This window comes from Ornithobacterium rhinotracheale DSM 15997 (assembly GCF_000265465.1).
Classification (GTDB): Bacteria; Bacteroidota; Bacteroidia; order Flavobacteriales; family Weeksellaceae; genus Ornithobacterium; species Ornithobacterium rhinotracheale.
Map to the genome: position 1 here is coordinate 778,306 of NC_018016.1, position 57,671 is coordinate 835,976.

The following is a 57,671-nucleotide window of genomic DNA, read 5'->3' on the forward strand; positions in this document are numbered from 1 at the left end:
GGCTGCAAAATACTGCGAATTGCAATTTCCAAATGTACCCGTCATCGCCATGGGGCATTTGTTCACGGCGGGTGTTTCCTCAACATCGGATAGCGAGCGAGATATCCAAATCGGGAACGAGGCAAAATTTGATGCGCATCGTTTGAGCAATCGTTTTGCCTATGTGGCACTTGGGCACATTCACAAGCCACAGAGAATCAATGCAGAAAAACCCACTTTTTATTCAGGCTCTCCGCTTCCGCTTTCATTTAGCGAAAGAAAAGACGAAAAAAGAGTGCTTTTAATCGATACAGAAAAGGGTTTTGAGCCCGAAAGCATTTCCGTACCGAGTTTTAGGAAATTAATTCGTATTTCGGGAGATTTAGAAAACATTAAAACTAAACTTAATACGCTAAACAGCGATTCTACACTGACTAATTTGCTAGAAATAGAGCTTAAAGAGCCTAAATTTTCAATTCAGGTGGAAACGGATTTTTTGGATTTAATTTCCAATTTTAAAGAAGAAAATTTCAGCATTATTAAAACTAAAATGTTTTTTGAAGACCGAGTTTTGGGCACCAATGAGCTTTTTCATCAAGATGTAAATATTTCGGATTTAAGCCCAAATGAAGTTTTTGATGAATTTTTGGAAACGCAAACTTTGGACGATGCATATGCAAAAGAATTAAGGGAAGCTTTTACGATTTTGCTGCAAGAAGTGTATGACCAACAAACCGAAAACCTTTAGCCATGAAAATCCTAAAAATCGAATTTAAAAACATCAACTCGCTGGAAGGGGAGCACTGCATAGATTTCACGCAGAAACCTTTTGAAGACAACAGTCTTTTTGCCATTACAGGCCCTACGGGAAGCGGAAAATCCACGATTCTAGATGTGATTTCGCTTGCGTTGTACAACAAAATTCCTCGCCTAGACTCCATCAGCAAAAGTAATATCGAAAAAACGGGTTCTATCCTTACGAAAGGAAAAAAAGAAGCCATGGCAGCGGTGACCTACGCTTGCACCCGAGGCACTATAAAATCCGTGTGGAGCATTCGTGTGAATAGAAACGGGAATTTGGCTGAATATGAAATGTTTGTGTACGATGAAAAGGGCACACCACTGAATCAAAAAAAGAGCGAAGCACCTGCACTCAACGAGCAATTTATTGGGCTAAGTTATGAGCAATTCATCAAATCGGCATTGCTGGCTCAGGGCGAATTTGCTAAATTTTTAAAAGAGGATAAAAAATCAAGATTTCAGCTTTTAGAGAAAATCACGGGGGCAAATATTTATCGTTTAATCGGGCAAAAAGCTTATGAGAAAAATAAAAATTCAGGCGAGCAAATTAAACTTTGGGAAAGAGACAAAGCGGGCTACGAGGAAAAAATATTGCCCCAAGAATTAGAAGAAAAGTACCTTGCCGAGGCAAAAGAAAATACGCAAACACTAGACTCTGAAAACAAAAAAAGAGAGCTGCTCAATGCGCAAATTAAACTAAAAAAGGATTTGGCTCAAAAGCAAATTGAATGGGAAAATGCCCGAAAAAATATTCTAGCAATTGAAAATCAAATTGAGCAATTTAAAAATAATGAAGGCAAACTCCTAAGCAGACACGAAGCAACGGAAAGCATCGCAACGGAACTGACAAGCTGGCAAACACTGCAAACGAGTTTGGCTAAAATTGAGCAGAAATCTGAAATTTTAGTCGCAGAAGAAAAAAAACTTTTAGCCCAAAAAGCTGAAAAATTTACGCAGGCTAAAAATATGCTAAATTCAGATTTTTTGGAGGAAAACCTCAACGAATCTTTGGCTAAACTTAAAAAGACAATCAAAAATTTAAACGAAAAAAGATTACAAAAAGCCAACGAATACGGTTCGCTAAAGAATGAGTTTAACCTCGTGGCTAAACCACTCGGGGTCGTGCTGGCAAAAAAAACCAATGAAGTACAAGAGCAACTTTCGGTCTTAAAAGCCAAAGCTGAACACACGGAACATGCGATAAAAGAAATTTCGGCAAATATTCATTTGGATAAAAATTTAAGCGTCCAAGAACAATTGCAACAAGCACGAAAAAACCTTGAAACCTACAACGAGATTGAGCTTTCGATGCAATCGCTCAAGAATATCGACGAAACTTTAAGCGAAAAAAATAAAAAACTCAATGAAATTTCGGCTGAATTATCTGCATTGCCAAGTAAAATCAAATTAGCCAAAGAAGACAAAGACCTTAAAAAAGAAAAACACGCTCTGATTGAAGAAAAAATTGCTTTCGCCAATGAGAAAAAAAGCTTGGAGGAACATCGCGCACATTTGGCACAGGGCAAACCTTGTCCGTTATGTGGAGCCACCGAGCACCCTTTTGCCCACGAAACAACATCGGAAGACGACCATTTAAAAATAGAAGAAAAACAAGCCAAAGAAGCTTTACGAATTTCGACCGAAAATCTCTTAAAACTTGAAAATCAACAAGCGTCTTTAAGCAAAGAAAAATTAAACTTAGAGGGAGAAATTCAGCAAAAAAATGAAGAATTGAATCGCAAAAAAAGTGCGATGCAAGAAAAATTTCCTGAAGTGGATTTTTCGACCCATTGGGCGGAAAAAATCGCAACTACCAAAGCGGAAATCAAGCAATTGGAATCGCTGGAAAATCACCAAACGCTACACGAAGCGGCTACGGCTGCAATCCCTCTGGTGGAAAGCATTATCAAAGTAACCACAGAGGGCAAATCGCTTAAAAATCAAATCGAGGATTTTGAGGCACAAGGTGCTACCGAAGAGAGTATAGATCGCTTCCTGCTTGATTGGGAACGCACTTTAAGTACAATTAAACATAAATCACAGGAAATCAAATCTTTAGAAAAAGAAAAAAAGGAAGAAAATGATAAATTCTCATCGCTAGAAAAAGATTTAAACCAAAAAATTATTCCGCTTGATTTTGTGGACATTGCAAGTGCACTCAAGGCTAAATTACCACACAGCCAAGCACAATTGTTTAAAGAAAAAATTAATCGATTAAACCCTGATTTACAAAAACTTACAGGGCAAGAAGATATCTTAAAAAAGGATTACGAGAGTTTAGCCCAAAATAGCCCAACTGAATCCTTGGAAGAATTAGAAAAAGCCCTCTCCCACAACGAGCAACTGCTCAATCAACTGAAAAACAAAGAGAAAGAATTGAATCATCTTTTAACAAATAATGATTCTTATAAACTTGAGCTGAAAAAGCTTAACGAAAAAATAGAACAAGAAAACAAAGAAAACCGAATTTGGCGTGATTTGGACAAAATGATTGGAGATGCCAAGGGTGAGAAATTTAACATGTTTGCACAAGGTTTAACGCTCAAGCAATTGATTTATTTAGCCAATCGCCGCTTGACCAACCTCAGCCCAAGATACCTGATTGCTAATCCTGAAAAAGAGGAAGATGATAGCCTTTTTGTCATCGATAAGGATATGGGCAATCAGCGTCGTTCGGTAAAGACACTTTCGGGTGGAGAAACATTTATTTTAAGTTTGGCGTTGGCATTGGCACTTTCGGATTTGGCGTCCAAAAATGTGCAAATCGATAGCCTTTTTATTGACGAAGGTTTCGGAACGCTGGATCCAGAAACGCTGGATTTAACGCTAGATACGCTTGAACGCCTTCAACAAGAAAGCAAGAAAATGATAGGCATCATCAGCCATGTTTCTTCGCTCAAAGAACGCATCGCTACACAAATCGTGTTGAAACAAAATGGCTCTGGAATAAGTACGCTTGAAATCAAAAGCAATTAGATTTTTCACTATATTTGCCAATAAATTTTAACAATTATGCAAGATAATAAAAGAATTGCCGCTGGGCTTTTAGGGATTTTTTTTGGTAGTTTGGGTATTCACAAATTTTATTTAGGCTACGAAAGAGAGGGGATTATTCAAATTCTCATTACTATTTTCACTTGTGGTTTCGGCGGAACGCTTGGCTTAATTGAAGGGATTATTTACCTCACCAAAAGCGATGAGGAGTTTTACCAAATATATCAAGTAAATAAACGCCCTTGGTTGTAAGAACCAGAGTAAATGCTTTTCTACCTACTTTGTTTTGCTCTCATACTCTTGTTGCCTTTCATTAAAAACAAAGGCTACACACTTGCCACGCTATTTTGCTTGGCTTTTATTATGGGAATACGCGACATGATTGGTAGCAAAGACATGTACTATTATAGCTATTTTTTTGAGCGATTTTCATTTCTGGATTTATGGCATTTCAACTTTTACGAACCTGGGTTTAAAACCTATACCATTTTACTGAAATGCCTTTCCAATCAGCGCGAATTTTTCTTTTTCATTACAGCTTTTTCGCTGATTTTCTTGCAAAGTTTTGCTGTAAAAAAGATGAATCTGGGCAGGCTCAGCTACTGGATTTTATTTATCGTATTATGTAAATTTTATTTGCTCGACTTTGTATATTTACGCCAATTGATGGCTACGGGACTTGCATGGATTGCTTTTTCGCACTACTTTGCTACAGGCAAAAAATGGGAGAGTTTTGCATTATTTATTTTCGCCGCATTTTTCCATCGAAGTGCCTTGATCTTATTGCCTCTTTTCTTTATTTTAAATCTAAAAAATAGCTTAAAAATTGTTTTTTGGATTTATGCGGCACTCACAACAGTTGTTATTTTTCAATGGATTACACCCATTTCTCAAAAATTCTTTACAGGAATTGGGCAATATTTTCCTTATTTAGATCGATTGAAATACTACGCCTTTGAAAACACAGAACTTAAATATCTTTATTTGTTGGAAATCCCTTTAATTTTGGTTGTTTTATATTTTATTCCGAAGCTTAAGAACATTCCTGCTCTGCAACAAAGAATCCTATTTAATGCCGTTTTTCTTTATGGATTTTTCTCAATTTTCAGTATGCAAAACACAACTTTCATACGCTTTGCTTGGTTTTATTTCTTGGGATTGGCGAGTGCAATTGTACTGATTTTAAACTATTTTAATCGCTCTGAAATTAAAAATTATATCAAAATCGGAATTTTGGTATATTATTCAGCAATATTTTTTAGAATTTTGATTAGTTTTGATGGCGGAGATTTTATTCCATACAAATCTATTTTTAATGAATTTAAACGAAACGGACAATTTGAAATTTATGAATACAGGCAGTAAAAATATCGTTTTTGCACTATTTTTCCTCATCTTTAGCATGCTAGGATTTCAATCTTGCAAAACACAAAATACCACAGAAAATAGCGAAAAACTAGAATTAAACGCTACTGAATTTAATCAAAAAATCAGCCAAAAGCCAGGCTTAATCCTTGATGTGCGCACGCCAGAAGAGTATGCACAAGGACACCTAAATCAATCACAACTAATTGATTATAAAAGTGATGATTTCAGCCAAAAGGTAAAAGAATTACCGAAAAACAAGCCGATTTATGTGTATTGTCGCTCGGGCAGAAGAAGCCACGAAGCGGCTAAAATCTTGAGAGATCTAGGCTACCACCCCGTTTTTGAGTTAGAAGGTGGCATCATCAGCTGGGAGCAAGCTAAGCTTCCCGTATCGCATTAATCTTTATTCATTTGGCTTGTGTAGAAATTATAGTCTTTGATGATTATTTCTACAAATTCGAGATCGTGCATTTCGGTTTCCACCTGAGTTATTTCTTTGATTTTTTGCGAAAGTTTCCCGATTACTTTAAAATCTCGTTGGCTTTTTGCACTTTCAAATCGTGTTTTAATGATTTGCATATCGGCATCGCTAAACAATAAAACTTGCGGGAAAGATGCTTTGTACTCCTCGCCCACTTCTTCTAAGATTGTGTGATTGATGCTTGAATCATCTTTTAAATCAATGACAGCCGTGCCGCTCGCAATCCCGCCCAAACGCTGATTGTTTTTACTTACAACTATCGATGTAACACCCACCAGCGCAGAACTGAAATAAATATCTATCAAACAAAATACCCAGCGTATAAGATAATCGGCAAAATTGGCTTGATAACCGTCGATTTTAATAATCTGAATTTTGCGTATTTTTTTCCCAATAGTCTGCCCCTCAAGCAACATATTGCACACTAGCGAATAAAAAACAAAGGGCAACATGCATATAATCACAATTGCGACAACGCTCCATTGATCCTGCACATAACTATCAATTTCCACTACTTCAAATAGCACATAAAGAGCAATAAGCGCATATGCTGCTCTTATGACAAAATCAATACCATACGCCAAGGCTCTATCGGAGAAAGAAGCCAAAGGAAACTCAACTTTAACATTTTGACTGGTATTTATTGCAATATAATTCATAAAAATATATTAATTTAGCCCTCGTCTATGAGAGAGGTAGTATTTATCAAACAAAATAAAGAAAAGTGGCTCAATACAGAGCGTGTCTTATTGGGCAAAGTCAATAAAAACCCCGATGAGTTATCCTCCCTTTACATTGATTTAATCAACGACTTATCCTACGCACAAACCTATTATCCTAAGAGTAAAACCATCTCTTATCTTAATAAACTTTCAACAAAAATCTATCAAAAAATTTACAAAACCAAACGCATTGAAGAAAATCAAATAAAATATTTCTTCTTGACCGAAGTGCCACTTTTGGCATACCAATATCGTAAATTTTTATGGGCTTCGGTATTCTTTTTTGTGATTTTCACCACAATTGGGTGGTTTTCTGCGGTAAATGACGAAGAGTTTGTCCGTTTGATTCTAGGCGATGGCTATGTGGACATGACGATTAGCAACATACAAGAAGGAAATCCCATTGCAGTGTATGAAAGTGGCAGCAACTGGGGAAGTGCCATCGGGATTATTTATAATAATTTAAAGGTAGGAGCTACCATGTTCTTATATGGTATTTTCTTGGGACTCGGGAGCATTCTAGCATTGTTTTACAACTGCGTAATGTTGGGCTCGTTTCAATATTTCTTCTTGGAGTACGGAGAGCTAGCTCGTAGCATGCGTGGCATTTGGATTCATGGTGCATTTGAAATAAGTGCCATGATAATCGAATGTATGGCGGGGCTCATACTCGGCGCATCGATTTTATTTCCAAGGACTTACTCTCGACTTAATTCTTTCAAATTAGGTATTAGAGATGCTTTTAAAATCTTCATCAGCACAGTGCCATTTACCATAGTGGCGGGAATTTTTGAAGGTTTTGTAACAAGGCACGCCCTAGATATGCCTTTAATCCTTAACTTAATCATCATTTTTGGATGTTTTGGGTTCATCTTATTTTATTATGTTTTTTATCCTAAAAAAGTGTTTAATCAAATAAATTCTAAGTTATGATTTTCTACAAAAAAAGAAACCTTGGCGAATTAATTTCAGATTCTCTCGGATTTTTCAAAGAATATGGAAAAAATTTCCTGAAAAATTACATCGCACTATCTGGTGGCGTAATTATTTTAATCCTAGTAATTTCCTTTTTTATATTAAAGGACATTCCCTTTAATCTTTTAATATTGGGAGGAAATAGCAATTTCATTTATTCCTATTTCTCAGAAAATATAGGCTTATTTGGATTTGTTGGCTTTTTGATACTATTCTTATTCTTTATTTTAGGATGCATTAGTTATTCATTACCAATCCTGTACATGCAAACTGCTAGCGAGCAAAACCGTAAAAACTTTAGCATTCAAGAAATTTTTGATGTTTTTAAAAACAAACTTGGGCGTATAGCCACCTACTTTATCATTGCTTTTCTTTTAGCCATTCCTATTGGTTTTGTACTCATTCTAATCTTGGCATTACTCATGGCACCTGCAAGCTTATTTATGGGAGACAGCTTTGTCCTCAATGCGATAGGCTTTCTTTTAATTGTTGCGATTCTATTGTTTTTTGGTGTATCATTATTATTAATTTTCACATTGAGCTTTAATAATTATATATTAACCGATATGGGCTTTTTTCAATCCATAGGAAAAGCATTTTCTATTACATTTTCAAAAAACTTCAAAAAATATTTTTTAAGCGTTTTTCTTTCCTATTTAATCATTTCCACTATCCAGATGGCAGTGGGGCTCATTGTAGGATTAATCGCAGGATTTGCTGCTATGGCGGGCGTAAGTGAGGACGCTGTAAACCCAGGTTTTATAGCTTCATTCACAGTCATAATCACCGTAGTTTCTTATATCCTCTCTTTTGTTTTAGGGCTTATTTTATCTAACTTAATATACATCAACATCGGACTTATTTATTACGACTCAAGAGAAGATTTACACCGCGAAGTTTTCTTTGATGAGATTGATACGATTGGCACCAATGCTTAAAAAATCATTTCAAATATTATTTTTCTTATGGGTTTCCGTGAGCTGGGCACAGCTCTCGGAGCCCGATTTATTTCCCCCAAAGGAAGACAGCCTTACCAGCATTGATTCTTTGATTTCATACAATCCCGAAATCGTGAATCAAAAACTGGAGGAACGCAACTTTTCTGAAAATCCTAAGGAAAAATACACTGGTATCGACTTTGAATACCATGACAACCAAAAAAGTCTATCGCTCTTTGAGAGGCTAAAAAGATGGCTCTACCGAATTTTGCGTATGAAAAAACTTGAAGCTAAATTGGGTAGCTGGGCAACTTATGCTGTGTATTTCATCTGTGGACTAATCATTCTCTCTGCCCTTTATGTGGGGGTAAAATTCATAGCAAAAGAAAAAGGAAATTTATTTTTTGCTAAAAAAGGTAAAACCTTAAACATCGAACCCGAAGAAATCATCGAAGATATCCACGAAATCGATTTCACCAAGATTATTTCAGATTACGAATTGCAGGGCAATTACAAATCCGCATTGCGTTATCAGTTTTTAAAATTATTGAAAGAATATACCGATTTGGGCAAAATCAATTGGATGCAAGAAAAAACCAACACCGATTATTTGCACGAGCTTAAAAACCCTGCCGATAAAAAGCATTTTGAGCGAGCTGTGTATATTTTCGACCATGTATGGTATGGCGACTTCAACATCAACGAGACGGCTTATCACACTTTTACTCAAGAATTTAAACTAAAACCAGAAAGCCATGAACAATAAGTTATTTCGCACCTATGGCATTATTCTGGGCATGGTCGTTTTGATTATGCTAGTTTTTGAATTTACAAAAACGCCCATTTCTAATTGGACAAAAACTTATAATGAAAACAGCAAAGACCCTTTTGGGCTTTATATTTTTGATCAAGAAGCGGATTCTCTGTTTCACGGAAAGCTCACGCGCACAAGCGAGAGCCCTTTTGAATATGAACCCGCAGATTCCACCCAAACGAGAAATTATTTAATTATCGGGAAACAAATCAGCGAAGAAGCGAAGGACAAACTACTGAGCGAAGTAGAAAAAGGCTGTAACCTTTTCTTGGCAAGCGATAACTATTATGGAAAAAGTATGATGAGTAGAATCCTCATCAATTCTTTTTATATGGAAAAAATCGACACGCTAAACCTAAATTTTATCAATAAACGAATCTCTCCTATTTCGCTATCCCATTTAAACGATGTTTTGCTGATCACTCACGCAAAGCCAAATAGCTTAAATGTACTGGGTACCACAAAAAATCACTCAAATAATAAAATTGGGAGTTTCTTTGTAGAAATTCCTCTCGGAAAGGGAAAAATTTACTTCATAAGCACGCCCGAAATCTTTACCAATTATGGTATTTTAAACGGAGAAAACTACAAGGCTATTCCTAAAATTTTAGGCTATTTGCCAAATCAAGAAACCATCTGGTTCCAGAACCGATCAAATAAAGAATGGAAATATCAAAATTCCATTTTACGGGTAATTTTTGAAAATCCGCCACTCAAATGGGCGTGGAGACTTTTCCTTTTGGGCTTAATTATTTTTATGATTTTCACCGCAAAAAGAAAACAACGCATTATCCCAATCATTCCGCCCGTGAAAAACGAATCGGCAGAATTTGTTAAAAACATAAGCAATCTATATCTGCAAGAAGGCGACGCCAAAGATATGGCACAGAAAAAAGCCCTGTATTTCTTGCAAAAAGTGCGCTCAGAACTTATGATCCCAACCGATGAATTAGACCAAAAATTCATTGAAAGACTACACATCAAAACCATGCAACCGCACGAAACCATACAAGAAGCCGTGCGATTGCTCACCAAAGCAATTCACCCCAAGGCACCCGTGCACGAAGAGGAATTAATTAAAATGAATAAACTTTTAGACCAAATATATAAATCATAGCAAATGGAAGAACTAAATAATCCCACAGAATTTAACAATCGAATTGATTTAGCACCGCTTAAAGAAGGCTTAGAGCGTGTAAAAAACGAGATAAAGAAAGTAATCGTAGGACAAGACGAAATGGTGGAGCAGCTACTGGTGGCGTTGCTTTCCAATGGACATGTGCTCATCGAAGGCGTGCCAGGGGTGGCAAAAACGATTACAGCCAAACTTTTAGCCAAAACACTTTCGGTAGATTTTAGCCGAATCCAGTTTACGCCAGATTTAATGCCGTCTGATATTTTAGGAACTTCGGTATTTAACCTTAAAACCTCTGACTTTGAGTTTAAAGCAGGACCGATTTTCTCAAATTTCGTTTTGATCGACGAGATTAACCGTTCGCCTGCTAAAACACAATCTGCCCTTTTTGAGGTGATGGAAGAACGCCAAGTAACTATTGATAGCCAAACTTATAAAATGCAACTTCCGTTCTTTGTGATTGCCACTCAAAACCCGATTGAACAAGAAGGAACTTACCGATTGCCAGAAGCTCAGCTTGATCGTTTTTTGTTTAAAATTAAAGTGGGCTACCCGAATTTAGAACAAGAAATCGACATTATTCAGCGACAACAAGCACTCAAAAACCACGGAAAACTGGACGACATTCAGCAAGTATTGAGTGGCAAGGATTTGCTTAAATTCCAAGCGCAAATCAAAGAAATTATCGTGGAGCCACACCTCATGGAATACATCGCCAAAATCGTGATCAATACACGCGAAAATCCATTTTTGTATCTAGGAGCATCGCCTCGTGCCTCTTTGGCATTGCTTGTGGCGTCTAAAGGTTTTGCGGGCATTCGCGGTCGTGATTTTGTAACGCCAGAAGACATTAAACAAGCTGCTACTGCCGTATTGCGCCACCGTGTGATTGTGTCGCCTGAGCGCGAAATGGAAGGACTCTCTACCGATGAAATCATCCGTCAAATTTTAGAAAATATAGAAATCCCTCGCTAATTCCCCTCGCCAAACTACGATATGAAAAGACTTAAAACACTTTACATTCAGCCACTTTTTTATTGGCTGCTTTTTGCCATCATTGTGCTATTTGTGCTCGGGCTTCTTTCGCCCCTATTTTTCTCTGTGGCACAAGGCGTTTTGGCATTGTTTAGCATTGTCTTTATCGTAGATGTAGTGTTGCTTTATCATCTCAAGCAAGGGGTGCAATCGAGCCGAGAATTGCCTGAAAAATTCTCGAATGGCGATGAAAATCCTGTGCGTATTGATGTTAAAAACCTTTATCCTTTCGGGATTAAAATCAATATTATAGATGAAATTCCGTTTCAGTTTCAAAAAAGGGATTTTTTAATTAAACAAAAAATCAAAAAAAACGACAACACCTATTTTTCTTATAATTTAATACCCAAACAACGCGGCGAATATCATTTTGGAAATTTAAATATTTATGTGATTTCGCCGATTGGTTTGGTCTCGCGTCGCTATCAGCAACAGAAAGCCAAAACGCTGGCGTGTTATCCTTCGTTCATTCGCTTGCCTGAGTACGAACTAATTGCCTTAAAAAATGAATTTTTATTAGGCGGGATAAAAAAAATTAGAAAAATCGGGACAACGCTCGAGTTTGAGCAAATCAAAGATTATGTGCAGGGCGACGACATCCGCACGATTAACTGGAAAGCTACGGGGAAAATGAACCGCCTGATGGTGAACCAGTATCAGGAAGAACGCTCGCAACGCATTTATATGCTGATAGACCAAGGACGAACGATGAAAATGCCGTTTGACGGGCTAAGCCTGCTGGATTATTCTATCAACGCATCGATGGCATTGTCTCACATTGTGCTCAAAAAGAAAGACCATGCGGGTATCGCAGTGTTTTCTCGCAAGATTGAGCAAATCGTGAAAGCCGACCACAAATCCTTTCAGCTCAAACGAATTGCCAATGCGCTGTACAATGTTTCTACGGATTTTGCAGAATCGGATTTTAACCGATTATACACCGATTTGCGCTACAAAATCACACGCAGAAGTCTGTTTTTCTTGTTTTCTAATTTCGAAACACTGGATGCGCTCTATCGCCAATTGCCGTATTTGCGAGCGATTTCCAAAAATCACATTTTGGTGGTAATTTTCTTTAAAAATAAACTGCTAAAGGAAATGGTGGAAAAAACTGACCACGAAAATATGCAACAGGTGTATGACGAAATCATTGCCGAAAAATTTGAATACGAAAAGAAATTGATTCGCCAAGAATTGTCCAAATACGGAATTCATTCGATTTACACGCTCCCCGAAAACTTGAGTGTAGGCGTTATCAATAAATATTTGGAAATCAAAGCACGCGGGATTTTGTAAAATGAAAATAACTTAGTCTTATAAAAATCCTCACATCATGATAAAGAAAATTATTGTTTTAGCAATTTTGTTTAGTTTTAGTTCATGCTGGTACATTGGTATTTCTAAAAATGAATTTAAACAATATCGTTATTCTAAAAAAAATCCGTTTCTTTTTCAATTAAAAATGAGAGAAGGCGAAGAAAAAAAAATTGAGAATATAATAGATTTGAATTCTATTTATGTGAATAATTATACTGTTCAAGGGAGAAACTACAAACAGTATTTAAAGTTTTATAAAAACGGAAGAATGGCTATTTATAATGAAAACGAACTACCCGAAGAAGGATTTGACCCAAGAAAATCATATATGGGAGTATATGAAATGAAAAATGATGAATTATATTATGAGTATTTTATTTATTGGGTACAGGGTGGACATGTTAGATTTAGAATAGAAGTGCTTCTTGATAAAAATTCTGACAAAGGATCTATTCAAACAAAGCAAATTAGACCGAAAAGAGAACAAATGGAAGTAATAACTTACCAGAAGTTTCCCGATTCTTCCCAAATAAAAATTTTGCCTGATTGGTAAATTAACTGAAGCAAATATTTAATAATTATTCCTATAAAAAACCTTTATCAAAAACAAAAAAGGAGAAAAATTGTTTTTTTCTCCTTTTTTTATGTTTAGTCGTTAAGCTTAAGCACCGCCATAAAAGCACTCTGTGGCACCTCAACGCGTCCCACTTGGCGCATACGCTTTTTACCTTTTTTCTGTTTTTCCAAAAGTTTTCTCTTACGCGAGATATCCCCTCCGTAACATTTTGCCGTTACATCTTTTCTTAGGGCTTTGATGGTTTCACGCGCGATGATTTTAGCTCCAATTGCCGCTTGAATTGGGATATCAAACATTTGTCTTGGGATCAATTCACGCAGTTTAGAGCACATTTTTTTACCAATCTCATAAGCATTATCTCTGTGCACCAAGGCTGAAAGTGCATCGACAGATTCGCCGTTAATGAGCACATCTAAACGCACCAATTGCGACGGACGCATACCTATTGGTGAATAATCGAACGATGCATAACCTTTTGAAATGGTTTTTAATCGATCATAAAAATCAAACACTACCTCAGAAAGTGGCATATTAAAGGTAAGTTCCACTCGGTCTGATGTCAAATAAGTTTGATTCACGATTTCTCCACGCTTATCGATACACAAAGTCATCACAGGCCCCACGAAATCGGCTTTGGTAATGATAGAAGCCTTGATGTATGGCTCCTCGATACGATCCAAGCCCGATGGGTCTGGCAAATCAGATGGGTTGTTTACCAAAATCATTTCATCTGGATTTTTCACGGTGTAGGCATGGTACGACACATTGGGAACGGTGGTAATCACCGTCATATCAAACTCACGCTCAAGCCTTTCCTGAATAATCTCTAAGTGAAGCATGCCCAAGAAACCACAACGGAATCCGAAACCTAATGCCGCCGAACTTTCTTTTTGGAAAGTAAGCGAAGCATCATTTAATTGTAATTTCTCAAGCGAGTAAGTCAATTCTTCGTAATCCTCGGTATCTACGGGATAAATCCCTGCAAACACCATAGGCTTCACCTCCTCGAATCCTCCGATAGGCTTATCAGCAGGTCGTTTTACAGAGGTTATGGTGTCCCCCACTTTTACATCCACAGCAGTTTTAATCCCAGAAATGATATAGCCCACATCTCCTGTTTTAATAACTTTTTTGGGCTGTTGTTTTAGTTTTAAAGTTCCAATCTCGTCGGCTTCGTATTCCTTGCCCGTTTGCATAAACTTCACCGCCTCGTGCTCATGGATTTCGCCATTTACAACTTTAAAGAAAGCCTCCACCCCACGGAATGGATTATACACTGAATCGAAAATCAACGCCTGCAAAGGTGCATTCGGGTCTCCTTCTGGTGGCGGAATACGCTCAATAATCGCAGCCAAGATATCCTCTACTCCAATACCTGTTTTTCCGCTGGCACGGATGATGTCCTCTTTGTCGCAACCGAGCAAATCGATGATGTCGTCTGACACCTCTTCTGGATTGGCACTTGGCAAGTCTATTTTATTTAAAATTGGAATGATTTCTAAATCGTTTTCCAAAGCTAAATAAAGGTTTGAAATCGTTTGTGCCTGAATACTCTGTGCCGCATCTACAATCAATAAAGCACCCTCGCACGCCGCAATAGAGCGCGAAACCTCGTAAGAGAAATCCACATGGCCGGGAGTATCGATAAGGTTTAATATATACTGTTCTCCTTTATACTCATACTCCATTTGTATCGCATGCGATTTAATGGTGATACCACGCTCGCGCTCCAAGTCCATGTCGTCTAGCAACTGGTCTTGCATTTCGCGCTCGGTCACCGATTGTGTGTGAGATAATAGTCTATCTGCCAAGGTACTCTTCCCGTGGTCTATATGGGCTATGATACAAAAATTGCGTATGTTCTTCATAAATCTATTGTAGATTTGCAAAAATACTAAAAACTTTTGATTGTAAAATATTTAGATTAAACAACTTCTAATTTTGAATCCAATCAAAGTAATTTTTCCATTTGCAAACACTCTTTTTTGGGTTTTATCTTTATCAAAATGGCTCCTTTTATCCATTTTCTTTCCTAGACTACTTTTTTACAAAACCTGATTAGTGTCACTATTAAACATTTTACAAATATTTAATTACCAAACAAATAAAAAACTTGTAGACACATTGTAGACGCAAAAAAACACCTGCATCTACTGCAAAAAACATTTGATTTTTTTGATTTGCAGAAAGGTTTAAAATCTCAAGTTATGTCTGACATCAATAAAAAACTTCCATTTTTAGAAATTATCGAGTGGGTGGCAGAAAATCCAAACCTACTTATGGTAAAAGTATGCGACAACGATAAAGAAATAAAAAATGGGGCTAAACTCGTTGTGAGAGAAAGCCAAAAAGTTATGTTCCTGAACGAGGGAACAATTGCTGATATTTTTGAGCCAGGCACATATTCGCTTAAAACCGAGAACATTCCTATCCTTAGTAAACTAAAGGGCTGGAAATATGGTTTTGAAAGCCCTTTTAAAGCTGATGTATATTATTTTGCTACCACACAATTTGTAAACCTAAAATGGGGAACTCCTGCTCCCGTTATCGTGAGAGATAGTCAGTTTGGGCAGGTGCGTGTAAAGGCGTTTGGTAGCTACAATGTCCGCATCAAAGATGTTGCAAAATTCTTTAAAGAATATGCAGGAACTTTTCCTAGACTCACCATTTTTGAATTGGAATATCAATTACGCGATTTCATTGCACCAAAATTTGCCGAAGTTTTATCGAACTCAGGAATTTCTATTCTTGATTTAGCGGGAAATCTATCGGATTTAAGTCAAAAAATCACACCTCTAATTGCTCCTTACTTTGAAGATTTGGGCGTGGAGATTACGCAATTCACCATCAGTTCGGCAACGCTTCCATCAGAAGTCACCAAACATTATGATGAAGTAACTAGCATGAACATGATTGGCGATATGGACAAATTTGCCAAGTTCCAAGCGGCAAAAGCTGTAGGCAGAGACGGCTCTCCTATGCAAACAGGCATGCAACAAGGTGCCGCTATGGGGGCAATGATGGGAGCAATGCAACAAGCTCAATCCAATGGACAGAATACTAATAACCAAACCTCTTCTTCCGCAGATGATTTAGCCTCAAGGTTACAAAAGCTAAAGACTTTATTCGACAGTGGCTTAATCGATGAGGAAGAATTTAAAGCTAAAAAAGCGGAGATTATTGCCTCGTTATAGTTTATTTTCTAAAAAATAAAACCCATGGAAGAACCCAACAAAAAACCATTATCAATGGTCGAGCGAATGAAACTCAAAGCCAAGCAACAGCAGAAATACGGTGGCGAGTTTGTAGAGAAAAAAGCCGAAGTGGCTGCCCTAGATTGCCCTAATTGTGGAGCAGGAAGAGCCAAGCACGAGGGCGTAACCCATTGTGCTTATTGTGGTTTTCAGTTTATAGAAAAAAAGATGGACAAAGGAATTTTTATAAATGACGAGGACAATTCGCATCCGTTTAAATCATAGAGTATGGAAAACTTACAAGCCTTAAAAGAGCGTTCGCAAGTATTTTTACAAAAACTCAGAGCCAAAGCCCAAGAGCTGGAAGACGAGGTTTTGCCCGTGGTGCAGTCGGTCTATGATGAAGACCCAGACCGCTACAAGCGAGAATATGGACACTTCAAACAAGGCATCGTCAATCAGTTCAAGTCCTTGATTCAAAAGGCAAACGAGGTGTACAACAAGCAAATTTCACCCAAAAGAAATATCGGTGTGAATGCTTCGAGCGATTATAAAACCCTATTTCAGGAAATCACCAAATTATTCGAGGACTTCCGAACCGAAATGTATGCCAAAGAAGATCAAATTTTTGGCACGGTAAAAGAAATCAGCAACGAAGTCTATTTACAAAAAGCCTTGGCGGAGTATGAGGAGATAAAAAACGCTTTCACCTGCACGCAATGTGGTGCCCCGATAGAGATCAAGGAGCTTTATTTTGTCTCTACCTACATCCGTTGCGAGTATTGCCAAACGCAAAACACCTTTGTACCTGGCTCTAATATGCAACATATTAGATTTTACACCCGTGATATTGGCGAAGAACGCCATAAAGATTTAGAACAACAGTACGAAGACTTGAGGCTCAACAGCGATAAGGAAAAAGAAGCCCTTTGGGCATATTTCCACTACCGAGCCATGGTTTGGCTAGAGAAAGTTCGCATACTGCCCATTATGAAAGAGGATGACAAGAAGATCTTTTACCGAGAAATCGACGATGAGGTGAATGCCTATACCGAGAGCAAATTTTTGTACAAACCAGCACTATACACCTACTTGCTCGAGAGATTAGGCTTTGAGGAAGAATATCCCTTGGCAGAGCTTTCCAAAGACAGCCCCCAGTATTGGGACAAGCAGCAATTGCTGGAGCTCTCTCTCGGATTTTTGGAACATGTAGGCGATTTAGAGAAATATACCGAGCTCTACAACCTGCACCACCAGCGACTAGAACAAACAATTAACCAATTAAATAATTTGTAAAAAAACTAAATTTTATGAAACAGTATCCAGATGTAAAACTCCATGGGAAGTACACAGATTTAAGCTTTTGGGCAGGACTTATTTTCATGCCCCCAGTATTTGCCATCTTATTCTTTATCCTAATGGGTGGCGACAATAGCACGCTCAAAACCATCATTTTCGGGCTTATATTCTTAACCATTTTCGTCCTTTTCTTATGGGTTGAGTTCACGATGTGCAAGGCAGAAATCAAGGACAATCAATTGTATTTAAAAAAATATTTCCGCCCGACCAAGGTCTTTAAACTCTCTGAGCTGAAAGATGTAAAAACCATGAGTTTCACCAATGCCAAGCACATTCAAATCTCGAGCGACGGAGTTCGAGCCAGAAGAGACACCTACAATTGGGTAACCTTGGAAAAAGACGGCGTCAAGGAAAAATTCATGATCATCGGGTATAATTTCTTCTTAGGCGACGAGCCTGTGGACAGCGAGCAAATCCTAAAAGAAATTGCCGCCGAAAACAAAAAATAACTGGGACAGAGTTCGTCCCACTTGGGACAAGCTTCGTCCTATCTAGGACAAGACATTTCCTACCTAGGACAAGCATCGTCCCACTTAGGACACACCAAGTCCCAGATGGGACAAGCCATTCCCCATCTAGGACACGTCCCGTCCCACCTAGGACACACGATTTCACACATAAAAACAAAGACAAAAAAACAAGAATTTCAACCATTTAACATTTCAATCAAATCAATTATGAAACATTTATTTTTAGTCCTATTTCTATCAATCACAGGATTATTTAGCAACCAAGCGCAAGCCGCAAAAGTCATCCCAATCGGAACAGTCGAAAAATTAAAAACCGTGGCAGACCTGCCCAATACCGAAGACTACCAAGACCGCCCAGGAGAATACATAGACCTCGGCATTAAATACAAATACTTCCACATCGCATGGATGCCCGTTTGGATTATCGACGAGCCAGAATTAGTAGGACTAAGCAGCATCAACAAAGAAATCTACTACGAGATCTCACCAGAAGAAATCCAAGCCATCATTCAAGAAAACAACCTCCCACCAGCCGAGGAGCTTAAACACTTAGGCTTTTTCCAAAAATACTGGGGAGCACTTGTCATTATCGGCATCATCGCCATAACCTTCATATACTCCTCCTTTCACAACAAAGAGGAAGAAGAGGAAAAAAAAGAAGCATAAAACCACAACAAGCAAATTCAATAACAATTAAAACATAAAAAAATGAAAGAAAACTTCAACAAGTATTTCGTAAATGTACTAAAGAACGATTACGCCAACTTTAAAGGAAGAACCAACAGAAAAGCCTACTGGATTTTCATTGGAATCAGTTTAGTAATATCCATTATATTAGGAATCATAGACGGCATCACAGGACTTCCCATTCTCGGGCTCCTATTCTCTTTAGCCACACTAGTCCCAAGTATAGCCATTGGCGTAAGAAGAATGCACGATGTAGGCAAAAGCGGCTGGTTTCTACTCATACCATTCTACAACCTCTACCTAGCTATACAACCTAGCGACGCAGCAAACCAGTACGGAGCCCCAGAAATAGAATAATTATTTCCACTGGGACGGAGGGCGTGCCCCTACGGGTCGGGCTTTCGGCTATATCTTTTTTGCCACACAAAGTGGCAAAAAAGGATACCGCCTCTATCCCTCACGCACAACCAAACAAAAAACACAACCATCACAATTCAACAACAAAAACAATAAAAAACCAATCATTATGAGTACAGACTTTCAAGGCGGCTGGAACGAAGAAGAAGGAGTATACTACGCCAAAGGCTCCTTTGACAACGAAGTAGAATACTACAACGAAATCATCTGCAACACCAACTTTTGGGATATTTATATGGGAGAAATCCTAAACAATATGTACGCAGGCAACCATGAAGAACCTCTCAAAATTTTAGAAGAAGTAAAAGAAGTCATTTCAGACAACAGAGAAAACATTCAAAACCTCGGAGATTACCACGGCGATAACGACCTAATGAATGCCGCATTACGCTATGTAGAAAAATCAGCCCAACAAGCCCTTGTATGGGAGCAGTTGTTTAAAGACCCACAAGCAAACGAAACCATTCAAGAAGCCACCAACAAACTTTTTGCAAGCATGCAAGAAGACCTAACCCAAATGCAAACTGCCTTAGCAGAATTTGCCGACAAATATTTTGAAGAAGATGAGGAAGATGAGGACTACGACGATTACGATTATGGCAACGAATCCGTAATGATGCAGCATGTAGAATTCGACGAAAACAATCCGTTATTACAACCCATTCACGGCATTAGTTTAGAAGACTACGCCGCAGCGGCAGCCAAGATGGCAAGTGGAGCCACCGAAGATGAAGTCGCCAAAGCCTTAGGCGTAGAACGCCCACAATGGGACGAAGCTAATCAGCTATGGCAAACAAGAATGCAACAAGACTCAGACTTTACCCTCATAGGATTGTATGGGCAATATTTTGCTACGGCAAGTTCGCATCCTAAATTTCAAAATATGGAAAGCGACTCATCTACACCTGCCAATCCAGAAAACTTGGCACGCATCAACGAAGATATTGATTTCTATGCTGAGTTAGCCGGAGCCATGCAAGCCGCCTACGAATACGGAATCGATGGTGCACAATGGCTTCGCGAAAACTACGGACTATCCATTGGCGACTTCCAAAGCGTCGCGATGAAATGGGCTACCAGTCCTGCCTTTACCACAGGCGTGATTGGCAAACAACATAAATTCGCTGAAGAATACGGTAAAAAATTTGCCGAAGAACAAGGAGGCAATATCGCCGATGATGTCGATTTTTAATTGATTATTTTTTAATGCTAAAAGCCTCTCGTATGAGGGGCTTTTTTATGATCGAAAGAAATACTAAGTCTGATAAACTGAAGATAATTTTACATTATGTATGGTGAAAAATCCTTGTTTATGGTAAGGAAAATGGTATCTTTGTTTCGGTAAATATTTTTCACAATCTTATTACAATAATCCGAGATGAAAATAGATATAGAAATAAGTAATAATAAAATAAAAGCTCCTCTAAAAGGTAAAGATGTTTGGCTTGTATTAAAACCTGAAGAGTTAGTAAGGCAGAAGTTTATTTGCCGATTAATTAATCACTATGGATTTACAGTTGAGCAAATGGGGCAGGAAATTAAGGTTAATAATTCCCAAAGAGGACAAGGGCGTGCTATGGCAGATATTGTAGTCTGGCGTAATGGGCAAGACAAGATAGATGGTAATAGCCCTATTATTGTTGTGGAATGCAAAGCCGAGCATATCACTATTAGAGAAGAGGATTATTTTCAAGGATATAATTATGCCGCTTGGGCAGGGGCTGACTTCTTTGTTACAACAAACCTCAAAGAAACTAAAATTTTTAAAGTAGTAAAGGGAAAAATCCCTAAGCTCTTAGAAGAAGTGGTGAATATTCCCAATGCTTCAATTGTGAATGATAAAAAGAAAATCAATTCACTATTGAAACAAACCAAAGCCTTTACCAGAGACGAGTTCTCAAAACTATTATTCAAATGCCACAATATTATTCGTAATAACGATAAACTTTCTCCAGAGGCGGCTTTTGATGAAATTAGTAAAATTCTATTTATAAAAATTCGATACGAAAGAAGTAATTCTGAAAATCAAATTTTCTCAGAAGAAGCATTTAAGGCAGACAAAGCTAGTTATGAAAAATATAAACCAAAAGACGGTAAAGACTTCTATCAATTTTTATTTGAACAAACCAAAGAAGATTTTAAAGATGATGACCTATTTGAACCTAACGAAATTATTCGTATCAGAGAAAATAGTTTTGAAGCCATTGTAAAAGAATTAGAAATATACAATTTATCAACCACTTCAGACGATGTAAAGGGAATTGCCTTTGAGCAGTTTTTGGGAAGAACTTTCCGTGGGGAGCTTGGGCAGTTCTTTACTCCACGAACCATTGTTGATTTTATGGTAGAAGTACTCGACCCACAAGAAAGTGAGGTAATGTGCGACCCTTGTTGCGGCAGTGGTGGTTTTTTGATTAAAGCCTTTGAATATGTAAGAGCCAAAATTGAGAACGAAATACACCAAGCAAAAGAAAAAATAAAAACTCAATACTATAATGAAACTTACGAAAAAGCAGACGAAAAGGAAAAAGAACAGATTGACCAGATTGTAAATAATTTATTTACCAAACTCAATGCAGAATTAGACATCAACAACCCTAAAAGTAGAATACGAGAGTTAAGTTATGATTGTATTTTTGGTACCGATGCCAACCCAAGAATGAGCCGAACTGCCAAGATGAATATGATTATGCATGGAGACGGACACGGTGGGGTTCATCATAACGATGGATTGCTAAATGTAAACGGAATTTTTGAAAACAGATTTGATATTATCCTAACCAATCCGCCTTTTGGTAGCAGAGTGGAAAAATCACTTAAAATAACCGAGGCAGATAAATATACAGACAAAGAGCGGATAAAAAAATACCAACAAAGATATGGCAATGCTTATAACAAAGCCTTAGAACAAGTAAATAATAACATTAATAAACCGCTACTCAGTTTGTATGAAACAGGGAGTATGAGCACTCTTACAGAGGTATTGTTTATTGAAAGATGTTTGAACTTATTAAAGCCAGGCGGAAGAATGGGAATCGTTTTGCCGGAAGGGGTTTTAAATAATACCAATCTACAGAAGATTAGAGATTTTGTGGAGAGTAAAGCCAAAATATTATTGATTACTTCTATTCCGCAAGATGTTTTTATCGCCAGTGGAGCAACTGTAAAACCAAGTTTACTATTCTTCAAAAAATTTACCGAAGAGGAGGCAAAGCAATACCGAAAAATCGTAAAAAAGGCAGAGAAAGAAATTACCGAAAAATACAAACCTCAAACCGAACCGATAAAAGAACAATTAAAACTAAAAGGGAAAGAATCACTACCCAAAGAAGAAAAACAAAAACTAAGGGCAGAACTCAAACAAATACAAGCCACCATAGACAGTGAAATAAAAGCACAAATAAAGGCTGATTTTAATTACCAAGTGCCTATAGCCGAAGTAGAAAAAGCAGGAATAAGTACTACGGGTACACAAATAGAAAATGAGTTAGTCCCACTAGCAAAAGAGTTTAAAGCATATAGAGAAGCACATAAATTATGGGACATTCCTCTAAAAGAAATCACTTACCCTGTAGAAAAAGACCATATCAGCCGTGTACGAATTTATGATGATATGGTATCAGAACCCGAAACCTTTTATAATTAATTGAATATGAAACAAACAGTTGATTATAAATATTTGAATTTCACACAGCTTAGTGCTATTGATAGTTGGAGTACCTATGCTATACTAGGAAAAAGACTAATGTATACAAATAAATATCCATTTGTAGAAATTGGTAAATTCTTAAAACGGAATAAAACACAAGTGAAAATTCAAAACGGTGTCATATATAAAAGACCTACAATTAAGATGAATGCTAAGGGTATAACCCTCAGAGATGAAGTTGATGGTATAAACATAGGGACTAAAAATCAATTTAGAATAAAAGAAGGCCAATTTTTACTTTCAAAAATTGATGCTCGAAACGGTGCATTTGGAGTTGTGCCTAAGGAGTTAGACAATGGAATAATTACAGGTAATTTTTGGACATTTGATGTAGATTATTCAAAAATAAATCCTGTCTATCTTACACTATTAACAGGAACAAAAGAATTTCAAAAATTAAGTCAGTCCGCTAGTGTTGGAACAACTAATAGAAATTATCTCCAAGAAAAATTATTTTTAGATTTTAAAATCCCACTCCCAAGCCTTGCCGAGCAAGAAGCCATTGTAAAAGCCTACCAAACAAAAATACAACATGCCCAAAACTTAGAACAACAAGCCCAAAACTTAGAACAAGAGATTGAGAAATATTTAGATGATATTTTGGGTATAAAAATTAATAATAAAAAGAAAATTACAAAAGGGTTACAAAAAGTTGATTACAAATTAATTGACAAGTGGACTTTAGACGATATATTTAACAAAAATATCATCCAATCAGAAAAATATAGACTTGTAAAAATAAGTGAATTATGTAGTCTCATTACAGATGGAACACATCAAACACCTAAATATTTTAATGAGGGAGTAGTTTTTCTATCAGCAAAGAATGTAACCCAACAAACTATCGACTGGGATAATATTAAATATGTATCTAAAGAAGCTCATAATGAATATTGTAAAAGAGTTAAGCCTGAAGTAAATGATATATTACTTGCTAAAAATGGAACAACAGGAGTAGCAGCCTTAGTGGATAGAGAAATGGAGTTTTCAATTTATGTTAGCTTAGCCCTTTTAAAACCTATAAAAGATAAAGTATTGCCTGAATTCCTATTAAACTTAATAAATTCAAATTTTGTAAAAACACAATTTAATTCAAGGTTAATTGGAATAGGTGTCCCAAATTTACATTTAGGAGAAATTAGAAATACTTTAGTTCCCTTGCCTACAATGAATATTCAAATTGAAATAACAAAACAGATTTCAATTTATAAATCTAATATAAACAATATCAAAAGTAAAGTAGAAACCCTAAAACACCAAGCCGAGCAAGAATTTGAACAAGCAATATTTAATTAAGTTATGAAAATAAAAAAACTACATATCCAAAACTATAAAAATCTCGATGCTGAGTTGGTTCATAATTCAGATCTAATCGCATTGATAGGTAACAACGGAAGCGGAAAGAGTAATTTATTAGAAGCCGTTAGCGGCATATTTTATAACTTTTATAACAAAAAAGAAAAAAATATTCCGTTTAATTTTTCGTTAGAATACGAAATTGCAGGTAACAAAACCGTTTCCATCGAAAAAAAGAACTCTTCCGTTACTACAAAAGTCAATGGCAATCACAAAGCAGATATTTCCGAAGAATTACCCAAACAAGTAGTTGCCATTTATAGTGGAGAAGCAGACCGACTATGGAAAGACAGTTATAAGCCTATGTATGATGAATATATAAAAAATATCAACGCTTCTGATGCTTCCAAATTAGGTGGGTTTGTTCAACTACCGAAAATGCTTTTTATCAATAAATTTTACTGGCATATTTCGCTATTATGCCTCTTACTTTCTGATTCGGAAGAAACACAAAATTTTTGTAATAAAATACTGAATATTCAAAAGATAAATTCGATAAAATTTGTTTTTAATCCTAACAACTATGGCAATTATAGCGAAAGCCCTGTAAAAAACTTTATCAAAACACTCGATGCCAAGAGTGAATATGCTATTGAGGAATTAAAAGAAATTATCTACGATAATAATTATGACTTGAATGATGTATATAAATACCTCTACATTGCCTTTACACCAGATAAAAAGAAAATGTTGGAAAACATCATTATTAAATTTAATGGTGAAAATTTAGAAATAGATGATTTGAGTGAGGGAGAAAAGAAACTACTTCTTATCAAAGCCGCTTTGGAATATGCCGCACAAGAAGACAGCCTTTTCATCTTAGACGAGCCCGATGCTCATATCCACATCAATAATAAAGAGCAAATCGTTAAAAGCTTTGAGTCTTACTCGCACAACCGACAAGTTATCATCACCACACATTCGCCTACACTTACCCAATGTGTGAAAGATGAGAATGTATATATGCTCAACAGTGGTAAAATCGAGGATAGAGACCGACAAGAAATTATCACCAATCTCACAGATGATTTTTGGAACAAACACCAGCAAAATAACTTTTTATCTTCTAAAAAAGACATCATACTTTTGGTAGAGGGTAAACATGATAAACAACATATTAGCAATGCTTTTAATAAATTAAAAGATGAATTTCCGAATCTTGATTTTGAAATCTTTAAACTTAATTCAGAAACAAATATTCAGCCTTTTTTAAGAGGGCTTTATGAGAGTGAGTTTGAATCGACCAAAGTTTATATAGGTCTATTTGATAGAGAGGAAAATATTCTTAAAAAGTTCAAAAATCCTAATGATTACTCAAAAATTGAAGGTAAATCATTCGTTAAAATAAAAGAAAACCAAAAGCCGAATGATAATTATTTTGCCACTACTCTTCCAGAGATAGAAAATAAAAATTGTGATTGCCCTATAGAACTAATGTATGAATATAAAGAGTGGGAAAACGCCTATAAAAAAGCTGTAGAAAATACGATGGGTAAAACTACCAATAAATCAATAAAAGAATACTCAAAAGAAGTTTTGGAGGATGCTAAAAATATACTCGCAGAAAACTCTAGAACATTTGAAAAAGAAGATTTTAAACATTTTAGAAAATTATTTGCTCATATACTGGAGATAAAAGCCTATAGCGATGAGCTTCACTTGCAAAGTCCTTCCGAAACACAAACACGCAATACGAATAGTGAGGAAGCCGATAACAACGCAACCCCAGAGGTACAGACTGTAACTCCCAATACAGTAGAAGCCATTGAGATATACACTACTGCACGAAATACCGATGTAAAAGCACATTTTTACTCAGCATCAGAAAAAGTAACCATTCTACCTGATAGTATATTAGCTACAGATGTAGTCCCAAGTTTTACAGCAAAAGAAAAAAGACAAAGAGAAAAGCTACTCAAAAAGCATTGTAAACAGATAGATAATCAATGGGTAGTACAAGAAGCCGTTGAATTATCCTCACCAAGTGGAGCGATAAAATTTGCAGTCGGTTCAAACATCAACGGATGGAAGTGGTGGTACTTACAGGAAAATAACGAAAAATTGGAAACCATCAGGAAGCAATAGTAGGGAAAAATACAACCGTAGCAGGGAAAAATAGCACTGTAACATGGGAAATATCAATTGCAAAGGGAGAAAAATACAACTGCAAAGGGTAAAAACCCAATTGTAAAAGGGGAAAATAGAAATGTAAGAGGGGAAAAACCAATTGCAACGGGGGAAAACGCAATTGTAAAAGGGGAAAACAGAAATGTAAAAGGTAAAATAGCAATTGCAAAGGTGGAAACCCCGATTGTAAAGGGTAGAAATAGAAATGTAACGGGTAAAAATACAATTGCAATAAGAAAATTTTAAGAAACAGAAAGGTTTTATGATAAAAATCAGTATATTTACACATCAATCATAAAATTTTATTCCTATGAAAAAGTATTTTTCCAACCAACAAACCCTACAAGATTACGGTATTCTATTTGAAAACCTAAACACCCAAACCGAACTAAAAACACAACTCGCCGATTACGGCTACGAAGATTCATAAATTTTATAAAAAAGCCGTACCTTTCCCCACAGCCAAGCAAAAACCACTAAGCGCGACACACAAATAGGTGCCGGCGATAGAAAAACGGCTTACGGCGATAGAAGAATGACAATGGGCGACGAAAGAATGCCTCACGGCAACAGAAGAATGGCAATGGGGAACGCAAATTATTGAATAAAAATAAGAAAACGACTCACGGCGATAGAAGAATGAACAGTTTTCCACCATAAAATTAAAAATAATTCAAAAAAAAATTCAATACAATAAGTAACAAATAAAGCTATGACTAAAGGATTTAAAATCATTGGAATATCAGTGCGCACAAGCAATAGAGATAATCAAGCCGCACAAGATTTAGGCAATCTATGGAATCAATTTTATTCAGAAAATATTTTTGACAAAATCCCCAATAAGGCATCAAACAAAATACTTTCAATTTACACAGATTATAAAAGCGATTATACCGATGAGTACACCACTATTATAGGAGTTCCTGTAACAAGTCTTGAAAACATTCCAAAAGGATTAATAGGCAGAGAATTTGAACCTGATAATTTTCAGAAATTTACAGCAAAAGGAGAAATGCCAAAAGCGGTAGTAGAGGTGTGGTGTAACATTTGGGACAAAGACAAAGATTTAAACCGTAAATACAGCTATGATTTTGAAGTTTATGATGAAAAATCTCAAAACGGCTCTGATTCAGAAGTAGAAATTTACATTGCAACCAATAATCATTCATAAAAAATATACAAAATAAGCAATACCCTATCCTTCCAATCCTCGCAGAAACTCTTCCAGAGATTGTTCTCCAACGAGATTAAGTTTTTGCTTAATACGGTATTTGGTCATTCGCACACTTTTGGGCTCAACAGAGAATATTGTTGCAATTTCCTTGGTCGAAAGATTTAAATATAAATACCCACAATATCGCTGATCTAGAGGTGTAAGCCTACCTTCAGATAGCTCGTTTAGTTTTTCAAAAAACTGAGGATGAATGCTTTTAAACTCGTTTAAAGAAGTTTCCAGACTTTCGTCAATTCGTTTTTCTTCGCGCAAGATTTTTTGCAAGTTAATATCTTCCTCTGCTCGGATTTTCCCAAGAAGTTCATTTTTTCGTTGAATTTGCAGCGACCTTGCTAAATTTTCTTTTTCTATGCGTTGATTTTTAAGCTGCAAGAGTTCTTGTTCGGCGCGTAGGCGTTTCTGTTCCTCTTTTTCCAATTGAATTTTGATTTCAGCCTCTGCCTTTTCTTTCTCCAGTCGCAATGCCTTCTCTTTTTCGAACTTCATTTTCTGTTTGGAATAGCGAAATAGGAAAAACAATAATCCTATAAGCAACAATATAGCCGCTATTAAAAGATAATTACGCATTCGGTGATATTTAGCCGTTTGCTTTGCAATTTCCAGTTCTTTTTTTATCTCCTTATTCTTATAAAATGCTTCATTTTTATAGGTATTTTCAATCTGTTGTTTCTTATAAATAGAATCCTGAAAAGCCTTTTGCTTGTCTTTATAAAACAACGCTTTCTGGTAATCGCCCTGCCCTTCGTAAAGATGAGAAAGCCCTTCGCAAACATTGGTAAGTGTATAATAAAGTGGCGGATTGTGACTTTGGAGCATGGCATAGGCATTTTGCAATAATTGCTCCGCTTGTTTTGGACGATTTTCTTTCATTGCCAAAATAGCTTCCATTCCCATGGCATTGGCTACGATTTCATCTTTATCAAAAACACGCCCCAAAGTCTTATGCACCTTTTGCAAATTAGACAAAATGCTATCTCTTATTTCTGCGGAATGATTGCCCATCCATTTCTCAAAGTAAAAATTGGCAGTATTGATGGCTGAAATCGCATATGTCCTAGCAGAGATATCTTTAGGGTGAGCTCGATACAACTCCTCTACCTTTTTCGAATAATAGAGCACGCTATCGTGCAAGGCTACGCTCCTATTTCTTTGAAATCTCAGTTTCATGATGGTTGATTTTGCCGAATACGCATTAGCCATCACCTCATAATCTTTAGCCTTTTGTGCGGCACTCATACACAACGCAATATACTCTTCCATCTTCTCGATATTGTCCCAATCAGAATAAAGTGCATAAAGCGTGTAATAAATCAAGGCTTCCAAATGATAATTTGTATCCTTTGGCAAAAATTCCAAAGCCTTATTGGCATAATCTAGACTTAAATCATTAATCCCCAAATACCGGAGATAGAAAGATTGTGCATAATAAGCATTTGCCAACGCCTCATTATCTTTAGATTTTTCGGCATTTTCAAGAGCTTGTTCTATGTAATTTCTAGCCCTTTCAAAGTTTTCCTTTCGAATAGCTAATCGGCTTTGAAACGCACGAAGTAGCGATAAATTCTTAGGCTTGTCTTTGTTTTCATGTTCCAAGCGTTGTATTTCGGTATGCACCCAGTCGCTTTTCCCCTCCACATCACTTTTGTCTAACTGAATAATAACAGACTTAATATCAGAAGTCTGCGCAAAGCATATAAAACTAAAAAAGCTTAATACAAGTAAAATAGATTTCTTCATCAAAATCAAAATTTCTAATTCGCAAAGATAGGAGATTCTGCCAGACAATCAGAACGGAAAATACATTAAATCTAGAAAACTCTTTTCGAATTAGCCCCCACGAGCATAAGTGTATTTTTTGGAATAATAATTGACTTCTCATTTCCACAAAAAATTCAACAATGCTCATCATCAATACCAAATGGCTGGCTAAAAATGTAACCGCAATGACGATTTTTCCTTTTATACTACTAAAGGACAAAGCACTCAGGAGCGATGCTCACCTCATCAATCACGAGCGCATTCACCTCAAGCAGCAGGCGGAACTCTTGATTGTACCTTTCTATATTTGGTACTTTTTAGAGTATTTATATCACTACATTAGGCTCAAAGATTCATACCAAGCCTATCGCAGCATTTGTTTTGAACGCGAAGCTTATGCTCACGAAAGCGATTCTTTGTATCTGAAAAATCGTAAATTCTGGGGATTTTGGAACTATTTAAAATAATATAAAAATCTAAATTTTAATCATAAAAAAACGGCAAAATATCGAATTTTGCCGTTTTTAATTTTTAAATAAAATTTAATTAGAAGTTATAAGCATAACCTAATGATATAGCCCCTACACTTTCATTATTTTTGTTAAGACCTCTATACCCCAATGCTATTTCGTGTTGATTTACCTGATAGCCTATTTTAGGCTGATAATAGAAAGCTGTAATACTTTCTCCCCCTCCTGTAACAAAAGCCGCCCCTAAATCTGCCCCCACAAACAACTCTGGAGTAACATTATACTTCACTAAACCAGCTAATGGTATAATACCAATACTTTTTGTTTCTTCTGTATAAGTAGAGTTTCCGCAAACTACGGCCTTTTCTGTTTTCTTTCCGAAATGGTGTTGATACCCCGTAGTAATTCCCAGTCCCAAATTTGGAACTACATTAAAGCTGTATGCTACATCAGCTCCAACAGAAAAAGTATATGCATCACCAAAAATTCCTATTGGTAATGCCACATTACCCCCTATTTTAAAATTTCCTACTTGTGCGTTGGCAATACTTGCAACAGCAACAATTACTAATAAAAATAACTTTTTCATATTATTAAAGTTTTGTTTAATCAAAGCTAATAATTATTTCTCACACAGACAAAAACATTTTTTATCTCTATTTTTCAAAATTCACGCAAAAGGATAAAAAGAAAATTTCTCTTCATAAAAAAAACGGCAAAATATTGAATTTTGCCGTTTTTGATTCTTATTAAAATGATTTAATTAAAAGTTGTAAGCATAACCTAATGATATTGCACTACCACTAGCACCATCTACACTCATGCCACGATAGGCTAGCGCGACTTCACTTCTACCAGATTGATAGCCCACCTTTGGCTGATAATAGAAAACAGTTTCAGAGTCGCTCCCTATAAATAAGCCCGCACCTAAATCTGCACTTACAAAAAGATCTGGCAATAGGCTATACTTTAATTGTGCGGCTAAAGGGAACATTCCTATATTATCATTTTTTATTTTATAAGTTTCGTATTTGGTTCCGCAAATATCTAAAATTTGAACTTCATCGTTTTTACCAAAATATTCTTGATATCCTGTTACCACCCCCAACTCAAGACCTGGAGCTACATTAAACATGTATGCTAAATCGGCCCTGCCGAAAATGAATAAATATCATTAAGAGTACCAATGGGTAGAGCCACATTTGCACCTAACTTAAAATGCCCTACTTGTGCATTGGCAAAGCTCATACTTACCAATGCCATCATTAAAATTAATTTCTTCATGTGTTTTTAATTTTTATATACACAAATTTAAAATTATTTTTCCTTTCATAAAAGGTATTAAAGCTTCTAAAGTAAAAAAATCGGCACCGAAAATTCTGCGCCGATTTTTAATAATCTAAAATTTATAATTATGAAAAATACTATTTCATACTTCCTACCATGTCTCTTGGATTCACCCATTTATCGAAATCCTCTGGAGAAACATAGCCTAAACGCACGGCTTCTTCTTTCAAAGTAGTTCCATTTTTGTGAGCAGTTTGCGCGATTTCAGCTGCTTTGTAGTACCCGATGTGGGTGTTCAATGCAGTAACAAGCATCAATGAGTTGTCTACCAATTCTTTGATTCGCTTATCGTTTGCCTCGATGCCTACCACGCAGTTGTCGGTGAATGAAACACACGCATCTCCGATCAATTGAGCACTTTGTAATGCGTTGGCAGCCATTACTGGTTTAAACACATTTAGCTCATAATGCCCTTGTGTGCCTCCTACCGAAATTGCTACATCGTTACCCATTACTTGCGCAGCCACCATAGTTACTGCCTCGCACTGAGTAGGGTTTACTTTTCCTGGCATGATAGAAGATCCTGGCTCGTTTGACGGAATGATGATTTCGCCAATTCCTGAACGAGGACCTGATGCCATCATACGAATATCGTTGGCAATTTTGTTTAAAGAAACGGCGATTTGCTTCAACGCACCATGAGTTTCCACGATGGCATCGTGTGCTGCCAATGCTTCAAACTTGTTTGGTGCTGTTTTAAACGGAAGTCCTGTAAATTTAGCAATGTATTCTGCTACTTTTACATCATAACCTTGTGGCGTGTTCAATCCTGTACCTACGGCTGTACCTCCTAAAGCTAATTCTGAAAGGTGATCTAAAGTGTTTTTCAATGCTTTTAAGCCATGCTCTAATTGAGAAGCGTAGCCAGAAAACTCTTGCCCTAATGTAAGCGGGGTTGCATCCATTAAGTGAGTTCTACCGATTTTCACAATATCTTTAAACTCCTCTGATTTAGCTTTCAAAGCATCTTTTAATTTCTCTACTCCTGGAATCGTAACCTCAGCGATTTTTTTGTACACTGCGATGTGCATTCCAGTTGGGAAAGTATCGTTTGATGATTGAGATTTGTTTACATCATCGTTTGGCTGAAGGGTTTTATCGCCTTCTCCGATTTTTTTACCTGCCAATTCATGCGCACGATTGGCAATCACCTCGTTCACATTCATGTTTGATTGTGTTCCAGACCCTGTTTGCCAAATAACTAATGGGAATTGGTCGTCTAATTTTTTATCTAAAATCTCATCACAAACTTGTGCGATAAGGTCTCTTTTTTCGGTTGGTAATACACCAAGCTCTGCATTGGCATAAGCAGCCGCTTTCTTAAGATAAGCAAAACCATAGATAATGTCTAGCGGCATAGAAGCTGCCGGACCGATTTTGAAGTTGTTGCGAGAACGCTCAGTTTGTGCGCCCCATTTTTTGTCTGCGGGTACTTTTACCTCGCCTAGTGTGTCTTTTTCTATTCTGTATTCCATAATACTTAATTGATGTTTTTTCGAAGGTTAAAATTACGATTTTTTTATCGCACTTTAGATATGATTTATATTTGCTTTTTAGTTTTAGACCCGTTTCCTTCATTTAATAAGTCTTTATTTCCTTTCATTAAACAAAGCCTTTCCTGCCTTATACTTGCTTATTTTTTAGTTAAAAGTTCAGCTTCCTTTAGCTTTTGGGAGCCTATCTTTTAGAAATCCCTTCCTTATATTTTCAAATTAACCCTTAAGGGTTACTACACTAATCCATAAGGATTATTTAATTAACCTATAAGGTTTACATTGCTAACCCTTATGGTTTTTTTCTAAAACCTATAATGGTTATTTTAAAAACATAGGCTATCTTTGTCTAAAAGATAGGGAGGAAAAGCCCTATCTATCGGTTTATTTTTTTAAAAACACAGACTATGGCAATACACTACTCTATTAGAAAACAAAAAATGCAATTGGGCAAAGAGAAAGGAAAGACTCGATATTACGCACAGTTTTCGCTAAATGGGACTATGTCTTTTCGAGCACTATGTAAAGAAATTGCTAATGGTAGCACGATTTCGGAGGGAGAGGCAATGGTAGTTCTGCTTCGTTTGGCAGAGGTTGTGAAACACGAAATGGAAAACGGGCGCACGGTAGATTGTGGCGATTTAGGGCTGTTTCGGCCTTCGTTTTCCTCCAATGGTGTGGCTAGCGAAGAAGAGTTTAATGTACGACGGGATATGCGACCTCCACGCATTTGCTTTAGACCTAAAAAGGCAATGAAGCGACTAAAAGTTTCTTATAAAAAGAAACAAATTTAAGTCCTTTAGATGGTATCCGAATAAAAATAGGACTGGAACTCAGAGCTCCAGTCCTATTTTTATTTAATTTTATTTTCATCACGGATACATACGCTCCATGTCTCTACCCACGGTGCTCATTCGGTGTTTAATGATGGTATTTTCTGGACCATAATACCCTTGCCAGTCGGCTTGGGGCAATTGTTTCTCCCAGCGGCTTAATTTCTTGAGCATTCTCTTTACTTTGCGCGGGTACTTTTCGGCTAGGTTGTGCTGCTCAGAAATGTCATCTTTTATATTAAATAAAAGCACGGGATTGGTATCCACTCGAATTACTTTCCAATCTCCACACTGAATCGCGGCCGCAGCACCCCGCTTCCAATAGAGGTTTTTGTGTGGCGTTCCGCTGTTTTTTTGAATATATGGCAACAAGTTCACCCCGTCGAGATGTTTATCTTTTCGGGTGTTTCCCGCAGCGGCAAGACTTGTGGGCAAAATATCGAGCGAAGATACAGCTTTGTCATACACCACATTGGCAGGGATTTTCCCGTTCCAGCGCATGATGTAGCCTACACGCACGCCTCCTTCCCATACGGAGCCTTTCATTCCACGCAATTGCCCATTGTCGGAATAATTGGTAGTAGCCCCTCCGTTGTCGTTCAAAAATATTACTAAAGTATTGTCGTCAATGCCTTTGTTCTTTAATTCCTGCATCACACGCCCAATGTTATAATCCATATTAGAGAGCATAGCATCATAAGTTTGGCGGCCCTCGCTGCCTACTTGGGCAAATTTATCCAGATCATTCTTTTTAGCCTGCAGTGGCGTATGCACTGCATTGTAAGCCAAATAAATGAAAAACGGCTGTTTTTTGTCGGCATTTTCATCAATGAATTTCAACGCCTTATCGGTAAACATGTCGGTAAGATAAGTGATTTCCTCTTCGGGGATAATCTTATCGTTGTCCCAAAGGGCGTATTTCTCTGCTCGTTTCTTTTTAAACGAAAAGAAATCTCTGTGCCCCTCTTGGAAACCATAAAACTCATCAAAACCTCTTTTGAGCGGGAAAAATTTAGCGTCGTTTCCTAAGTGCCATTTCCCTACTGCCAAGGTGCGATAGCCTTCTTCTTTCATGCGATCGCCAATCGTTTTTTCGCTCAAGGCAAGCCCCATGTCTTCTTTTTTGAATCCTTCGCGTGGTTTTCCCGTAGGATTATTTTCAAAACCAAATCGCTGCTGATAACGCCCCGTGAGCAAGCCCGCACGAGACGGCGCACACACCGATGCCGAAACATAGGCTTTAGAAAACAATGTTCCTTCTTTTGCCAAACGATTGATGTTCGGTGTTGGGATTTCTTTGTTTCCGTAGCATTCAAAATCGGCATAACCTGCATCATCGCTTAAAATTACAATGATGTTTGGCTTGGTAGTAGTTTGTGCTTGTGTTGTGTAAATAAGCACCACGAGCAACGAAATGCTCAGCCATTTTTTTAAATAAGTCATTACTAAAGTAACTTTTTGGGATTGGCTAACAAATATAGGCTATATTTAGTAAACAAAAGCTCTTTACAGAGACATCTATTTAGTTAATTCCTTTTTAAAAGAAATTAAAAACCATCAAAAACAAGATTTAAATCGTTAATTATTTATGATTTCATTTGTTTCCACGAAAAATATTCGTAAAATTGAATTGTTCAAAAACCAAAAACCTTAATTTATGTATTTAAAAAGTAAAAAATTAATTTTTGCCCTATTTGTGATTTCTCTATTTTTAATCGGGCTAGGGCTTAACGACATTCGAGCTGATTACGCCGTGGGCAAGCCCATCACAAAATCTTTGATTTCACTCATCATTATTTGCGGAATCCCTGCGTGTACTTTCTTTTATAGGCTTTACATTGCAAAAGATGTGAAATAGAAAACTAAATCGGCTACTTCATTTGAAGTAGCCGATTATTTTTTGCAGAGATTACATACTTCTTCTGTGTGTAATGATGATGTTTGAATGTTGGTTTTCAAACGCTTCCTCATAATTTGTTTTAAAACCATGCAATAGCACTTCGATATTGTTTTCTTTGGCAAAAACATTGGCAAAATCTTGAATCAGCTCCAGCACATCGGTAGAAATGTAAGACGATTTACGCGCATCTATAATGAGCTTAGAATTTGGCTGAATGTTTTTCAAAGTCTTTTTAATGGCAGCTTTGTTTAAGAATGAAACCTCTTGTGCCAACTCGATTTTCACCTCATCGGCATCGGTTAATTCCTTGCGGCTGTAGTAATAAGCTCTTTTCATGTTACCCACCAAAATTGAAACAATCGCTACCGCTAGACCAAACATTACTCCTTTTAGCAAATCTGTCGCTACAACGCCTATCATCGTTACGATAAAAGGAATGAACTGGTATCTTCCTTTATGCCAGAAGTGTTTAATGGTACTTGGCTTAGCCAATTTGTACCCCACAAGCAAAAGCACTGCTGCAAGCGTAGCCTGAGGTATCATATTTAATAACACAGGAATGCTTAAAACTGAGATTAAAAGTAAAAATCCGTGAATAATTGCCGACATTTTGCTCGTAGCCCCCGAATTTGCGTTGGCAGAACTCCTTACCACTACCGAGGTCATAGGCAATCCTCCTAAAAACGAACTGATAATGTTCCCTATTCCCTGAGCTCTAAGCTCTTGATTGGTATCCGTAATGCGTCGGTGCACATCCATTCTATCAGCCGCTTCGATACACAAAAGTGTTTCTACCGAAGCCACCACAGCAATCGTTGCTCCAGCTACCCATACGGCAGGATTTAAAAAGCCTTCAAAATTAGGCAACACGACCAATCCTTTGAAATCTTCGAAAGAGCTAGGCACTGGCAATTGTACCAAATTGTTGCTGGACAGTGCCCACGCACTTCCCGAATACACAAAATATTGATTGATTAAAACGCCTAAGATTACTACGATTAACGCAGCGGGAAGCATTTTTATATTCTTTAAAAAAGGAATTTTATCCCATACAATGAGTATAATAAGGGAGATAATTGTAATCACAACTGCTCCGTATTCTATATTATTGCTAAATTCTGTAATAAATTCTGGATTAAGGCTAAAAGAATCTAACAACGATTCTGATGGCTTGTAGCCAAACACATTAGGCAACTGCTTCCATGCAATGATGACGCCTATACCTGCAAGCATTCCCTCGATCACAGACGATGGAATGTATTCTGCGATACTCCCCGCACGCAAAAAACCTAAAATCAACTGAATGGCACCTGCTAAAACACCTGCACACAGAAAAAGCTCAAAGGCACCCAGCTCTTGGATATTTGCCCAAACGATAGCGGTGAGCCCCGCTGCAGGTCCCGAAACACTGATATGCGAAGTGGAAAGGTAGCCCACTACAATTCCGCCTATAATTCCTGAAATAATCCCCGAAAGTGAAGGTGCTCCAGAGGCTAAGGCAATCCCTAAACATAATGGTAACGCAACAAGAAATACTACTAATCCTGATGCAAAGTTTTTCTTGAAATCTTTTACTAAATTTTTATTCATTTTTTTCTATTCGTTTTAAATTTAAATCGGTTTGTTTTTCTTTATGTCTAAACAAGACATAATCCTCTCTCTACACCTTTACTTTTTGATTTAAGGCATAGAAAGACAAAATATTTTAGTTACAAAAAAAAAGTTTAAACGAATAGATCTGGAGGAGGATTCGGAATCGAAATATATGGCTCCTGATACAAGTGATTGCTGTAATCAAATGCTATTTTTAAAGCACTTGTATCGTTTGAAGATAAAGTGATAAATTGCTGATATAAGAAAATCAGCTTTTCTTCTTCAACAATTGAAGGTTTTGATTTGATAGGTTTTTCTTCCTCAACATTTGCCACAACGATATCTGTTCCCCACCCGCACACTGTAGAAACACTCTGCAACAGCATAAAGTTGAGAAAGATAGAAAGTAATAATATGGACAAATGTTTTACTGACATGAGATATAACCTATTGTAAATTTTTGTTTTTAGTTTTACTCATCACCCAATCAGAATTGGTGAGGTTGTAAATCTTTTGAATGTCTGAAAGTGTCTGTTCAAAATCGATGTTTAAATCAATTAATTTCCCTGTTCCTATATCAAACACCCAGCCATGTACAATTGGGAAATGATCTAAAATATAGCGTTCTTGCACACACGCCATTTTGATCACATTCACACACTGCTCTTGCACATTCAATTCTACCAAACGTTTGTATCTTTGTTGTTCATCTTCAATCGCGTCTAGCTCCTCACGGTGCAAACGATACACATCTCGAATGTTTCTGAGCCAAGGGTTTAACAATCCATAATCTTGAGGCAACATAGCAGCCTTCACACCTCCACAGCCATAGTGCCCGCAGACGATGATGTGTTTCACCTTTAGGTGTTCTACTGCATACTGAATCACAGCCGTAGCACTCATATCTAGCGTGCTCACCACATTGGCGATGTTTCTGTGTACAAAAACCTCTCCAGGTTTCATTCCCATGAGTTCCTCAGTCGTTACTCGGCTATCGGAGCACCCGATGTAGAGAAATTCTGGCGACTGTCCCTCTGCCATTTTCTTGAAAAAATTGGCATCTTCGCCCAATTTTTCCTTTACCCAATCTTCATTGTTCTTGAAGATTCTTTCATAAGTTTCTAACATATATAAAATTTAAAAATTCTTGCGAAAAAACATTTTTTACCCATAAAAACAAAAAAAATATCATTTATTTAACAAGATAAACGACATTTTACAAAATAAAACATAACAATTTTTCATATTTAGTTTTCTACTTTATAAAAATCCAAATTGTTAAAATTTTAATTTTTAATTCTAATTTCATTTTTAATAAATATATTCGCCTCACAATTTAAAACTATTCTAAATTATGAAGAGGGAAATTATTTTAATTAGTGCAGTGCTAATTGGATTATTAGCCTGTAACGAAAACAATTTAGAGGACACAATCCCTTCTAAATTAGAGGAGCCAAAAGTTTCTTTAAAGTCTTATGAATACAATTATAAAGACAGAGAGCTATTAGAAATTTCATCTTTACTCCTAAAAGAAGAGGATTATTCTGAAGGAAGTCCTACAGCTAGGATGATTTCTAGTCAAGATAATTCTGAAAGAATTCGCGACCTAGAGTTATCTTATTTAGGATTAGGGCAAGAAAAAGATAGCTTAATCGTAGCCGTCCACAATATTCAAACAGGAAATGCAGTTATCCTTTCTAAGGATAAAAGAACCGACCCGATTCTTGGTTATGTAGATGATTACAACGCTACATTCATACCTCCCGAAATGAAATTCTACCTGTCAAGTACAGCCGACGCACTTAGCGAAGAGATAGACGAGGCAATGAAATCCCCTGAGATTTCCGCAAAATTAAAAGGATTGGACGGAAATATTAATGCCTATTTTACAGATTTAGCTAAACAAAAAGCTGAAAACATAAGAAAAAGTATATTCGCTAGACAAGCCACCAGAGAACGCAGAAGTTTAGATGATATTATGAGACATGAAAATGTAGCCTATGTAAAGGGGCCTTATATACAAACTGAATGGAGACAAAGAAATAGCTTTATAAAAAAATATCATCCAAATGAAAAAGGAGTTGAAGGCTGTACTGTTACTGCCATTGGTCAAATATTAAATTACTATGGAGACTATGTTAGTGAAATTCATTTTGGGAATCCTTTTGGTGGTCGTTACTACGATAAATTTACTAAAAAATCTTTTTCTTATCCATTTAAAAACAGTTCTCTAGATCACGAAGATTACGAAGAGATTTTATTTAATATCAGTGAGCAAATTACTAGAGGTCATGATAGCGGTAGGAGTGCTATTGTGACAAACCCTGTTCCTTTTACAAGAGACCTTAGAACTTTTATAGAAAAACATGTAAAAGGAGTTAGAATTGATGATGAATCAGGCTTATTCAATGTAAGAAGACCAGATGAACACTACATTATAAAAGCTATAAAAGAAGGATATCCTGCTATAGCTGGAGGTTCTGAACCTTGGTATAATGGATATAGAAAAGGGCACGCCTGGGTATGCGATGGGGTTGTTTGCGTAAGAGTTAAAAGAGGATTTATTGTAAAATGGACAGAGCATAAATACTACATCCATATGAATTGGGGATGGGGTGGCGATGGCAATGGCTGGTTCTTCAATAATGGAAATGATAGATATAAAACTTCTGATGCTAATAGAGAAATATTAGTTATGTTTAGTGTCGCTCCAGATAAAAAATAATAGAAAACACAGAGATAATTTAAAACTTCAAATTATGATTTTTTTTAAATTTTTAATACCATTATTCATCTTATTTTCTTTTAGCAATTGTACTCCAGATGTATCAAACACTCCGTCTTACATTTATTTTCGCTATTTTAAGGACGGAGAAAATATCTATGGAGAAAAAGCTAATTTTCTTAGAAGAAATATAACGGGATATATTATTCCTGAAAAGGGTAATAATTTTACTTTTTCTCAAGAAAAACATATAAAAGGTGGTGGAACTGATTGCTTCTTACCACTATACTTGAATGACGATTATAAATGTCTTGAAAAAAAAGAATGCAAAAGTTCTAAAAACTTCTTAGATGGAGAAATTTTCACACTAAAAATAAATTATTTTCAAAGAGAAGTATTCAATAAAAAGCTAAAAATTAAATACAAAAAGGGCAATGGTTTTGAGGAAATAGAAGATGTGAAATATTTAGAATACAATGTTTGGAAACCCTATAAGCCCGAAAAATTACCTTTGCTTGACGCGCAAGGGCACCCTACAGGATATGAATTTGAAATAGAGTTTTTTTAAAGAAATGAAAAGCACCAAATTTAGGATTTTTGGTGCTTTTTTTATGACTACATTTTTCCGCTTAAAACCAAAATCAAGAATATTTAGTATTTTTGAAAAATGATTGCGCATTTAAACCCTAAAAATATACTTTTTTTAGACATTGAGACCGTTCCACAGCACCAAAAATGGAACGAGCTTTCTCCTTTGATGCAATCGCTCTTTGAACAGAAAACCAAATACCGCCGAGAAAAAGAAGACATTTCGCCCGAGGTGTTTTATGAATCCAACGCAGGGATTTGGGCAGAATTTGGTAAAATCATATGCATTTCGTGTGGCGTTATTTTCAACGAAAATCAGTTTAAAACCAAAAGCTTTTTTGGCGATGACGAACGAAAAATATTACAAGATTTCTCCGAAATGCTCCATAAGCATTATCACCAGAGAAATGCAATTCTCTGCGCACACAATGGCAAAGAGTTCGATTTCCCATACATTGGTCGGCGTCTGCTTGCCAATGGGCTTCCGCTCCCCGAGATTTTAAACACCATGGGCAAAAGACCATGGCAAAGCCAACACCTCGACACCATGGAGCTTTGGAAATTCGGGGATTACAAACATTACACATCGCTCAATTTGCTAGCAGCATTGCTCGGTGTTCCTACGCCTAAAGATGATATCGATGGCAGCGAAGTGGCACGCGTGTATTACGAAGAAAAAAATGTAGAAAGAATTAAAATTTATTGCGAAAAAGATGTACTCACCGTGGCGCAAATTTTTAGAAAATTTCGAGGTGAACCTTTATTAGAATTTAATCATGATTGATATCCAAGCACATCAAGATTTAGCCCAAAGCAAGCGTAAGGAAAACGAGCAATTTTTAGCTCAATTAAAAAAAAGAAAACCAAAAGATCTAGACAAAGTGGCTAAAGATTTTCACGATGAAGTTTTTGCCGATTTCGACTGCTTAGAGTGCGGCAATTGTTGTCGCGGGACAGGTCCGCTTTTTATAGAAAAAGACATCGAACGCATTGCTAAACAACTCAAAATGAAACCGCAACAATTCACCGATTCTTATCTAAGAAAAGATGAAGAAAACGATTGGGTGTTTCAGCGTGTGCCGTGCCCTTTTCTGGGCGAAGACAATTTTTGTTTTATCTACGATGTGCGCCCGCGTGCTTGCCGAGAGTTTCCGCACACCGATCGCCGCAGGCTCTACCAAATTAATCATTTAACGATTAAAAATCTTGAAATTTGCCCAGCGGCTTTTCAAATCATTGAAAAACTGAAAGAACATTACTCTTTTTAGCGAATTTGTATTAACTTTACCGCTCGTAAAAGCTCAATCCAAAATTTTATGAACAAGCAATTACCTCAACTCAAAAACGAATTAGTACAAGAAATTAAAGATTTGACTAAATCTCTACAAACTTGTGAAACTTTCAACGGTGTGTTGTCTTACGAAAATAAACTAAAAACACTTTACGAGAAATTTGTGCTTTTAAAGTTTTTAGACCAAAACAACCTTTCGCCAGATGTTTTACCACAAACAGAGGCTCCTGCTTCTGAGCCAGAAAAGTCACCAGAGCTTGAAAAAACCGAAGAAGTAGCTTTACCAGAAGTTATCGAAACTCCAAAAGTAGCAGACGAGCCAATCAATACTCCTGTGCAAAATACTACCGAAGTAGAGGACGAAGAGGAAAAACCTGTTTTTTATGATTTTGACACAAGAAAAATTTCAAGAGAGGAACCAAAAACCGTGATTGCTGATTTTTCTTTTGATGAGGAGGAAGAATTAGAAGAAAAAGGCGAAGAGCTGATGAGAAAAAGACCTTCTGCAATAGATGAAATCGAAAGTGCTTTTACGCCAAAAAAAGTGCCGAATACCGCACCTGTTTACGACATTCCGCCTATTGTGCTTGATTTCAACGATAGAATTGGGTTTTTAAATCAATTATTTTTAGGAGATGATGAGTTTATGGATTCTACACTCGACATCTTAAACCGAATCTCTGACCCTAATTCTACTCAAATGTACCTCAACGACTTGGAGCAAGAAATGCATCTCGACGAGGACAAGAGAGAATATTTTGAACGCTTGAGAGAACTTGCGCTAAAACGCTTTGAATAATGAGCGGAAAACTCTCACTTGTACCCACGCCTATTGGGAATTTGGGCGACATCACGCTGCGTGCACTGGAAGTCTTAAAATCGGCTGATGTGATTTTGGCTGAAGACACACGCAATAGTGCCAAATTATTGCAACATTACGAAATTGCAACGCCCATGCGATCGCACCATGCGCATAATGAGCACGCCGAAACCGAATCGCTCATTGCGCAACTCAAGGCGGGGAAAAACTTTGCATTGATTACAGATGCGGGCACGCCAGGGATTTCAGATCCTGGCTTTTTGCTACTGCGTGCTTGCATTGAAAATGACATTGAAGCCGAAGTTTTGCCTGGTGCTACGGCTTTTGTCCCAGGATTAATTCTTTCGGGATTGCCTAATCATAGTTTTACTTTTGTGGGTTTTTTACCGATTAAAAAAGGCAGAAAAACCTTGCTTGAATCTTTAGCCCAAGAAAAAAGAACTATGATTTTCTACGAATCTCCTCACAAAATCGAGCGTACTTTAAAAGATTTCTGTACTTATTTTGGGGACGAACGACAAGCGAGCCTTTCGCGTGAACTCACCAAAAAATTTGAGGAAACCTTGCGAGGTTCCCTCAAAGATTTATTACAAACCGCCCAAGAGAAAAAACTCAAAGGCGAAATGGTAATTGTTGTAGCAGGAGCAGATTAAAGTTTACCTTTATTCTTGATTAAAAGATTAAGTGCCGCATATTTACGATAAGCTGCTTTTCCTTCTTCGGCAGGCATTCCCATGTATAGTTTGTCGCCTGGGATAGATTTTGCCACGCCCGATTTGGCTCCGATAACGGCACGCGCACCAATTCTGATTCCGCTTGTGGTTCCACTTTGCCCCCAGAAAGTTACTTCGTCTTCGATCACGCAACAACCTGCAATGCCCACTTGCGAAGCGATTAAACATTTTTTCCCGACAACGGTATCGTGCCCTATTTGGATTAAATTATCTAATTTAGAACCCGCCCCGATGGTGGTGGAAGAAGTTACACCTCGATCGATGGTACAATTGACTCCGATTTCCACATCGTTTTCTATCACGACATTTCCCACTGATTTCAGTTTATCAAAGCCCGATTCTCGCTTTTTATAGTAAAACGCATCACCGCCCAAAACAGTGCCCGCATGAATAATTACATTATCGCCAATCACAGTGCGATCGCCCAAAGTAACATTGGGGTGAATGTAGCAATTTCTACCAATTTTCACAGCATCACCAATAAAGACATTTGGGGCAATGTAAGTACCCTCTCCCACTTCCAAATTCGGATTCTGTAATTGATTTTGCGTATTTTTTTGCACAAAATATTCTCCGATTTTCACAAAATCACGAAACGGATCATCGCTCACCAAAAGTGCTTTTCCTGCTGGGCATTCCACTTTTTTATTGATTAAAACAATGGTTGCCTTGCTCTGCAAAGCCTTATCGTAATATTTGGGATGATCCACAAAAACAATATCTCCAGGCTCCACACAGTGAATTTCGTTGATGCCTAAAACTTCAAATTCTTTATCGCCAACAAACTCGGCGTCAATCATTTTAGCTATTTCTTCTAAAGTATATGGTTTGGGAAAACGCATTTTCTATCTATTTTTAATTTTTTAATAAAGACAAAAATACACAAAATCATGGCTTAAAAATCGTTTAAATTCCGTTTTTTTGTTTCATTTTTTAATTTTAATGAAAAGAAAACTAGCTTAAACCCAAGAAAAAGGCGATTCACAACATCTGCAAATCGCTTTTATTTTTAAATTTCGGCTAAACATCTTTAGCTTAAAGCTTTTTTAATTCGAGCAAAAGCCTCGATTAATTGCTCCTCCGAAGTCGCATAAGAAAGTCGGATACAATTAGGATTTCCAAAAGCTTCGCCCGTAACGGTTGCCACCTGTGCTTTTTCGAGCAAATATAAGCTTAAATCTGAGGCTGAATTTATCGTTACGCCATTGAAAGTTTTGCCAAATAAAGAAGAAACTTTCGGGAAAATATAAAAGGCTCCTTCTGGCTCAGTAACTTCGAATCCAGGGATTTCTCTTGCTTTTTCCAAGACCAAAGTTCTTCGTTTTTTAAACGCGTCTATCATATACTGAATCTTGCTAGGATCGGCAGAAACTGCGGCAATGGCGGCACGCTGTGCAATGGAATTAGCCCCAGAAGTGATTTGCCCTTGCAGTTTGCTACACGCTTTCACAATCCACTCGGGCGCGCCAATGTAGCCGATACGCCAGCCCGTCATCGCAAAGGCTTTTGCCAAGCCATTGATGGTAATGGTGCGTTCTTTCATATTTTTGATAGATGCCATGCTCTCCATCTTGGTTGAATAGGTGATGTGCTCATAAATCTCATCTGAAATCACGATGATTTGTGGATGTTTTTCGAGTACTTTTGCCAAGTCTTCTAATTCTGCTCTCGTGTACACGCTACCGCTCGGGTTGCATGGAGAACTGTACATCAATACTTTGGATTTAGGCGTGATGGCTTGTTCCAATTGCTCGGGCGTGATTTTAAAATTGTTTTCCAAAGTGGTAGAAATTTCTACGACTTTTCCGCCTGCTAGTTGTGTAATGTCGGAATAACTCACCCAATACGGCGAAGGCAAAATCACCTCATCGCCTTCGTTCACAAGTGCCATGATACTGTTGTAGATACATTGCTTTGCGCCCGTAGAAACCATAATTTCAGAGGTTTTATATTCCAAGCCATTGTCTCGCTTAAACTTGTGCGCAATAGCTTCGAGCAAATCAGGGTATCCGTTCAATGGCGGATAGTGATTGTAGTTTTCGTGAATGGCTTGAACTGCCGCTTCTTTGATGAAATCTGGAGTTTCAAAATCGGGCTCGCCCAAACTTAGGCTTATGATGTCTTTGCCTGCTGCTTTCAATTCGCGGGCTTTTGCCGCCATGGTAAGCGTGGCTGAAGGCTTAAGTGATTGTACGCGTTGAGATAATTCCATGTGTTGTATTTTCTCACAAATTTAATCTTTTTTATACTGAAAATTAAATTTTGCATGATTTTTTGGTTTTTGATAAAATATTTTTCACCCCAAAAAACAATTCATCTTAAAAACCAAAAAAATAGGAATTTTCTATATTTTTCGTTTTTTCAAGATAAAATACGCCGCGAGCCAAGTGCTGAAAGTGGCAAAAAGCACCACCGAAATTGAACTAATCGGCATTAAAATCGCCGCCACAACGGGCGTTAAATTCCCCGTAACGGCAAAACTCAGCCCAATGACATTGTACAAAAAACTGATAACAAAGGCGGTTTTGACCAAACGCACGCCTACTCTACTCAATCGTAAAAATTCGGGCAACTCGTCAAACGAAGTACTTCCCAAAATTGCGTCGCACGAGGGCGAAAACACATTCATATCTTCTGCCACGGCAACGCCCACATTGCTCTGTTTGAGTGCTCCTGCATCGTTTAGTCCGTCGCCGAGCATCATTACTTTTTCGCCGTGTTGCTGCAATTGCTCGATAAATTCTAACTTCTCTTGCGGACTTTGGTTAAAGTTTAAACTCGTTTGCGGCGGGAAAATCTGCTTTAAATTCGATTCTTCGTTGGCATTGTCGCCCGATAAAACGCTTAATTTATAATTTAAAAGTGCATGAATCGTTTGGGCTAAATGCTTTCTATATTTATTTTTAAAAATAAATCTCCCTTTGTATTCCCCATTGATTGCGAGTAAAACTTCGGTAGTTTCAAAATCGGATTTTGGCACATTTCCGAGCCATTCACGGCTTCCCAATTGCACTTGCACGCCACCAATCGTGGCTTGTTGTCCTTTGCCTTTGATTTGCTGATAATTCAGAATTTCATCGGTTTTGGAAACTTGTTTAAAGTAATGTTGCAAACTACGACTTAGCGGGTGATTGGATTGCTGCGCCAAACTCGCCACAGCTTGCTCTTCTTGCGGAGTGAGCGGTGTACCATCGTACAAAATTTCTTCGCTTTGGCTTTGGGTAATCGTTCCTGTTTTGTCAAACACAATGCTGTTGATTTTAGCCATTTTCTCAATCGTGTGTGCCTCTTTTACATAGAATTTATTTCGCCCAAAAATTCGCATTAAATTCCCCAAAGTAAAAGGCGACGCCAACGCCAACGCACACGGACACGCAATGATGAGCACCGCCGTGATGACTTGAAACATTCGGCTCGCATCGTGGAAATACCAAAAAATCCCTGAAATAATCGATATGACTAAAATCACCCACACAAAATACTGGCTCACATGGTTTACCAAATTCCCGAGCGTAGATTCTTCTTTGGCAAAAACCTCGTGATTCCATAGGCTGGTGAGATAACTTTGATTCACTTCTTCGATGATTTCCAAGCTTATGGCTTGCCCCGATTGCTTGCCGCCTGCGTAAATTTTATCGCCCACTTTTTTGGTGATTAATCGAGATTCGCCCGTCACAAAACTATTGTCGATACGGGCATCGCCTTTAATCAAAACCGCATCGGCAGGGAGAATTTCTTCGTCCCTAAGCAAAATTCGGTCTCCTTTTTTAAGCTCAGAAAGTAAAATATTTTGAATTCCATTTTCGGTGATTTTGGCTACCGAGATGGGATAAAACGATTTGTAATCTCGGTCAAAAGACAAACTTTGATAAGTGCGCTGCTGAAACCATTTACCAATCAGCATAAAAAACACCAAGCCCGCCATGCTATCGAAATAGCCGCCGCTGTGCCCCGTGAGGATTTCGTAAAGGCTTCTAAAAAACAGCACCAAAATCCCAATAGCAATGGGAATGTCGATATTTACTCGTTTGTTTTTTATGGCTAAAATCGCCGATTTTAAATAATCTTTTGCAGAATAAAGCAACACAGGCAAGGCTAAAACAAAGGAAAACCAACGGAAAAAGTTTTTGTTTTGCTCCAGCCATGTTTCGTCTGAACTCACATATTCGGGAAAAACCAAAAGCATGATATTCCCAAAGCAAAATCCTGCAATGGCTAATTGGTAAATCAACTGGCGATTGTGTTTGGATTTTTCTTTTTCAATGTTTTCTAAATTAAGTGCAGGTTTGTAGCCCAAACTTGCCATAAAATAGGCTAATTCGCTTAATTTTAATTGGGTAGAATCATAAGTAATTTGCACTTTTTTCTGTGGAAAATTTACATTGGAGTACAAAATCCCATCATTTAGCTCGTTTAAACTTTCGAGCACCCACACGCATGAACTACAATGGATTACGGGTACAAAAAAATTGACCACCGCTACGCCATCGTCGTTAAAATCAATGAATTTTTCAAAGATTTCTGGTGTGTCCAAAAAATCAAACGAATGTTTGTTTTTGGCATTAGGCTGAATGCCTGGTGCTTTGTTCAATTCGTAATAAGTGGCTAATTCGTGCTGGTTCAGAATCTCATAAACTGTTTTACAACCTTGACAGCAAAAAGGCTTGTCGTCAAAGATTATTAAATCTTCCTCACAATCTAAACCACAATGGTAACAAGTTTCACTCATAATATTGCACAAATTTAATAACTTCTGCTTATATTTGCGTGATAAATATCATTTTATGTCTGAAATCAATAATTTCTCTGTACTGCATGATTATTTTGATAATGATGCGATGTTGAATGTTTTCTCTAAGGAGGAAAAGGAGGTATTAAGAAGTGAAAGAAAAGAAATTATTTTCAAAAAAGGAGATTTAATTCTAGAAGAAGGTAAGATCCCAACTGGTATTTTCTTGATCAAAGAAGGAACTGCCAAAGTATACAAAGTAGGCTTTACAGGAAAAGAACAAATTATTCGCTTTTTAAAATCTGGCGATATGATTGGCTATCGATCTCTTCTCACTGGGGAGGCTTTTGGTTCTTCGGCCTCTGCCATTAGCGCAGTGAAAGTTGAATTTTTCCCAGGCGAATTTTTCCTAAAAATGTTACAAGAAAATTCATCTTTTAGCTTTGAAATGCTGAAATTAATCTCTAAACAACTAGGTGATGCGGCTGAAACCATCACAACTTTGGCTCAAAAAACTGTGCGCGAGCGATTGGCAGAGGTTTTAATGATGCTTGAGGAGCAGCTGGGAAATGACAACGAAAATTATATCAACATTTCGCTCACTCGCGAGGAAATGGGCAATTTGATTGGAACAGCGACAGAATCGGCAATTCGATTGATTTCTGAGTTTAAAAACGACGGATTGATTGCTGTACAAGGGCGAAGAATCAAAATTGTAAACCGAGAAATGATCAAGAAATTGGCGCATGTCGGGTAAAAACAACTTAAAAAGCATTAATTTATATTGGTCTATAATTTCTATTAGCCTTCTTTTTTTTGGCGGTATTTTTTCTGCTTCATTGCAAGGAACGGCTTTTAGAAATTTAGGCTTTTACTTTTTAGCGATCGGAGGGGGTTCCTTGGTCGCTTATTTTATTTATGCCTTTCTATACATTGTACTCACGGGCGACCATAGTGACAGAAAAACCTTGGTCGTCACCTACATTGGGGCGTGTTTATTGGCTATCGTTGGCGGGTTAGTGGGCGCCATGCTCTACCAACCATGGGGCATGCAATTATTCCTTAGTGGGATTGGTGCTTTTATCATTTTTTGGGTAATTGTTTTGTTTTATTACATTTTTATGTATCAAGACGAAACGGAACAGAAATAAACATAAAATTAATTTTTGCACCTCGGTATAAAACTTTTGCCCACGGAAGAGTTTTTTAGGCAAAAAAGAGAAGTTTTTAATTAAAACAGCGAAATTTTTAATCAAAACAATGAAATTTTTGGATACCTAAGGCAAAATTTTAGGGCATTAAGTCAAATTTTTCGATACTAAGCCCAAAATTTTCGATACAGAACGCAAAAATTTCATTAAATCACTCAAAAATTTTTCTTCTTTGAGCAAAATGTTTATCATTTGATAAAAAAATCACAGCCTTTTCCGAAAACAATTTATGCGACAAAGAAAGATTTTCCAGCAATTTTAAATTTTCTTTTCCTTTCCACCACAGCCACAGCCTTTGTCGCAACCTGATTTTTTAGTAAAAATAGGTAAAATCGTTTTTCTGAAAAGATAGATTAATGCCAGCACAAAAAGTATGGCAATGATGATGATTTGCAAATCCATTTTTTTAGCTTAATAATTGATAGATTAACATCGAGACTACATATGCCAGCCCCGTCATACACACCAATTGCACCATGGGCCATTTCCAAGAGCCTGTTTCGCGGCGCACCACGGCGAGCGTGCTTAAACACTGCATGGCAAAGGCATAGAACAACATCAGCGAAATTCCTGTAGCGAGATTAAACATTTGCTCTCCGTTGGGACGCTTTTCGTTACGCATACGCGCCACGATTTGGTTTTCGTCGTCATTGTCTGAGCCCAAACTGTAAATGGTAGCCATCGTAGAAATGAAAACTTCGCGCGCGGCAAAAGAGGTAAGCACTCCGATGCTGATTTTCCAATCATAGCCCAAGGGTTTAAACACGGGTTCTATGGTTTTTCCAATGTTTCCGAGCAATGAATTTTCTAATTTATAGGCTGCCAAATGGTGTTCAAAATCCTCTTCGTTCCATTGGTGAATTCGGCTTTCTTGCGCAATATGCTCTTCGGCATTTTTGAATTTATCGGTAACACCATAACTTGCCAAAACCCATAAAATAACGCTTACTGCTAAGATGATTTTCCCTGCTCCAAAGACAAAAGCACTCACTTTTTCCCACAGCCCAAGCAATACATTTTTCCAATATGGAATACGATAATCGGGCATTTCCATGATTAAATAACTCTTATATGGTGTTTTGATTCCTTTATTAAAAATGAAAGCAAAAAGCAAGGCTCCCAAAACGCCCAACAGATAAAGCCCCATAAGTACTACCCCTTGAAGATTGAAGCCTAAAAACTGCTTGTGCGGAATTACCAAAGCAATCAAAACAGCATACACGGGCAACCTCGCCGAACAAGTAATGAACGGCGTAACAAGCATTGTGATTAAGCGTTCTTTTGTATTTTCAATATTTCGTGCCGCTAAAACTCCGGGAATGGCGCAGGCGGCACCCGACATGAGTGGCACTACAGATTTGCCATTAAGCCCAAACGGGCGCATCCATTTGTCCATCAAGAAGACTACGCGGCTCATATAACCCGACTCCTCGAGCAACAGCAAAAACAAGGTCAGAATAAAAATTTGGGGCACAAAAATCACAATTCCGCTAATTCCTGGAATAATTCCATCTGTGATTAAATTCGCAAGCGGACTATCGCCTAAGTTGATTTTGGCAAAATTCTGTAATTCGCCAAACTTCTCGTCGATATATTCCATCGGAACCTCTGCCTTGCTATAAATCGCTTGAAACACCAAAAATAATATCAAAAAGAAAATCACATAACCCCAAATTGGGTGCGTAATGATTTTATCTAACTTTTCGGTAAAAGTTTCGGCATGCTCATCGGCTGGTGGCAACAATCTATCGCACAACGGATCGATTTGCTCATAGCGTTGCACGGTTTCTGCCACTTGCATGCGAGAGCTTACGATTTTAAACTCCTTTAAAATAGCCTGTTTTTCCATTTTTTGCGCTGGCGTAAAAAATGAAATATTAGGCTGAGCTAAAAATTGATAAGCAGTATAATCCCTTTTTAAATTAAATTTTTCACGCATTTCTCTCACCGCATCCTCAAACAAGGGCGATACATGAAAACTTGACTCATAAATCGGGAAATCTTCTAAAATTCTATCTTTTAAAATCGAAATATTTTGTGCATTTCGAGCATTGATTTCAATCAAATCTTCGCCCAAAAGCATACGAAACTCCTCTCGATTAATTGATAATTGATTTTTCTCGATTTCGTCTGCCATATTCAGCACAAAAATCACGGGCAAGCCCGCATCTCGCACTTGATCATAGAGCAATAAGCTTCGTTTAAGTTGCAAAGGGCTCCCTACTACTACGACTTTATCGGGAAAATCAGGAGAATTAGGATTGTTTAAAATATTGAAAACTACCTCTTCATCTGCCGATTTGGGATAAAGGGTATATGTACCTGGAAAATCGTATAATTGGATTTTTTCGCCTTTGTATTTAAAGCTCCCCACGCGTTTCTCTACCGTGGTACCTGGGTAATTCCCCACACGCTGCTTTAGCCCTGTAAGCGCATTGAACAAGGTAGATTTCCCGACATTAGGATTTCCAACAAGTGCTACTTTAAGTACGCTCATTCTCCTTTGTTAACCAAAACATAAGCAGCCTCAGTCTTTCTAAGGGCTAACACACATTTATTTTTACAAAGCATAATACACATAGGCCCATTGAACGGCGCCGAACATTTATACCTGATTTCGGCACCAGGAACTAGTCCCATTTCTAGGAATTTAGCAGGGATATCCTCGGTTGTGAATCCCGTGATTTTCGCTTTTTCACCTTTTTTTAAGTCTGCTAATAACACCTTGTCTATGCTTTAATTAATTCTGGAAAAACAAATATAGTAATTTTTATTTAATCTAAATTGTTTTTCGTGATAGAAAATTACATCAAAACGGGTTTTAGGTTAAATTTTGTGGCGATTCCATAGGCGCATTTCACTTCGATGATGGTTTTTCGGTCTTCTCTACGCACTGATTTTATAGCGTCATTAGGCAAAATTTCAAACAATCCATTCAGCACAACTTTCACTACCGAAGGCGTTGCAGGCGTTCCATACCATTTGCGTGAATAAATGCTTACTTCTTTTCGCTTGCCGTTGATTATTGGCGTATCATCTTTGCCTTGAAAAAAGCCCAAATCGGGATTGGTAATCGCAAATTGATAATCATTGCCTTTTTTCTCGTACAAAATCAGGCTTGGCTTATTGATACTTTCCACCAGCGGATTATATAATTTTTTATTAGCTTTAAAGACCACCAATCCACACATATTAAGTGGGAGATAATCGACAATGTGCGCTATGGAATCTTGCTGCAAGACTTTGTACAAAGCACCACTCTGGATACGATTTTGCACCTCAGCTAAGGCTTTGTCGTCCGTATCTATGAGCATGGCATACTCATATTTTTGATTTTTTGGCGATTTTTTATGATTAAAAGTCAACGTTTCGAATACACCTTGAGTATCTTTTTGATCCTTTTGGTCTCGTGATTTTTGTAGACCACGATACAATTCAACCTGTCCCACCTTGGGGAAAACATATCCGATTTTGCGAGAATCCAACACTCTCATGTATTTAGTAAATTGTGGTCTGTTGACCGAAAGCGACTTGCCATTTAACCTTAAAGCATTTTTGCTTTCAACAGTCTTTTCACCCAAATAGTTCTGAAAAACCGTAGTTCTAGTTTCTACATCGCTACGATTATTCTCGATATCCGAGCCCAAACACACCACCAAATCATCGAACATGAACCATGATTTATTGGCTCTAAAACTTCCCATATCGTATTTATCGTGCCCGTGCAATTGCATGGCATACACACCTTGTCCGTTCAAATTGGTGCCGCCCGCAAACACTTCATCGGTCAAGAGCATTTCTTCCACACCGCTGTAATTATCGGCATTGATGATATTTGCTCTCATCGCATCGATTGGGAGATGCAAAGTTGTGGTGCCTGGAATCAAACTCCAATCCCAGCCTTTATCTTCAAAATTGTTTTTGGGTGCATTTTTATCGTTTTCGTCATATAAAACTTGGAAATTTCCGTAAGTCAAAAATCGGCCGAAAACATTTTGCCCAGGGTAACTCTCATGCGACACAAAATAACGATTGTGCCCACGCAACGCCACGAGCCAATCTTTGCGGCGATGCAAATCGAGCAAACCATAATTAATATTCCAATGCCCTGTCGGGTATTTAGCTTTAATGTTTTTAGTCTTAAAATATTGCGACCATTTGTCTTTATTTTTGTTCAAAATCAGCATATAGGCAGACGCGAGTTCTGCATCTTCATCCACAGTGGGCGAGGAAAGCGCAGTCCATAAAAATGGCTTGGGAGATAGTTTAAAATTCCCCGTCGGGTGACGCCCCGCCACGCTGAGCGGCCAATGTCTTGGATTGGCATAAGCGTGCGCCGTGAGCAGTACTTTTTTAAAGCTGTTGTATGCTGCCGTACTTACTTGAAAATCGGTTTTGGACAAGGCGTAAACGGTTTCCGAAAGCCCTCTGAATCCACCCACGCCATAGGCAGGGTACAAAGTCCCGTGATGCACCACCGCTCCGTCTGGTTTAAATGTTCCGCGAATGCTATAAGTAGGCATCATATTTTCTGAAAGCCACCAAGAAAATTGCTTTAATTCTTGTGCTATTTTTCCTTTATTATCATCGGTGAGAATAGTGCAAAGCATTCCGCGTAGTAGCGTGTTGAACACATCGATATTGGAATGCGGCAAGTCTTTTTTGGGCGTATAAATTCTACCCAAGCCCGAAAACCAAAACATATCATCGTATGTCTGCTGCGTAAGTCCTGCGGCTTTGATTACATCGCGCATCAAGAAACAAGATTCGTAAAAGCCTTCAAAATTGTAACCTAAATGGTGCAATGCGCCCATACCACTGCCTGCTGCCCAACCTTGGTCGTGCATAAAATTCAGTAGGGTTAAAAACATACTATCCAAGATTTTTTGTTCCGTTAGATTTTGCGAAAAATCCCTTAAAATCGCAATTTTCAGCATCAGCTCAGTGAAATCTTTGATGTGCTTTTCGGGTAATTGTTCTTTTTTCAGGATTTCGCGGTCGTTCATCGAAAGCACTGGCTTCCCGCTGTAGATTCCGTTTTTTTCTTGAATTCCCCAATCATTAAATTCTTTTTGAACTTCGGCAAAGGACACTTTGTTTTTTTCGACATCAAAATCATCTAAAATCTGTTTTTTGAGTCTTTTGGCAATCGTAGTGATTCCGTTTTGTTGGCTTATAGTGACTGATTTGGTTTCTGCTAATTTTTTGGGCTGATGCGCAAAATTGTACAAAGCCACCCAGTGTGCATTCGCCGATTTTTCCACGCCTTTGTTTACAAAAGGCAACTGCTCATCTTGCATAGGCGAGCGTGGATTTACTTCGTTTACCAAGCGCACATCGTTTAGATAAAAAATACCATTTTTGGCGTTTTTTGGTTTTAAAAATTCAATGAAGTTTATCTTTTTGGGATTTCCCACCACTTGCATATCTCGGTGAAACATTACCCATGCAGTGCGCCAACCTTTGAAATTTAACCCAAAAGGAAAAATGAAATAATTGCTGGCATCTTGCGAAACTTTTACCATTAATTTCTCGTTTTGTGGCGTGGTATTGTACAACCAAAAAACAAGGGTAGCGCGTGGATTTTCCACTTTTGTAGATGCTAAATTAAATAGCTTAAAATCGGCATTTTTAGACCAATCCCATTCCGCGGATTGAGAAATGGTTTTCGATGGATTTTCTACCAATTTCACCATAGACTTTTCCGCTTTTAGGACTAAACCATCGCTATTGGCAGGTATATTTATAACATTTTTTTGAGCTAAAAGCGGAAAGCACATAAGTGCTTGAAAAAAAATAATGAGCTTTTTCATTGAATTAAAAAAAGAGTTACCCCACCAAGAAATAGGCTAACTCTTAGTTAGTTAATTATTTAAAATCTTGAGTTACTGTTTTGCCTAAGTAATGACCTTGTGGCAAGTCTACGGTAACGGATTGCGGTTTACAGGATTTTCCCGCCGCGAAATCTACTTTTACATTTTTGAGTTGGTGGCTAGGATCTGCTACACTTATTTTTTTATCCTTCGCATTAATCATCACCACGCATGGCTGATCTACTTTCACACTCCAGTCTTTAGCCTTCAATTCGCCTGGCTCATAGAATATTACTTGCAAAACTTTAAGTGCTTTATTTTCTACGGCTTGCATTTTCCCATTGTTGGCTAAAATGTTGATTTCTTTTCTAATCTTGCCATCATCAGCTAGAGCGTTTTCGTCTACACCTGGCACCACGATGTAATCATAATTTGCATTTTTAGGTGATTTTCCGTGATCTAGCCAAATTTTGAACACCTTACCAGAGACTGGTTTTTCTTTTTCCTTAGAACGGTTGATCGCGCCCCACTCTCCTTTTTGCAATTTATTGCTAATGTTTAATTCTGTATTAGGCTCAAGCAGATACAAAACATTTCGGTGCCAGATTCCATTGGCTTTGATTTTTGCAAAGCCTGGCTCAAATTTTCTCACACGGTTGCCTGCAGAAATATATACATCTCCTTTGCTCCAAGTTTGATTTAAAGTAGTAGTAATGTTCTCTGGCGCCTCGCTATTAATGTCTGCTCCTAGACAAACAATGGCTTTATCAAAAAAGAAATATCCCTTTTTAGCCAGCACATCATCGTAATTTTGGGTATAAACAGCCGCTCCATATAGCCCGTCTGAAACGCCTCCCACGAAATCCGTGGTTCCATCGATTCCCCATTCTTTCTTTTTAGGAATTTCCAAATCCTCGGCATAATCACGACTTGTAACGCCTGGCACTTTATCCCATTCCCAAGCAGGGAAAATATTGAAATACTCATCGCCCTCGACTTGAATATCGGTAGAACCATCTGATAAAGTTCCTGCCAATAAGTTTTCGTTGTTTCCACGCTCGGTGCGCTTGGTGCGTGTTGAATTGGTTCTTACATTAAATGAATATTCTGGACGAATGTGCAAAACATAATCTGCTTTCCAGAAGTTTACATTTTGAGGCGTAATGCCATAAGAGGCTGGCTCTTTTTCTGATATTCTTTTTCTAAAATCGGCTAATTGCTTTTGGTATTTTTCGCCTGCCACCAATTCCACATAACCTAGAAAACTCTCATCAAAACTTGCTCTATCTAGTTTTTCTTTATCTAAAGCATTTGGTCTTGAAATTCTTCTTCCTTCGGTGTTAAAATCAATATAGCGACCACGAACAGATGGCACATAAGTCCCAAAGAAATATTTATTTAAAATTTCTGACTTTTCTGGCGAAAGTGCAAATGGCGTGTTTACCAACCACGAAGCTACCATGTAAGTCCCCGAAAGGAAAACTTGCCCATAGCTTGAAATGTGCAATTGTGGCCCATGTTGCTGATAAGAATAATCATACTGAATCCCCTCTTCATCAGTCAATCTTACAGGCTGAAACGCCTCATCTGCTGCAAATTTCATTAACTGTGCATCTTGAGTAGCCGCAGCACGATAGATGTTGTGCATTGCGATATCCAATTTATTGGCACCTGTGCGCGTAGTAGGCGATGGTGCTTTCTCCATCAGGGCTACGATTTTATTTTTTAAATCTTGCGGAATTCCTTTTTTGGCTCCATCCATTACCAATAAAATTCTACCCAAAAGCTTAGGAGAATTAATATCATTATGCCACCAGTTTTTACTTTTAGGCTGCACTTCGTTCCAGTATTCCAAACCGCTAGTTATGGCTTTTAAAAGTGCGGGATTGTTATAATATTGCGACTCTGGCAAAGTGTATGCCACAGCCAAAACTTCTACATTTCGCAAATGGTCTTGTGGCGTCCAATTGACCATATCTTCGTTTTTATAATCAATATCGTCCCAGCTACCATTTGGTTTCATACTTTTGAGTAGCGCATCCACTTTGGCGGGTTTAATTTTGCCAAAGTCTTCTGCCGAAACCATTTTTGCGATTCTCTCCTGAATGATTTTAAAATCATTTTTTTGCTGTGCTCGCAGGTTCACCACCACCCCAAGCAAGACAAACAGCAAGGTTCTAAAAAAACATTTGTTCATAAAAAAACTATTTTTCAATTACTTTAATCAGTGTACTAAGGTACACAAATAAAAATGTAAGCCGATGCCTTTAACGATTATTTATTACATTTTAATAACAAAAAAACACAGACAAATGACATTTATCTGTGTTTTTAATCTTAAAAAAAAAGAATTCGAAGGCTTTTAACGCTGAACGCTTACTTTAAGCGGAGAGTCGATTCTTTGCTCAAAACCCTTTAAATAATCAATCCAAGCTTGCTGATTAGGCATATTGGCTTTTGTCCACCCAGCACCGAAGTAGTAAGTAAACACTTTGTTTGGCTTGTATTCGTTTTCTGCCACCACATGCCCATAGGCTTTAATCTTTTTAGCCTTGCTCGCTGAGAAATAAATTTTCTTGAAAACTTTTACCTTTTTAGGGAAAACTGCTCCAAGGAAAATTTCACCATTGGATTTATCTGCCGTGTTGGTAGGGTCGGTGTAGCTTAAAATTCTCAT

At 37.5% G+C, this 57,671-nt stretch carries 55 protein-coding genes (2 of these 55 only partly in view); 35 read left to right on the plus strand and 20 right to left on the minus strand.

From position 1 onward, the window contains the following. The 5 genes in view from ORNRH_RS03635 to ORNRH_RS03655 are tightly spaced (at most 36 nt apart) and all read left to right on the plus strand, a layout consistent with a single transcriptional unit that may run on beyond the window. A protein-coding gene (locus tag ORNRH_RS03635) for an exonuclease SbcCD subunit D C-terminal domain-containing protein (protein ID WP_014790554.1) crosses the window boundary here: on the plus strand, window positions 1-727 show its 3' portion. It extends 494 nt beyond the left edge of the window; 727 of the gene's 1,221 nt are visible here — the last part of the coding sequence; the start codon falls outside the window, past its left edge; it ends in the stop codon at window positions 725-727. 2 nt (window positions 728-729) lie between these two features. Further along, window positions 730-3,756 carry an AAA family ATPase gene (locus ORNRH_RS03640; RefSeq protein ID WP_014790555.1) on the plus strand — a complete coding sequence of 1,009 codons (3,027 nt, stop codon included), beginning with the start codon at window positions 730-732 and terminating at the stop codon, window positions 3,754-3,756. A gap of 36 nt (window positions 3,757-3,792) precedes the next feature. Then, on the plus strand, window positions 3,793-4,026 hold the full coding sequence (locus ORNRH_RS03645) for a TM2 domain-containing protein (RefSeq protein ID WP_014790556.1): 234 nt from the start codon (window positions 3,793-3,795) through the stop codon (window positions 4,024-4,026). Window positions 4,027-4,038: 12 nt separating this feature from the next. Next, complete coding sequence (locus ORNRH_RS03650) at window positions 4,039-5,139, plus strand: EpsG family protein (protein ID WP_014790557.1); 1,101 nt, start codon at window positions 4,039-4,041, stop codon at window positions 5,137-5,139. Next, window positions 5,123-5,542: a rhodanese-like domain-containing protein gene (locus ORNRH_RS03655; protein ID WP_164881976.1), complete on the plus strand. Its 420-nt coding sequence runs from the start codon at window positions 5,123-5,125 to the stop codon at window positions 5,540-5,542. Before ORNRH_RS03650 ends, ORNRH_RS03655 begins: the two co-directional genes overlap by 17 nt. Here the strand turns inward: ORNRH_RS03655 and ORNRH_RS03660 are convergent. Beyond that, entirely contained in the window at window positions 5,539-6,282 is a 744-nt protein-coding gene (locus ORNRH_RS03660) for an RDD family protein (RefSeq protein WP_014790559.1), read from the minus strand. The two genes, ORNRH_RS03655 and ORNRH_RS03660, sit on opposite strands and share 4 nt — an antisense overlap. A gap of 27 nt (window positions 6,283-6,309) precedes the next feature. On the opposite strand from ORNRH_RS03660, the gene ORNRH_RS03665 reads away from it, so the two are divergent. Genes ORNRH_RS03665 through ORNRH_RS03695 form a run of 7 tightly spaced genes read left to right on the plus strand, consistent with a single transcriptional unit; the run spans window position 6,310 to window position 13,112 of the window. After that, on the plus strand, window positions 6,310-7,278 hold the full coding sequence (locus ORNRH_RS03665; RefSeq protein ID WP_014790560.1) for a stage II sporulation protein M: 969 nt from the start codon (window positions 6,310-6,312) through the stop codon (window positions 7,276-7,278). Further along, window positions 7,275-8,258: a hypothetical protein gene (locus ORNRH_RS03670; protein ID WP_014790561.1), complete on the plus strand. Its 984-nt coding sequence runs from the start codon at window positions 7,275-7,277 to the stop codon at window positions 8,256-8,258. The genes ORNRH_RS03665 and ORNRH_RS03670 overlap by 4 nt, the downstream gene beginning before the upstream one ends. After that, window positions 8,227-9,024 carry a hypothetical protein gene (locus ORNRH_RS03675; RefSeq protein WP_155814492.1) on the plus strand — a complete coding sequence of 266 codons (798 nt, stop codon included), beginning with the start codon at window positions 8,227-8,229 and terminating at the stop codon, window positions 9,022-9,024. Before ORNRH_RS03670 ends, ORNRH_RS03675 begins: the two co-directional genes overlap by 32 nt. After that, window positions 9,014-10,189 (plus strand): DUF4350 domain-containing protein, encoded by a 1,176-nt coding sequence (locus ORNRH_RS03680; RefSeq protein WP_014790563.1) that lies wholly within the window; start codon window positions 9,014-9,016, stop codon window positions 10,187-10,189. The genes ORNRH_RS03675 and ORNRH_RS03680 overlap by 11 nt, the downstream gene beginning before the upstream one ends. Before the next feature lie 3 nt (window positions 10,190-10,192). Continuing rightward, the gene (locus ORNRH_RS03685) at window positions 10,193-11,182 is read left to right on the plus strand and encodes an AAA family ATPase (RefSeq protein WP_014790564.1); all 990 of its coding nucleotides are present in this window, start codon (window positions 10,193-10,195) and stop codon (window positions 11,180-11,182) included. Between the two features lie 21 nt (window positions 11,183-11,203). Next, complete coding sequence (locus ORNRH_RS03690) at window positions 11,204-12,538, plus strand: DUF58 domain-containing protein (RefSeq protein ID WP_014790565.1); 1,335 nt, start codon at window positions 11,204-11,206, stop codon at window positions 12,536-12,538. A gap of 37 nt (window positions 12,539-12,575) precedes the next feature. After that, window positions 12,576-13,112 carry a hypothetical protein gene (locus tag ORNRH_RS03695; RefSeq protein ID WP_014790566.1) on the plus strand — a complete coding sequence of 179 codons (537 nt, stop codon included), beginning with the start codon at window positions 12,576-12,578 and terminating at the stop codon, window positions 13,110-13,112. A gap of 95 nt (window positions 13,113-13,207) precedes the next feature. Here the strand turns inward: ORNRH_RS03695 and lepA are convergent, their stop codons facing one another. Further along, a complete protein-coding gene (gene lepA, locus ORNRH_RS03700; RefSeq protein ID WP_014790567.1) occupies window positions 13,208-15,004 on the minus strand; it encodes a translation elongation factor 4 in 1,797 nt (598 codons plus the stop codon). Between the two features lie 339 nt (window positions 15,005-15,343). Between lepA and ORNRH_RS03705 the strand changes: the two genes are divergently transcribed. The 12 genes from ORNRH_RS03705 to ORNRH_RS03765 all read left to right on the plus strand — a co-directional run bounded on the left by ORNRH_RS03705 (window position 15,344) and on the right by ORNRH_RS03765 (window position 27,626). Next, the gene (locus ORNRH_RS03705; protein WP_014790568.1) at window positions 15,344-16,330 is read left to right on the plus strand and encodes an SPFH domain-containing protein; all 987 of its coding nucleotides are present in this window, start codon (window positions 15,344-15,346) and stop codon (window positions 16,328-16,330) included. Window positions 16,331-16,354: 24 nt separating this feature from the next. Next, complete coding sequence (locus ORNRH_RS03710) at window positions 16,355-16,615, plus strand: hypothetical protein (RefSeq protein WP_014790569.1); 261 nt, start codon at window positions 16,355-16,357, stop codon at window positions 16,613-16,615. Window positions 16,616-16,618: 3 nt separating this feature from the next. Next, window positions 16,619-17,626 carry a TFIIB-type zinc ribbon-containing protein gene (locus ORNRH_RS03715; RefSeq protein WP_014790570.1) on the plus strand — a complete coding sequence of 336 codons (1,008 nt, stop codon included), beginning with the start codon at window positions 16,619-16,621 and terminating at the stop codon, window positions 17,624-17,626. 14 nt (window positions 17,627-17,640) lie between these two features. Then, window positions 17,641-18,138 carry a hypothetical protein gene (locus ORNRH_RS03720; protein WP_014790571.1) on the plus strand — a complete coding sequence of 166 codons (498 nt, stop codon included), beginning with the start codon at window positions 17,641-17,643 and terminating at the stop codon, window positions 18,136-18,138. A 228-nt stretch (window positions 18,139-18,366) separates the two neighbouring features. Beyond that, window positions 18,367-18,825, plus strand: a complete 459-nt coding sequence (locus tag ORNRH_RS03725; protein WP_014790572.1) for a hypothetical protein — start codon at window positions 18,367-18,369, stop codon at window positions 18,823-18,825. Between the two features lie 42 nt (window positions 18,826-18,867). Then, a complete protein-coding gene (locus ORNRH_RS03730; RefSeq protein ID WP_014790573.1) occupies window positions 18,868-19,203 on the plus strand; it encodes a DUF805 domain-containing protein in 336 nt (111 codons plus the stop codon). 169 nt (window positions 19,204-19,372) lie between these two features. Continuing rightward, the gene (locus tag ORNRH_RS03735; protein ID WP_014790574.1) at window positions 19,373-20,455 is read left to right on the plus strand and encodes a DUF6620 family protein; all 1,083 of its coding nucleotides are present in this window, start codon (window positions 19,373-19,375) and stop codon (window positions 20,453-20,455) included. 186 nt (window positions 20,456-20,641) lie between these two features. Further along, window positions 20,642-22,909 (plus strand): N-6 DNA methylase, encoded by a 2,268-nt coding sequence (locus ORNRH_RS03740; RefSeq protein ID WP_014790575.1) that lies wholly within the window; start codon window positions 20,642-20,644, stop codon window positions 22,907-22,909. Between the two features lie 6 nt (window positions 22,910-22,915). Then, on the plus strand, window positions 22,916-24,268 hold the full coding sequence (locus ORNRH_RS12435) for a restriction endonuclease subunit S (protein ID WP_014790576.1): 1,353 nt from the start codon (window positions 22,916-22,918) through the stop codon (window positions 24,266-24,268). A gap of 3 nt (window positions 24,269-24,271) precedes the next feature. Continuing rightward, the gene (locus ORNRH_RS03755; protein ID WP_014790577.1) at window positions 24,272-26,413 is read left to right on the plus strand and encodes a DUF4357 domain-containing protein; all 2,142 of its coding nucleotides are present in this window, start codon (window positions 24,272-24,274) and stop codon (window positions 26,411-26,413) included. Between the two features lie 57 nt (window positions 26,414-26,470). Beyond that, window positions 26,471-26,701, plus strand: a complete 231-nt coding sequence (locus ORNRH_RS03760) for a hypothetical protein (protein WP_036601251.1) — start codon at window positions 26,471-26,473, stop codon at window positions 26,699-26,701. Between the two features lie 466 nt (window positions 26,702-27,167). Then, window positions 27,168-27,626 (plus strand): GyrI-like domain-containing protein, encoded by a 459-nt coding sequence (locus ORNRH_RS03765; RefSeq protein ID WP_014790579.1) that lies wholly within the window; start codon window positions 27,168-27,170, stop codon window positions 27,624-27,626. A 24-nt stretch (window positions 27,627-27,650) separates the two neighbouring features. Here the strand turns inward: ORNRH_RS03765 and ORNRH_RS03770 are convergent, their stop codons facing one another. Further along, on the minus strand, window positions 27,651-29,426 hold the full coding sequence (locus tag ORNRH_RS03770) for a helix-turn-helix transcriptional regulator (protein ID WP_014790580.1): 1,776 nt from the start codon (window positions 29,424-29,426) through the stop codon (window positions 27,651-27,653). Between the two features lie 161 nt (window positions 29,427-29,587). Here ORNRH_RS03770 and ORNRH_RS03775 point away from each other — a divergent pair, with 161 nt between their 5' ends. After that, window positions 29,588-29,914, plus strand: a complete 327-nt coding sequence (locus ORNRH_RS03775) for a hypothetical protein (protein WP_014790581.1) — start codon at window positions 29,588-29,590, stop codon at window positions 29,912-29,914. Between the two features lie 79 nt (window positions 29,915-29,993). On the opposite strand, the gene ORNRH_RS03780 is transcribed toward ORNRH_RS03775, so the two are convergent. The 4 genes from ORNRH_RS03780 to fumC all read right to left on the minus strand — a co-directional run bounded on the left by ORNRH_RS03780 (window position 29,994) and on the right by fumC (window position 32,739). Further along, window positions 29,994-30,506, minus strand: a complete 513-nt coding sequence (locus ORNRH_RS03780) for an outer membrane beta-barrel protein (protein WP_014790582.1) — start codon at window positions 30,504-30,506, stop codon at window positions 29,994-29,996. Between the two features lie 174 nt (window positions 30,507-30,680). Further along, window positions 30,681-31,052, minus strand: a complete 372-nt coding sequence (locus tag ORNRH_RS03785) for a hypothetical protein (RefSeq protein WP_081484553.1) — start codon at window positions 31,050-31,052, stop codon at window positions 30,681-30,683. Between the two features lie 5 nt (window positions 31,053-31,057). Beyond that, window positions 31,058-31,201, minus strand: a complete 144-nt coding sequence (locus ORNRH_RS12090; protein WP_155814494.1) for a hypothetical protein — start codon at window positions 31,199-31,201, stop codon at window positions 31,058-31,060. 140 nt (window positions 31,202-31,341) lie between these two features. Further along, window positions 31,342-32,739: a class II fumarate hydratase gene (gene fumC / locus ORNRH_RS03790; protein WP_014790583.1), complete on the minus strand. Its 1,398-nt coding sequence runs from the start codon at window positions 32,737-32,739 to the stop codon at window positions 31,342-31,344. A 425-nt stretch (window positions 32,740-33,164) separates the two neighbouring features. On the opposite strand from fumC, the gene ORNRH_RS03795 reads away from it, so the two are divergent. Next, window positions 33,165-33,551, plus strand: coding sequence for an HU family DNA-binding protein (locus tag ORNRH_RS03795; RefSeq protein WP_014790584.1), 387 nt, complete (start codon window positions 33,165-33,167; stop codon window positions 33,549-33,551). 78 nt (window positions 33,552-33,629) lie between these two features. Here ORNRH_RS03795 and ORNRH_RS03800 read toward each other — a convergent pair whose 3' ends face one another. Next, on the minus strand, window positions 33,630-35,033 hold the full coding sequence (locus tag ORNRH_RS03800) for a sulfatase (RefSeq protein WP_014790585.1): 1,404 nt from the start codon (window positions 35,031-35,033) through the stop codon (window positions 33,630-33,632). Between the two features lie 214 nt (window positions 35,034-35,247). On the opposite strand from ORNRH_RS03800, the gene ORNRH_RS03805 reads away from it, so the two are divergent. After that, window positions 35,248-35,448: a hypothetical protein gene (locus tag ORNRH_RS03805; RefSeq protein WP_014790586.1), complete on the plus strand. Its 201-nt coding sequence runs from the start codon at window positions 35,248-35,250 to the stop codon at window positions 35,446-35,448. 51 nt (window positions 35,449-35,499) lie between these two features. Here ORNRH_RS03805 and ORNRH_RS03810 read toward each other — a convergent pair whose 3' ends face one another. The 3 genes from ORNRH_RS03810 to ORNRH_RS03820 all read right to left on the minus strand — a co-directional run bounded on the left by ORNRH_RS03810 (window position 35,500) and on the right by ORNRH_RS03820 (window position 38,211). Next, complete coding sequence (locus ORNRH_RS03810) at window positions 35,500-37,080, minus strand: SulP family inorganic anion transporter (RefSeq protein ID WP_014790587.1); 1,581 nt, start codon at window positions 37,078-37,080, stop codon at window positions 35,500-35,502. Between the two features lie 134 nt (window positions 37,081-37,214). Continuing rightward, window positions 37,215-37,520 carry a hypothetical protein gene (locus ORNRH_RS03815; RefSeq protein ID WP_014790588.1) on the minus strand — a complete coding sequence of 102 codons (306 nt, stop codon included), beginning with the start codon at window positions 37,518-37,520 and terminating at the stop codon, window positions 37,215-37,217. 10 nt (window positions 37,521-37,530) lie between these two features. Beyond that, entirely contained in the window at window positions 37,531-38,211 is a 681-nt protein-coding gene (locus tag ORNRH_RS03820) for a carbonic anhydrase (RefSeq protein ID WP_014790589.1), read from the minus strand. A 226-nt stretch (window positions 38,212-38,437) separates the two neighbouring features. Here ORNRH_RS03820 and ORNRH_RS03825 point away from each other — a divergent pair, with 226 nt between their 5' ends. The 6 genes from ORNRH_RS03825 (at window position 38,438) to rsmI (ending at window position 43,160) form a co-directional block, all read left to right on the plus strand. Further along, complete coding sequence (locus tag ORNRH_RS03825; RefSeq protein WP_014790590.1) at window positions 38,438-39,808, plus strand: C10 family peptidase; 1,371 nt, start codon at window positions 38,438-38,440, stop codon at window positions 39,806-39,808. Between the two features lie 34 nt (window positions 39,809-39,842). Beyond that, on the plus strand, window positions 39,843-40,376 hold the full coding sequence (locus ORNRH_RS03830; protein WP_014790591.1) for a hypothetical protein: 534 nt from the start codon (window positions 39,843-39,845) through the stop codon (window positions 40,374-40,376). A 99-nt stretch (window positions 40,377-40,475) separates the two neighbouring features. Next, window positions 40,476-41,180, plus strand: coding sequence for a 3'-5' exonuclease (locus tag ORNRH_RS03835; protein ID WP_014790592.1), 705 nt, complete (start codon window positions 40,476-40,478; stop codon window positions 41,178-41,180). Beyond that, window positions 41,173-41,664: a YkgJ family cysteine cluster protein gene (locus ORNRH_RS03840; protein ID WP_014790593.1), complete on the plus strand. Its 492-nt coding sequence runs from the start codon at window positions 41,173-41,175 to the stop codon at window positions 41,662-41,664. Before ORNRH_RS03835 ends, ORNRH_RS03840 begins: the two co-directional genes overlap by 8 nt. A 48-nt stretch (window positions 41,665-41,712) precedes the next feature. Further along, complete coding sequence (locus tag ORNRH_RS03845) at window positions 41,713-42,486, plus strand: hypothetical protein (protein ID WP_014790594.1); 774 nt, start codon at window positions 41,713-41,715, stop codon at window positions 42,484-42,486. Then, the gene (rsmI, locus tag ORNRH_RS03850; RefSeq protein ID WP_014790595.1) at window positions 42,486-43,160 is read left to right on the plus strand and encodes a 16S rRNA (cytidine(1402)-2'-O)-methyltransferase; all 675 of its coding nucleotides are present in this window, start codon (window positions 42,486-42,488) and stop codon (window positions 43,158-43,160) included. The genes ORNRH_RS03845 and rsmI overlap by 1 nt, the downstream gene beginning before the upstream one ends. On the opposite strand, the gene ORNRH_RS03855 is transcribed toward rsmI, so the two are convergent. The 3 genes from ORNRH_RS03855 to ORNRH_RS03865 all read right to left on the minus strand — a co-directional run bounded on the left by ORNRH_RS03855 (window position 43,157) and on the right by ORNRH_RS03865 (window position 47,970). After that, the gene (locus ORNRH_RS03855; protein WP_014790596.1) at window positions 43,157-44,083 is read right to left on the minus strand and encodes a UDP-3-O-(3-hydroxymyristoyl)glucosamine N-acyltransferase; all 927 of its coding nucleotides are present in this window, start codon (window positions 44,081-44,083) and stop codon (window positions 43,157-43,159) included. The genes rsmI and ORNRH_RS03855 overlap by 4 nt on opposite strands. 188 nt (window positions 44,084-44,271) lie before the next feature. Then, a complete protein-coding gene (locus ORNRH_RS03860) occupies window positions 44,272-45,453 on the minus strand; it encodes a pyridoxal phosphate-dependent aminotransferase (RefSeq protein ID WP_014790597.1) in 1,182 nt (393 codons plus the stop codon). A 132-nt stretch (window positions 45,454-45,585) separates the two neighbouring features. Beyond that, window positions 45,586-47,970: a heavy metal translocating P-type ATPase gene (locus ORNRH_RS03865; protein ID WP_014790598.1), complete on the minus strand. Its 2,385-nt coding sequence runs from the start codon at window positions 47,968-47,970 to the stop codon at window positions 45,586-45,588. A 55-nt stretch (window positions 47,971-48,025) separates the two neighbouring features. On the opposite strand from ORNRH_RS03865, the gene ORNRH_RS03870 reads away from it, so the two are divergent. Further along, window positions 48,026-48,727, plus strand: coding sequence for a Crp/Fnr family transcriptional regulator (locus tag ORNRH_RS03870; protein WP_014790599.1), 702 nt, complete (start codon window positions 48,026-48,028; stop codon window positions 48,725-48,727). After that, complete coding sequence (locus tag ORNRH_RS03875; protein WP_014790600.1) at window positions 48,717-49,121, plus strand: hypothetical protein; 405 nt, start codon at window positions 48,717-48,719, stop codon at window positions 49,119-49,121. The genes ORNRH_RS03870 and ORNRH_RS03875 overlap by 11 nt, the downstream gene beginning before the upstream one ends. Before the next feature lie 318 nt (window positions 49,122-49,439). Here the strand turns inward: ORNRH_RS03875 and ORNRH_RS11875 are convergent, their stop codons facing one another. The 6 genes from ORNRH_RS11875 to ORNRH_RS03900 all read right to left on the minus strand — a co-directional run. Then, window positions 49,440-49,583 carry a FeoB-associated Cys-rich membrane protein gene (locus tag ORNRH_RS11875; RefSeq protein ID WP_014790601.1) on the minus strand — a complete coding sequence of 48 codons (144 nt, stop codon included), beginning with the start codon at window positions 49,581-49,583 and terminating at the stop codon, window positions 49,440-49,442. A 4-nt stretch (window positions 49,584-49,587) separates the two neighbouring features. Continuing rightward, on the minus strand, window positions 49,588-51,678 hold the full coding sequence (gene feoB / locus ORNRH_RS03880) for a ferrous iron transport protein B (protein WP_014790602.1): 2,091 nt from the start codon (window positions 51,676-51,678) through the stop codon (window positions 49,588-49,590). Further along, a complete protein-coding gene (locus ORNRH_RS03885) occupies window positions 51,675-51,905 on the minus strand; it encodes a FeoA family protein (RefSeq protein ID WP_014790603.1) in 231 nt (76 codons plus the stop codon). The genes feoB and ORNRH_RS03885 overlap by 4 nt, the downstream gene beginning before the upstream one ends. 80 nt (window positions 51,906-51,985) lie before the next feature. Then, the gene (locus tag ORNRH_RS03890) at window positions 51,986-54,994 is read right to left on the minus strand and encodes a chondroitinase family polysaccharide lyase (protein ID WP_014790604.1); all 3,009 of its coding nucleotides are present in this window, start codon (window positions 54,992-54,994) and stop codon (window positions 51,986-51,988) included. Window positions 54,995-55,049: 55 nt separating this feature from the next. Continuing rightward, window positions 55,050-57,191: a polysaccharide lyase family 8 super-sandwich domain-containing protein gene (locus tag ORNRH_RS03895; RefSeq protein ID WP_014790605.1), complete on the minus strand. Its 2,142-nt coding sequence runs from the start codon at window positions 57,189-57,191 to the stop codon at window positions 55,050-55,052. Window positions 57,192-57,356: 165 nt separating this feature from the next. Then, window positions 57,357-57,671, minus strand: the 3' end of a protein-coding gene (locus ORNRH_RS03900) for a DUF4861 domain-containing protein (protein WP_014790606.1). Its footprint extends 912 nt past the window's final position; only the last 315 of its 1,227 coding nucleotides appear in the window; its start codon lies off the right edge, out of view; its stop codon occupies window positions 57,357-57,359.

What these genes read in the sequence shown, in the direction of transcription:
- ORNRH_RS11875 (WP_014790601.1), bottom strand. Translation starts at nt 49,583, where the DNA reads ATGGATTTGCAAATCATCATCATTGCCATACTTTTTGTGCTGGCATTA.
- ORNRH_RS12090 (WP_155814494.1), bottom strand. Translation starts at nt 31,201, where the DNA reads ATGAAGAAATTAATTTTAATGATGGCATTGGTAAGTATGAGCTTTGCC.
- ORNRH_RS03865 (WP_014790598.1), bottom strand. Translation starts at nt 47,970, where the DNA reads ATGAGTGAAACTTGTTACCATTGTGGTTTAGATTGTGAGGAAGATTTA.
- ORNRH_RS03830 (WP_014790591.1), top strand. Translation starts at nt 39,843, where the DNA reads ATGATTTTTTTTAAATTTTTAATACCATTATTCATCTTATTTTCTTTT.
- fumC (WP_014790583.1), bottom strand. Translation starts at nt 32,739, where the DNA reads ATGGAATACAGAATAGAAAAAGACACACTAGGCGAGGTAAAAGTACCC.
- ORNRH_RS03660 (WP_014790559.1), bottom strand. Translation starts at nt 6,282, where the DNA reads ATGAATTATATTGCAATAAATACCAGTCAAAATGTTAAAGTTGAGTTT.
- feoB (WP_014790602.1), bottom strand. Translation starts at nt 51,678, where the DNA reads ATGAGCGTACTTAAAGTAGCACTTGTTGGAAATCCTAATGTCGGGAAA.
- ORNRH_RS03690 (WP_014790565.1), top strand. Translation starts at nt 11,204, where the DNA reads ATGAAAAGACTTAAAACACTTTACATTCAGCCACTTTTTTATTGGCTG.
- ORNRH_RS03810 (WP_014790587.1), bottom strand. Translation starts at nt 37,080, where the DNA reads ATGAATAAAAATTTAGTAAAAGATTTCAAGAAAAACTTTGCATCAGGA.
- ORNRH_RS03740 (WP_014790575.1), top strand. Translation starts at nt 20,642, where the DNA reads ATGAAAATAGATATAGAAATAAGTAATAATAAAATAAAAGCTCCTCTA.
- ORNRH_RS03835 (WP_014790592.1), top strand. Translation starts at nt 40,476, where the DNA reads ATGATTGCGCATTTAAACCCTAAAAATATACTTTTTTTAGACATTGAG.
- ORNRH_RS03825 (WP_014790590.1), top strand. Translation starts at nt 38,438, where the DNA reads ATGAAGAGGGAAATTATTTTAATTAGTGCAGTGCTAATTGGATTATTA.
- ORNRH_RS03670 (WP_014790561.1), top strand. Translation starts at nt 7,275, where the DNA reads ATGATTTTCTACAAAAAAAGAAACCTTGGCGAATTAATTTCAGATTCT.
- ORNRH_RS03770 (WP_014790580.1), bottom strand. Translation starts at nt 29,426, where the DNA reads ATGAAGAAATCTATTTTACTTGTATTAAGCTTTTTTAGTTTTATATGC.
- ORNRH_RS03890 (WP_014790604.1), bottom strand. Translation starts at nt 54,994, where the DNA reads ATGAAAAAGCTCATTATTTTTTTTCAAGCACTTATGTGCTTTCCGCTT.
- ORNRH_RS03775 (WP_014790581.1), top strand. Translation starts at nt 29,588, where the DNA reads ATGCTCATCATCAATACCAAATGGCTGGCTAAAAATGTAACCGCAATG.
- ORNRH_RS03785 (WP_081484553.1), bottom strand. Translation starts at nt 31,052, where the DNA reads ATGTTTAATGTAGCTCCAGGTCTTGAGTTGGGGGTGGTAACAGGATAT.
- ORNRH_RS03840 (WP_014790593.1), top strand. Translation starts at nt 41,173, where the DNA reads ATGATTGATATCCAAGCACATCAAGATTTAGCCCAAAGCAAGCGTAAG.
- ORNRH_RS03675 (WP_155814492.1), top strand. Translation starts at nt 8,227, where the DNA reads ATGAGATTGATACGATTGGCACCAATGCTTAAAAAATCATTTCAAATA.
- ORNRH_RS03730 (WP_014790573.1), top strand. Translation starts at nt 18,868, where the DNA reads ATGAAAGAAAACTTCAACAAGTATTTCGTAAATGTACTAAAGAACGAT.
- ORNRH_RS03845 (WP_014790594.1), top strand. Translation starts at nt 41,713, where the DNA reads ATGAACAAGCAATTACCTCAACTCAAAAACGAATTAGTACAAGAAATT.
- ORNRH_RS03765 (WP_014790579.1), top strand. Translation starts at nt 27,168, where the DNA reads ATGACTAAAGGATTTAAAATCATTGGAATATCAGTGCGCACAAGCAAT.
- ORNRH_RS03725 (WP_014790572.1), top strand. Translation starts at nt 18,367, where the DNA reads ATGAAACATTTATTTTTAGTCCTATTTCTATCAATCACAGGATTATTT.
- ORNRH_RS03755 (WP_014790577.1), top strand. Translation starts at nt 24,272, where the DNA reads ATGAAAATAAAAAAACTACATATCCAAAACTATAAAAATCTCGATGCT.
- ORNRH_RS03780 (WP_014790582.1), bottom strand. Translation starts at nt 30,506, where the DNA reads ATGAAAAAGTTATTTTTATTAGTAATTGTTGCTGTTGCAAGTATTGCC.
- ORNRH_RS03640 (WP_014790555.1), top strand. Translation starts at nt 730, where the DNA reads ATGAAAATCCTAAAAATCGAATTTAAAAACATCAACTCGCTGGAAGGG.
- ORNRH_RS03705 (WP_014790568.1), top strand. Translation starts at nt 15,344, where the DNA reads ATGTCTGACATCAATAAAAAACTTCCATTTTTAGAAATTATCGAGTGG.
- rsmI (WP_014790595.1), top strand. Translation starts at nt 42,486, where the DNA reads ATGAGCGGAAAACTCTCACTTGTACCCACGCCTATTGGGAATTTGGGC.
- ORNRH_RS03645 (WP_014790556.1), top strand. Translation starts at nt 3,793, where the DNA reads ATGCAAGATAATAAAAGAATTGCCGCTGGGCTTTTAGGGATTTTTTTT.
- ORNRH_RS03800 (WP_014790585.1), bottom strand. Translation starts at nt 35,033, where the DNA reads ATGACTTATTTAAAAAAATGGCTGAGCATTTCGTTGCTCGTGGTGCTT.
- ORNRH_RS03860 (WP_014790597.1), bottom strand. Translation starts at nt 45,453, where the DNA reads ATGGAATTATCTCAACGCGTACAATCACTTAAGCCTTCAGCCACGCTT.
- ORNRH_RS03710 (WP_014790569.1), top strand. Translation starts at nt 16,355, where the DNA reads ATGGAAGAACCCAACAAAAAACCATTATCAATGGTCGAGCGAATGAAA.
- ORNRH_RS03650 (WP_014790557.1), top strand. Translation starts at nt 4,039, where the DNA reads ATGCTTTTCTACCTACTTTGTTTTGCTCTCATACTCTTGTTGCCTTTC.
- ORNRH_RS03805 (WP_014790586.1), top strand. Translation starts at nt 35,248, where the DNA reads ATGTATTTAAAAAGTAAAAAATTAATTTTTGCCCTATTTGTGATTTCT.
- ORNRH_RS03665 (WP_014790560.1), top strand. Translation starts at nt 6,310, where the DNA reads ATGAGAGAGGTAGTATTTATCAAACAAAATAAAGAAAAGTGGCTCAAT.
- ORNRH_RS03815 (WP_014790588.1), bottom strand. Translation starts at nt 37,520, where the DNA reads ATGTCAGTAAAACATTTGTCCATATTATTACTTTCTATCTTTCTCAAC.
- ORNRH_RS03680 (WP_014790563.1), top strand. Translation starts at nt 9,014, where the DNA reads ATGAACAATAAGTTATTTCGCACCTATGGCATTATTCTGGGCATGGTC.
- ORNRH_RS12435 (WP_014790576.1), top strand. Translation starts at nt 22,916, where the DNA reads ATGAAACAAACAGTTGATTATAAATATTTGAATTTCACACAGCTTAGT.
- ORNRH_RS03735 (WP_014790574.1), top strand. Translation starts at nt 19,373, where the DNA reads ATGAGTACAGACTTTCAAGGCGGCTGGAACGAAGAAGAAGGAGTATAC.
- ORNRH_RS03875 (WP_014790600.1), top strand. Translation starts at nt 48,717, where the DNA reads ATGTCGGGTAAAAACAACTTAAAAAGCATTAATTTATATTGGTCTATA.
- ORNRH_RS03855 (WP_014790596.1), bottom strand. Translation starts at nt 44,083, where the DNA reads ATGCGTTTTCCCAAACCATATACTTTAGAAGAAATAGCTAAAATGATT.
- ORNRH_RS03720 (WP_014790571.1), top strand. Translation starts at nt 17,641, where the DNA reads ATGAAACAGTATCCAGATGTAAAACTCCATGGGAAGTACACAGATTTA.
- ORNRH_RS03695 (WP_014790566.1), top strand. Translation starts at nt 12,576, where the DNA reads ATGATAAAGAAAATTATTGTTTTAGCAATTTTGTTTAGTTTTAGTTCA.
- ORNRH_RS03655 (WP_164881976.1), top strand. Translation starts at nt 5,123, where the DNA reads ATGAATACAGGCAGTAAAAATATCGTTTTTGCACTATTTTTCCTCATC.
- ORNRH_RS03870 (WP_014790599.1), top strand. Translation starts at nt 48,026, where the DNA reads ATGTCTGAAATCAATAATTTCTCTGTACTGCATGATTATTTTGATAAT.
- ORNRH_RS03820 (WP_014790589.1), bottom strand. Translation starts at nt 38,211, where the DNA reads ATGTTAGAAACTTATGAAAGAATCTTCAAGAACAATGAAGATTGGGTA.
- ORNRH_RS03895 (WP_014790605.1), bottom strand. Translation starts at nt 57,191, where the DNA reads ATGAACAAATGTTTTTTTAGAACCTTGCTGTTTGTCTTGCTTGGGGTG.
- ORNRH_RS03685 (WP_014790564.1), top strand. Translation starts at nt 10,193, where the DNA reads ATGGAAGAACTAAATAATCCCACAGAATTTAACAATCGAATTGATTTA.
- ORNRH_RS03795 (WP_014790584.1), top strand. Translation starts at nt 33,165, where the DNA reads ATGGCAATACACTACTCTATTAGAAAACAAAAAATGCAATTGGGCAAA.
- ORNRH_RS03715 (WP_014790570.1), top strand. Translation starts at nt 16,619, where the DNA reads ATGGAAAACTTACAAGCCTTAAAAGAGCGTTCGCAAGTATTTTTACAA.
- lepA (WP_014790567.1), bottom strand. Translation starts at nt 15,004, where the DNA reads ATGAAGAACATACGCAATTTTTGTATCATAGCCCATATAGACCACGGG.